Source organism: Amycolatopsis antarctica (assembly GCF_002262875.1).
Classification (GTDB): domain Bacteria; phylum Actinomycetota; class Actinomycetes; order Mycobacteriales; family Pseudonocardiaceae; genus Amycolatopsis; species Amycolatopsis antarctica.
In genome coordinates this window covers 457,736-506,386 of the sequence record NZ_NKYE01000002.1, presented here as the reverse complement: position 1 = coordinate 506,386, position 48,651 = coordinate 457,736, and the positions used below count along the sequence as shown (strand labels likewise).

The following is a 48,651-nucleotide window of genomic DNA, read 5'->3' as shown; positions in this document are numbered from 1 at the left end:
CGTCGATCCGGACGGGCATGCTGAGCGGGCGCGGAAACGGCGTCTGGAACGCAGCGTGCAGTTGGTGCACCAGGACGATGCGATGAGCACCCTGATCGCCGATCTGCCTGCCGAGACCGCCACGGCGATCTACGCACGCGTGGACCGGATCGCGAAGACCCTGCGCGGTGGTGGCGAAACCCGCACCCTGGAACAGTTACGCGCCGACGTGTTCGCCGAACTCTGCCTCGGCCACCGCACCGCCGAGACACGTACCGAAGTGTTCGTCCACGTCGCCGCGACCACCCTGGCCGGAGCCGACGACCATCCCGCCGAGCTGCCCGGTCACGGGCCGGTACCGGCCTGGCTGGCCCGCCACCTCGCCACCCGCCCGGATTCGGTGCTACGCAAGGTCGTCACCGACCCGGTCACCGGAACCGTGCTCGACCTCGGACGTACCCGCTACCGGCCACCCGCCGCACTGGCCGAGTTGACGAAGGTGCGTGACCGGGAATGCCGCATGCCCGGCTGCCACCGACCCTCACACGCATCCGACATCGACCACACAGACGACTGGGCACGAGGGGGCAGTACCAGCGCCGACAACCTGACCGGGCTCTGCCGGCGACACCACCGCCTCAAAGACCTCCCCGGCTGGCACTTCAGACAGGACGACACCGGCACCCTGCACGTCAGGACCCCCACCGGAACACACCACCGCAGCCGACCGGAACCCCTCCACGCGGCGGCAGATGCCGACGCGCCGTTCTGACGACTCAGCGCCGTCCCCACATGCCATCACCGAGCAGGCCTCAACCATAGAAGCCGACCGAGCGCTGCCCCGTCTCGCCGCCGGACCCCGACCGTCACCCGAGAGTCACGTCAGACGGTCGCAGCACAGCACCGAGACGACGGGTGGCCGTCCGAACGCAAAACCACCGGCCCTCCGGTCACCGCTCAGGACAAACAGGACTCCACGATGTCCGCGGCCGCAGGTGGCCCGCCCGCCGCGGCGATCTCCCGTCGCATCGCGTCCAACCGGTCACCGATGGCCGGATCAGCGGTGACGGTGCACAGTGCCTCGCGCAACGCCGGCACCGACACCTCCTCCTTCGGCAAGTGCACACCCAGCCCGAGATCGGCGATCCGCGCGGCGTTCAGCGGCTGATCCACCGCCTGCGGAACAGCGATCAACGGAACTCCGTAGTACAAGCCCTCCATCGTGCTGCCCATCCCGGCATGGGTGACGAACGCCGAAGCGTGCTCCAACACCGCACGCTGCGGAACCCACTCGTGCACCTCGACATTGGACGGCAGCACACCGAGCTCCGCCGGATCGAAGAACCGTCCGATCGACATCACCACCTGCCAGTCCAGTCCACCGAACGCCTCCGCCGCCAACCGATAGAAACCCGGCTGGTTGTTGTACGCCGATCCGAGTGACACCAGCAACACCGGCCGACCCCCAGCCGGCGCCCACGCCCCATCCCCCTCGCGCGCCGCAATGCCCGGGCCGACGAAGGTGTAATTGTCGCCGACCCGGTCCCCATGCAACTGGAACGACCTCGTCAACGCCACCAAGCACCGCCACGGACGAGCCCGCACATCCATCGCCGTCAACCCAACATCCTGTGCGGCAACGAAATCCTCGAACTCACGCTCGAACGCAGCCAGCTCCGCCGACTCCTCCACCGCCAACGGCGAATCCGCCGCGTCATAACCCTCGTACGCCACGTGCGTCGGCGACAACTGGATCGCCCGCACACCCCACCGAGCCGCCAGCACCGGCGCCGGAAATCCGCCGATGTCATACACCACCACATCGGGCCGGTCATCTTCGTACGCTGCCTCGATCTGCGGCAGGGTCGCCACGAACTCGTCGAAGAACAACCGCATGCCCGCCACCGGATCGGTGGGCCACACGTCATCCGGGGCGTCGATCCCCGGGAACGTCGACTCGTACAGCACCGGCCGCGCACCCGCGGACGCCACCAGCGGCGCGAAATCAGCGTTGATCGCGAACGTCACCCGGTGGCCCCGGCCCACCAGCTCCCGCACCAACGCCAGACTCGGGTTCACGTGCCCATGCGCGGGCGCCGCCATGAACGCGACATGCGCGCTCTCACCATCACGAACGCGACGAGAATTCTCTGCCATGGTCTTCTCCAGATCTGCCGGCGACAATCACGCGGCGACACCGGCGTGCGGACACCAGGCGCCGAACCGCGGAAACGGACTCACGGTGCACGGCGGCAGGCACCTCCCGGGCAACGCCACGGAAGGTACCCGTCCACCGCACGATCAGAGATAGAAGACCAGGAATGCGCTCATGGACGGCAATCTAACAATCCGGCAGCACCCACGTCACCAGGTTTACCGCCCACCCGTCACGCCCTCGTCAGCGACGCGATGCACTCCACGTGATGAGTCATCGGGAACGCGTCGAACGCCCGCAGCTCGGCAAGGTGGTAGCCGTGCCCGGCGAAGGTCGCCAGATCGCGGGCGAGCGCGGCGGGATCACAGGCCACGTACACGATCCGATCCGGAGAACCCTCCACAATGGACTCGACCACGGCCTTGCCCGCACCCTTGCGGGGCGGATCCAGCACCACGACGTCCGGGTTCTCCCGCACATCACGCAGCACCTGCTCGACGCGCCCGTCGCGCCAGCGCACCTGCGGCAGATCCGCCAGCGCGGCCTTGCCGTCGGCGACCGCCCGGTGCCCGGACTCCACCGCGAGCACGCGGCCCTCCGGGCCGGCCTGCTCCGCCAGTACGGCGGCGAACAGTCCCACCCCGGCATAGAGGTCCCAGGCGACACCACCGCGGGGAACGGCCGCCCAGTCGGCCACCACCGCGGCGAAAGCCCCGGCGGCAGCGGGATGCACCTGCCAGAAGCCGTGCGCGTCCAGGCGCCAGTCCCGGCCCGCCGCGTGCTCGATGGCGATGCCGCCCCGGAGCTGCCTGCTCTTCTCCCGCCCGCGCACCGTCGTCAGCTCCCGCAGATGCGAGCGGCCGGCACCGTCCAGTGTGGTCTCCATCTCGCCGCCGGGACGCCAGCGCCGGTCCACCACGCCGTCGAGCGCACCCGGCACCGAGATCGGGCATTCCACCACCGGAACGACGGTGTGGCTGCGATGCGCGCGGAAACCCGGACGACCATCACGGCCCGCGACCATCCGCACCCTGCTGCGCCAGCCCAGCGGCCCGCCGGGCAGTGCCTCCACCTCCACCTTGCGTTCCAGCCCCGCCAGGCGCAGCAACTGCTCCTCGACCACCTGGCCCTTGAGCGACCGCTGCGTCGGCGGGTCGGCGTGCTGCCAGTCGCAACCCCCGCACAAACCCGGCCCGGCGACCGCGCACGAGGGCTCCACCCGTCCCGGGGCGGCGCGCAGCACCGTCACCGCGTCCGCCCGGCAGAAGCCGCCACCCTTGTCCTCCGACACCGTGGCGAGCACCCGCTCCCCCGGCAGCGCATGCCGGACGAACACCACCCGTCCGTCCACTCTGGACACACAGTGGCCGCCGTGCGCGACGGATCCGACATCGAGCTCGATCGTCCGACCGAGCCAATTCTCCTTGCCCTGCGGGGCGTTCACTTCTGCACGTCCTTCGTCTCGCCGTTCTCGCCGGTACCCGTCCGGCCCGGGGGTGCCCCACCGGAAGCTTTCTCGTCCGGAGCCGCGGAGACCCGCAGCCCCCGCCGGACGTCGCCGGCCACCGGACGCGCCCGGTCGGACCGGCCGGAGGCCTTCGCCGAGGACTCGAGCTGCCACGGCACGCTGGTCACCATGACCCCCAGCTGGAAGAGCAACCTGCCCTTGAGCCGCAACGCGCTCTGGTTGTGCAGCACCTGCTCCCACCAGTGGCCCACCACGTACTCCGGGATGAAGACCGTCACCACGTTGCGCGGGTTGTCCCCGCGCATCCGCTTCACATAGTCCAGCACAGGCTTGGTGATCTCCCGATACGGGGACTCCACGACCTTCAGCGGCACCCGGAAATCACGATCGTTCCACTCGGACACCAGCTTCTTGGTGTCGGTGTCGTCGACGTTGACGGTGACCGCCTCCAGTACGTCCGGCCGCGTCGCCTTCGCGTAGGCCAGCGCTCGCAAGGTCGGCAGGTGCAAGGTCGACACCAGCACGATCGCGTGGTTGCGCGACGGCAGCACGGCCGGCTTCCGCTCGGTGTCGGCGAGCTCGGCGGACACCCGGTCGTAGTGCGCGCGGATCGCCGTCATCAGCAGATAGATCGCCACCATCGCCGCGATCGCGATCCAGGCCCCCTTGGTGAACTTGGTGATCAGCACCATCACCAGCACCGAGGCCGTCATCGTCAGGCCGAAAGCGTGGATCGCCTGGGTACGCCGAATACGGCCCACCTCCGCCGGCTCGACACCGCGGGCCAGCACCCGCTTCCAATGCCGGAGCATGCCCGTCTGACTCAGCGTGAACGAGACGAACACACCGACGGTGTAGAGCGGGATGAGCCGGGTGACCTCGGCGTCGAACGCCAGCACCAGCACCACAGCGAACGCCGCGAGGAACACGATGCCGTTGGAGAACGCGAGCCGGTCACCCCGGGTGTGCAACTGACGCGGCAGATACCGGTCCTGCGCCAGTATCGAACCCAGCACCGGAAACCCGTTGAACGCGGTGTTCGCGGCCAGCACCAGGATCAGCGCGGTGACAACGGCGACGAAGAGGAACCCCGCGGTGAAGTCGGAGAACACCGTGTGGGCGAGCTGGATGACCAGAGTGTCCTGGACGTACCCGGGCGGTGCCCCCCGCAGCTGCTCTCCGGGGACCTCCGCCAGCACGACACCGGTCTGCCTGGCGAGCACGATCATGCCCATGAACATCGTGACGGCCAGAACGCCGAGCAGCAGCAAGGTCGTCGCCGCGTTGCGCGACTTCGGCTTCCGGAACGCGGGCACCCCGTTGCTGATCGCCTCGACACCGGTCAGCGCCGCACAGCCCTGGGTGAACGCACGCAGCACCAGGAACACCATGGCGAAGCCGGTCAGTGGATCCGGTTCGGTGACCAGTTCCAGACCGGCACTCTCCGCGCGCAGGTCCTCCCCCGCCACGAAGATCCGGTAGAAACCCCACAGCAGCATGCTCAGCACGCCGATCATGAAGGCGTAGGTGGGAATCGCGAAGGCGGTCGCCGACTCGCGCAGGCCGCGCAGGTTGATCGCCGTCAGCAGGACGATCGCGCCCACCGCGAACAACGCCTTGTGCTGGGCGACGAACGGGATCAACGCGCCGATGTTCGCCGCGGCGGCCGAGATCGACACCGCGACGGTCAGCACATAGTCGACCAGCAGTGCGCTGCCCACGGTGAGGCCGGCACGCTTGCCGAGGTTGACGGTGGCGACCTCGTAGTCGCCGCCGCCGCTCGGGTAGGCGTGCACGGTCTGCCGGTAACTGGCGATCACCGCGAGCATCACCACGACCACCGCCAGCCCCACCCACGGCGACATGGTGAACGCCGCCACCCCGGCGATGCTGAGCGTCAGGAAGATCTCCTCCGGCGCGTAAGCCACGCTGGACAGGGCGTCGGAGGCGAACACCGGCAGGGCGACACGCTTGGGCAGCAGGGTGTGCGCGAGCCGGTCGCTGCGAAACGGCCGCCCCAGGATCAGCCTCTTCGCCGCGGTGGTGAACTTGGACACGGCGCGAGCGTAACCGCGGAACCGAATCGGGCACCGGTTGCCCGGGGCCGGATGACGAGCCCGTCACCCTGGCCGTGACCACCGATCCCCGGCCCGGGAGATCACCGCCGTTGGTACGGCGACACGGGCACCGCCGTACGGGTAGGTTCTGCGCTGGCGAGGCACGGAGATCCCGGGAGAATCCGGCGAGCAGGAGGAGGCACAGGCGTGCACGTGGTGATCATGGGATGCGGCCGGGTCGGCGCGTCCCTGGCCGCGGCCCTGGAACGTCTCGGCCACGAGGTCGCGGTGATCGACAAGAACCTCGACGCGTTCCGCAGGCTGGGCAGCGAGTTCCACGGCCAGCAGGTGGTCGGTGTCGGATTCGACCGCAAAGTCCTGATCGAGGCGGGAATCGAACGCGCCGGCGCGTTCGCCGCCGTCTCCAGCGGCGACAACTCCAACATCATCTCCGCGCGCGTGGCCCGCGAGACCTTCGGCACCGAGCACGTCGTCGCCCGGATCTACGACCACAAGCGCGCGGCCGTCTACGAGCGCCTGGGGATCCCCACGGTCGCCACCGTCCCCTGGACCACCGACCGGTTCCTGCGCACGCTGCTGCCCGACGGGGTCGCCACCTCCTGGCGAGACCCGACGGGCACCGTCGCCCTGCTACAGCTCCCGATGCACGAGGACTGGGTGGGCCGCCGGGTACGCGACCTGGAGGAGTCCTCGGGCTGCCGCATCGCCTTCATCATGCGTTTCGGCACCGGGGTACTGCCGGAGGCCAAAACCCTGCTGCAGGCCGACGATCTCGTGTACGCGGCCGCGCACTCCGGCACGATCACCGACGTCACCAGCGTGTCCGCGCGGGCGCCGGAGGAGGAGAACTGATGCGGGTCGCGATCGCCGGAGCGGGCGCGGTGGGCCGGTCCATCGCCGCCGAACTCGTCGAAGCCGGGCACACCGTCATGCTGATCGAACGAGAGGCGCACCAGTTCATGCCCGAGACGGTCGAGCAGGCCGACTGGGTACTCGGTGACGCCTGTGAGGTGTCCACACTCGAGGAGTCCGGGATCGAGCTCTGCGACGTCGTCATCGCCGCCACCGGTGACGACAAGGCGAACCTGGTGGTCTCGCTGCTGGCGAAGACGGAGTTCGCCGTACGGCGCGTCGTCGCGAGGGTGAACAATCCGGCCAACGAGTGGCTGTTCACCGACGCCTGGGGGGTGGACGTCGCCGTCTCGACCCCGCGGATGCTCGCCGCCATGGTGGAGGAGGCGGTGAGCGTCGGCGACCTGGTGCGGCTGATGACGTTCCGTCAGGGGCAGGCGAACCTGGTGGAGATCACGCTGCCCGAGGAGACCCCGCTGGCCGGGCGCGCGGTCCGGGACATCGTCCTGCCCCGCGACTCGGCACTGGTCACCATCCTGCGTGGGGACCGGGTGATCGTCCCGCAGCCCGAGGATCCGCTGGAGTCCGGGGACGAGTTGCTGTTCGTCACCCAGTCCGATCTGGAACCGGAGATCCGCGCGGCCCTCGGCTACTAGGTGAACCCGGCCGCTCAGGCCTGGGACGCCGGGGGCTGCCCCGCGTACTTGGCCCGCAGCCGCGCCTCGATCTCGGCGTCGTCGGGTTCGGGCTCACGGTCGGCCTCCAGCGCCTTGAGCCGCTTGTCCGACTTGCGCACCGCCCACACGACGACGAGCAGCGCCAGCCCGTACAACGGGAAACCCATGGCGATCTTCGCGAACGCCAGCCAGCCGGTGTAGTCCTCCTCGTACAGCCAGCGCTGCACCACGAACCTGGCGGCGAACACCGCCGCCAGCGCCAGCGTCGCGATGTCGAACGCCTGCCGGGACTTCTTGTCCCTGCGCCACGCCTGGCCGGTGCCATTGAGCACGTTCCAGATCACCCCGGCCAGCGGCCAGCGCGCGACCACCGAGACGATCAGCACGCTGCCGTAGATGACGCTCGCCCAGATACCGAAGAGGAAGAAGCCTTTCGCCTCACCGGTGCGGAACGCGATGAACGCGGCGATGGCGACGCCGAAGAAGCCGGAGATGGCCGGCTGCAGCGGCTCCTTGCGCACCACCCTGGCCACGGTGATCGCGACCGCACTGGCGAGGGCGCTCCAGATACCGACGGTGAGGCCGAAGATCGCGTTGGCGATCACGAAGACGATCACCGGCACCGAGGAGTAGATCAGGCCGGACACACCGCCCATCTGCTCGAGCAGCGTCGGCTGGGGCTCCTTCCCGGCCGGCTCGGTCCCGGCGGGCTTGCCGTCGGCGGGCTGCTGTTCGGTGCGTTCGGGCTCAGTCACGATGCGGAATCAACTCACGGGGCTCGGCGGACAGATCCGGACTGCTGAGTCCGGCTGTTGTGTGGCTCAGGCGGGCGTCTGCAGCTCGTAGTACGGGTTGTAGAGCACCTTCTGACCATCACGTTCGGCCATCCGGCCACGTGCCTTGATCGTCCGGCCGGGTTCGATCCCGGGAATCCGGCGGCGCCCCAGCCAGACTAACGTCACGCCGTCCGTACCGTCGAACAGCTCGGCCTGCAGGGTGGCCACCTCGTTGTTCGGGCAGAGTTCCACGCTGCGGAGCCTGCCCAGGACGGTGACCTCCTCGCCCGAGCGGCAGTCGCAGGCACGCTGCGCTCCACCGGCCTCGGACTTCTGGGAGAGATCGTCCGCGTCGAGTTCCTCGACGTCACTGGTCAGCTTGCGAACCAACCGGCTGAAGTAGCCGCCGTCCTTGGCGGGCATATGCGGTGCTCCTGTGCTTCGGGGCCGCCCCCGACGAACGGCCCGTGCGGTGTTCAGCGTAGCTCTATCACGGCGCGCCGAACCCGAATGCGCCAGGATCTTCTGACGTGACCTCCGTGATGCCCGCCTCCCCCGTCGTGCTGCTGCCTGGAACCGGATCGGACGAGGTGTTCGTGCGCTCGGTCTTCGCCGGGCCGCTGGCGTCGGTCGGCCTCACCCCGCACACCCCGACTCCCCCCGTCGGGGACGCTCTGGCCTGCGGATACCTCGCGGTTCTCGACCGGGCAGCGGAGGATGCGGGGATGCCGATCGTGGTCGGCGGAATCTCCTTCGGGGCGCATCTCGCCGCGGAGTGGGCCACGCGCAACCCGGCCGCCTGCGCGGGTCTGCTGCTGGCGATGCCCGCCTGGAACGGGCCCCCCGGGGACGCCCCGGCGTCTCACGCCGCCCGGCACTGCGCCGAACTGGTCGACCGGCACGGCCTGGACGCCGCGCTGGCCCGCTGCACCGAGGGCGTGCCGGGCTGGCTGGCGACCGAACTGGACCGGGCCTGGCGCCGTCACGGTGCGGGACTCGCCGCCGGGCTGCGCGCGGCGGGCCGGCATCCCGGGCCGGACCTGGACGCGCTCGCAACGCTCCCGGCGCCGACCGGAATCGCGACCTGTGTGGACGACCCCGTGCATCCGGCCGACGTCGCGTGGCGGTGGGCGGCGGCGCTACCGCGCGCCAGCGTCGTCGAGACGACGCTGTCCACACTCGGCGCGGACCGGGAGTCTCTCGGCCGGGCCACCGTGCTCGCCTGGCTGCGCGCCCGTTCCGGGGTGGCCGGGATCCGCTGACCGGCCCGGCCACCACGGGCCCACCACCATCGGGCCCACCACCATCGGGCCCACCACCATCGGGCCCACCACCATCGGGCCCACCACCATCGGGCCCACCACCATCGGGCCCACCACCATCGGGCCCACCACCATCGGGCCCACCACCATCGGGCTCAGCACGATCGGGCTCAGCACGATCGGGCTCAGCCCTGCTGCTGGGCCTGGCGCTGCTCGGCGATGTGCTCGGCCACGGCCTCCGGCAAGGTGATCGACAACGGGGTGCGCACCGGCATCGGCGACTCCCCGCGCACGACGATGGTGTGCCGGATGATGCCGCGGAGCACCTCCGGGGCCGCGGCGGCCTGCGACTGCGGGCCGGCGATGACTCCGCGCAGCATCCAGCGCGGGCCGTCGACGCCGACGAACCGCAGCGCCACCTCGCCGACGATCGCGGAAAGCTCCAGCCCCCAGGGACCCTCGCCGGAGTTCACCTGCGCCCCGTCCGAGCGCAACTGGTCGGCCAGTTCCCCGCCGACGTCCTTCCACAGCCCGCCGGACTTCGGCGCCGCGTACGCGCTGATCGTCACCTGGCCCTGCTGGGTGACGACGTGCACCGCGCGCACGCCACCGCTCTCCTGGTCCATCTCGACCTGTACCTGCGAGCCGTCCGGCACCGGCACCCGCACCGAGCCGAGGTCGATGCGCGGGATCTCGTCCTCGAACGCGTCCGCCAGATCGAAGGGCCCCTCGGTGGCGGACCGCTCCCCGCCGTCGTCCACGCCGACGTCCGCGCCATCCACGTCGTCGTCGAACTCCTCGCGCTCCGGTGCCGAATGCCGGCCCGGCGGCTTGTCCGCCCCGCGCTTACGTCCGAAAATCCCCACTACTGCTCCGTTCCTTCCCCGATACCTGCTGCCGCCGCGCCCAGTGCCGCGTGCCCGCCAGTGGAACCGTAGCCGCCCGCTCCCCGTTCGGAAGTCTGGAGTTCGGCCACCTCGACGAAAACGGCGTGCTCGACCCGTTGCACCACGAGCTGCGCGATCCGGTCCCCCCGGGCGAGGACCAGCGGCTGCCGTGGATCGTGGTTGATCAGGCAGACGCGGATCTCGCCCCGGTAACCGGAATCGATGGTGCCGGGCGTGTTGACCACCGACAGGCCCGCACGCGCGGCGAGCCCGGACCGGGGGTGCACGAATCCCGCGTACCCCTCGGGCAGTGCGATGGCGACACCGGTACCCACCACCGCCCGTTCCCCCGGTTCGAGGGACACGCCGGAGGTGGTGACGAGATCGGCTCCGGCGTCGCCGGGACGGGCGTAGCCGGGCAGCGGGACGCCGGGGTCGATTCGGGTGAGCAGGACCTGCACGCTGGACACGGGCGGCGAGACTACCCTGGTGGTCGTGGGCGACAAGGCAGACGCGGCCGAAGCACGGCCGGACAGTGAGGCAGAACCGGGCGAAACCGGGGCGGCCGGGACGATCCGGCACAGCGAGCGGCTGTACGTGACGTGGTGGGCGTGGCCGCTGCCCCTGCTCGGCGCGGCCCTGCTGGCCGCCGAGATCCACATGGGCTACCCCGGCGTCCGCGGCTGGCTGCCGTACGTCCTGCTGCTCGGGCTGACGGTCCTGTTGCTGATCGCACTCGGCCGGGCACGGGTACGGGTCACCGGCGACGGCGCGGAGGAGAACGGGGGCGGCGAACTCTGGGTGGGCGACGCGCACCTGCCGCTGCGTTACGTGGGTGCGGTCGAGATCGTGCCGCGTGAACAGAAGCGCAAGGCGCTCGGGCCGCACCTCGATCCGGCGGCGTTCGTCGTCCACCGCGGCTGGGTGGGCCCGCTCGTGCGCGTACACCTGACCGATCCGGCCGACCCGACCCCGTACTGGCTGTTCAGCACCCGGCGGCCGGAGCGGCTGGCCGGCGTGCTCGGTGAACACCGCCCCGGGTGAACGCGGGCCCCGGCGCGGGCCTGCCCGGCAGACGACGCGGGGTGGCCGGGTCGAGACCCGTCCACCCCGTTCGCACACTCGCGAGATCCCCGCGAACCGCCTGCCGTCCTGGCGAAGCGCTTGTCCCTCAGGCGCAGTCGCGGCAGATCAGCCTGCCGCCGCTCTCCTCGGAAAGCCTGCTCCGGTGGTGCACCAGAAAGCAGACCGAGCAGGTGAACTCGTCTGCCTGCTTGGGCACCACCTTGACCGTGAGGTCCTCCCCCGAGAGACCGGACAGGTCCGCGCCCGGCAACTCGAAGTTTTCCGCGCTCGCGTCCTCGTCGACGTCCACGACGCCGGACTGGTTCTCGTTACGCCGCGCCTTCAGCTCTTCCAACGAGTCTTCGGCCAGCTCGTCGGCCTCGCTGCGGCGCGGAGCGTCGTAGTCGGTCGCCATTGTTCCTCACCCCTGCGATCAGCTTCGATGTCAGATGGCCCCGGACACGTCCACTCCCGGATGCGAATGTCGTGTCCTTCGTGCCGCTGGTCAAACGTCCCAGCGCCCCTGTTTGTGCCCGGCATTGCAGTGAGGGTCGTCTCTTCAAGAAAATCGCCGTCGCTGCGGCCGGAGCCCGCAGAGGGTAGCCCACGAGGTGAACACCGTGAAAACGGGTTGCCCGACTGAATACGGACATCACCCGAGCGGGGCAGCCGATGGCGGCTCGACGCTCGCCCGATCGGGTTGCGGCAGCGTCCCGGTGCGCCTCGCGCGGGCGGGGCACCTTGCCCGGGGCCTGCCTGACGTGGTGCGATCCGACCAGTGGCCGCGACGGGGCGTCGACCGTACGCGGCCTCCCTTCGCGGCACCCGGGCCCATCGGTGACCGGTGTCCGTGACGGTGCGCTGCAACGCCTAGGCTGATCAGCAACGACGATGCCCTCCGGGGGCACGTACGGTTCGGCAACGGGGAAGGGACGGGGCAGGGTGGGCTCGGGGAACGGCGTCGGGGGCCGCAGAGCAAGGCCGTATCGCAAGCGTCGGCCGCTGCCTGCCCTGATCGTGATCGCGATACTCGGCATCGGGGCGGTCTTCGTCTGGGTGAACGTGATCTCCAACAAGGAGGGCCTCGACGACGCGATCCGCTGCGAACCGGCGGCCTCGCCGCCGCCGGGAACCTCGTACACCTCCGTCGGGCACGGCGGTCTGGACGACGCCACACCCATCCCGCCGGACAGGGTGGCCGTGCGGGTGCTGAACGCGGGCGGCGCGCGCGGCCAGGCATCGATCACCACCGAATCCGTGCGTCAGCTCGGTTTCACCCAGGTGGGCGTGCCGGAGAACGACGCCGCCTACCAGGGCCGCGAGGCGAACTGCCAGGGCCAGCTCCGGTTCGGCGAGAACGGCGTGACGGCCGCGCGCACGGTCAGCCTGATCGTGCCGTGCGTGGAACTGGTCCGGGACGACCGCGAGGACGCCAGCGTCGACCTGGCGATCGGCAGCGGGTTCGGCGATGTGCGGCCACGGCCCGAGGCCCGGCAGGTGCTGGATCAGCTCGCCGAGTGGTCGCGGACCCGGCAGGACTCCGGCGGCGACGAGCAGTCTGCGGGCGGGCAGTCCCCCTCGATCGACACGGACCTGATGGAGAAGGCGCGCGACGTCGGCTGCTGAACGGGTGCCGGCCCGGCCGCCGGAACGATCCGGTGGTTCAGACGCCGGACGCGCCGGACTCCACGAGCAGGGCGTGCAGCGGCTCCGCGATCGAGGGCGCGGCGGCGAAGGTCATGTCGGTGCCCAGCGCCGGATCCGCGCCGGGCAGGGACACCACCGCGCCGGCCTCCTCCGCCAGCAGCGCCCCGGCCGCCCAGTCCCATGGGTGCAGGCCGTGCTCGTAGTAGGCGTCGAACCAGCCCGCGGCGACCGAGCACAGGTCGAGCGATCCGGAGCCCGCGCGGCGGACGTCGCGCACCCCGCCCAGCACCGTCGCGGCGAGCGCGGCCTGGCGCCGCCTGCGTTCGGGCAGGTAGGCGAATCCGGTACCGACGAGCGCGAGATCGAGGGCGGCGGGCGCGGACACGGACAGCCGCCTGCCGTCGAGCCAGGCTCCCTCGTCGCGCGTCGCGGTCCACCGCCTGCCGCTGACGGGTTCGACGACGGCACCCGCCACCGAAACGCCGTCGACCTGTGCGGCGATGGACACGGAGAACCAGGGATAGCCGTAGAGGAAGTTGACCGTGCCGTCGATGGGATCGACCACCCACGTGACGCCCTCGCCCGCGGTGCCGCCCTCCTCCTCACCGAGGACGGCGTCCTCCGGGCGCAGTTCGGCGAGCCTGCGACGGACGAACCGCTCGGATTCGCGGTCGACGGCGGTGACCACGTCGGTCGCGGTGCTCTTGGTGTCCACCCGGACGGACTGGCCGTCGCGCATGCGCTCGTGCCCGGCCAGCACGAGCTCGGCCGCCTCACCCGCGACACGGGCGGCGATGGCTGTCAGTCCGGCGTTGGTCGCTCCCACGGGATAAATGGGACCACACCCGGCTACAGTCTCGGGCGCACACCATCTGAATCGAGAATGAAGGGACCACGCCCATGACGGCGACCCGGGGTTTCGGCATCGACATCGGCGGCAGCGGCATCAAGGGCGGCCTGGTCGATCTGCAGGAGGGCCGGCTGATCGGCGACCGGCTGCGGATCGACACGCCCAAGCCGTCCACCCCCGAGGCCGTGGCCGACGTGGTCGCCGAGATCGTGGCGCACTTCGACTGGGACGGCCCGGTGGGCGTCACCCTTCCCGCGGTGATCAAGAAGGGCGTAGCCCGCACGGCCGCGAACATCGACCCGGGTTGGATCGCGACGGACGCCGACGCCCTGTTCGCCAAACGGCTCGGCCGCGGCGTGGACGACATCGCCATGCTCAACGACGCCGACGCCGCGGGCATGGCCGAGGTGCGCTTCGGCGATCCGGCCGCGCACACCGGGCTGGTGGCCCTGCTGACGTTCGGCACCGGCATCGGCAGCGCGGTGTTCTTCGAGGGCAAGCTGGTGCCCAACACCGAACTGGGGCACATCGAGGTCGACGGTCACGACGCGGAGAAGAAGGCCGCCGCCTCGATCAAGGACAACGAGGGCCTGTCCTACCCGGAGTGGGCGACGCGGGTGGACCGGTACCTGTCGGTGCTGGAGAACCTGATCTGGCCGGACCTGTTCATCGTCGGCGGCGGGGTCAGCAAGAAAGCGGAGAAGTGGGTGCCGCTGCTCGACATCCGCACGCCCGTCGTCGTCGCCTCGCTGCAGAACAACGCGGGCATCGTGGGCGCCGCGGCGGCCGCCGCCGAGGGAATCGAGCACTGACCCGGAACGTACGGAACGCGAATTTGATGATCGCTGCGCGACTCCCGTGCGCATCGTCGTTACAATGGAACACGGCCTACGGCTGCGGGGTACGAAACCGCAGGCCCGGGGCATGTTCTCCGAATCCGAGGCAGCTGAGGCCGAGCGTCTCGGCCCGTCATGATCGACCGCTGTGAAAGGGCGTACGTGGCAGCCCCAAGAACCGCAACTCGAAGCGGGACGAAGACAACGAGCGCCGCCAAGACCTCGCCGGATGGCGAGGGCGTGGACGCCGACACCTCGGCCGAGGCCGACGCCCGGAACGGCGCGGCCAAGAAGGCCCCCGCCAGATCCGCGGCACGCAAGCCAGCCGCCGGCACCAAGAAGGCACCGGCGAAGTCCACCGGGACGCGCAAGGGTGCGAAGCCGGAGGAGGCCAAGACCGACGGCCCCGAGGGCGAGGACGTCGAGCCCGCCGACCTCGAGGCGCCGGACCTGTCGGACCTCGAGGCCGTGGAGGTCGACGTCGTCGACGCCACGGTCACCGAGGAGGCCGAGGAGCCGGAGGAGGCCGAGGAGACGCCCGCCCGCGCCGAGCGTGGCGGCAAGACCGCCAAATCCGCCAACGATCCCGACTTCGTCTGGGACGAGGAGGAGTCGGAGGCACTGCGGCAGGCACGCAAGGACGCCGAGCTCACCGCGTCCGCCGACTCGGTGCGCGCCTACCTCAAGCAGATCGGCAAGGTCGCCCTGCTCAACGCCGAGGAGGAGGTGGAGCTCGCCAAGCGCATCGAGGCGGGTCTCTACGCCGCCGAACGCGTGCGCAACGCCGAGGAGGAGGGCGAGAAGCTCGCCACCCAGATGCGGCGCGACCTGAAGTGGATCGTGCGCGACGGTGAGCGGGCGAAGAACCACCTGCTGGAGGCCAACCTGCGGCTGGTCGTCTCGCTGGCCAAGCGCTACACCGGCCGTGGAATGGCGTTCCTGGACCTGATCCAGGAGGGCAACCTCGGCCTGATCCGCGCGGTCGAGAAGTTCGACTACACCAAGGGCTACAAGTTCTCCACGTACGCCACCTGGTGGATCCGGCAGGCGATCACCCGCGCGATGGCCGACCAGGCCCGCACCATCCGTATCCCGGTGCACATGGTCGAGGTGATCAACAAGCTCGGCCGCATACAGCGTGAGTTGTTGCAGGATCTCGGTCGCGAGCCCACCCCCGAAGAGCTCGCGAAGGAAATGGACATCTCCCCGGAGAAGGTCCTGGAGATCCAGCAGTACGCCCGGGAGCCGATCTCGCTGGACCAGACCATCGGCGACGAGGGCGACTCGCAGCTCGGTGACTTCATCGAGGACTCCGAGGCCGTGGTGGCCGTCGACGCGGTCTCCTTCACGCTGCTGCAGGACCAGCTCCAGTCGGTGTTGCAGACGCTGTCCGAGCGTGAGGCGGGCGTGGTCCGGCTGCGCTTCGGCCTCACCGACGGCCAGCCGCGCACCCTCGACGAGATCGGCCAGGTGTACGGGGTGACCCGGGAGCGCATCCGGCAGATCGAGTCGAAGACGATGTCGAAGCTCCGCCACCCCTCGCGTTCCCAGGTACTGCGTGACTACCTGGACTGACGCGCTGACGTGACGCGCTGATCCGTGCGACGGCCCCGGACCGATCGGTCCGGGGCCGTCGCACGTCCGGTGGTCGGTTGCGCTCGGTTCGCCTGGCGGTGTGTGCTGCAATGTCGGCGTGTCCCCCATTCGTGCCGACCGCCGCTGGCGCCTGCGGCACCGCACGCCCGCCGTCCAGGACGTCGCCGTCACGCTGACCACCTTCGCCGGCGGCTGCCTGCTGTACCTGACCGGGATCTTCCCGATCGGCGCGGCGAACCCCGACATCCCGGTATGGCCGAGGGTGGCGGTGTTCGCCACCGCGTGCGCGCTCGAACTGCTGCGCAGGCGTTCCCCCGCCACGGCGCTGTGCCTTTCGGTGCTGCCGGTGGCCGCCGACATCGCGATGGGGCTGTCGATACCGGTGCTGATCGTGCTGTCGGATCTGCTCTACGCGGCGACCCTCTACGGTTCCCGGCGGCTCAACAGGGCGATGATCCCGCTGGTCTCGGTGATCACGATCGGCGCGACCATCGTGACGCTGGTGCTCATCCCGGACTGGCGTGGCGCGATCGTCGCCGCGGTCATCGCACTGCCGTTCCTGATCACCCCGGTGTGGTGGGCGGCGAACGTCCGTCAGCACCAGGAGATCGCGGCCACGGAGCGGGCCAACGCCGGCCAGCTCGCGAAGATCGCCGCCCTCGACCGGGAGGCGGCCGTGGCCGGCGAGCGGGCACGGATGGCGCGGGACCTGCACGACGTCATCGCCGGTCATCTGTCGGCGATCGCGATCCAGTCGGAGGCCCTGCTCGCCCACACGGACAGCGATCCGGCGACGGTGCGGCGGGTGGTGCGCTCGGTCCGGTCGAACAGTGTGGACGCGCTCGAGGAGATGCGGATGATGATCGGCCTGCTGACCCGGGGCAACGGGACGGAGGAGGCGGCGGCCACCACCCCGCCGCGCTTGTCGGAGCTGTCCAAGATCGTCGAGTCGGCGCGGGCGAGTGGCATGGTCGTCGACGTGCACACCGAACTCGAGTCGATGCTGCCGCTGCCCGCGGCGGTGGACCTGACCGCCTACCGGATCGCGCAGGAGGCGCTGACCAACGCCGTCAAGCACGCACCGGGGGGCCGCGCGAGCCTCACCGTGCGCCGGGTGGAGGATCGGCTGACCGTGGAGGTCACCAACGAGCTGCCGGGCGGACGGACGCAGGCGGATGAGCAGGGGGCGGGATTGCTGAACATGCGCGAACGGGCCAGGGCGATCGGCGGAAGCCTCACCGCGGGACCGTGTGAGACGACCTGGCGGGTATCCGCCGTGCTGCCCGTGACGGCGGCACGATGACCGCCGCGGGAGCCCGTGCGCCGGGCGGGGGCGCGATCCGGGTACTGGTCGCCGACGATCACGGCGCGGTCCGGGCGGGCCTGTCGATGATCCTGCGCGGGGCGGCGGGCATCGAGGTGGTCGGCGAGGCGGCCGACGGTGAGGCGGCGATTCGGCAGGCACGGGCGCTCGGCCCGGACGTCGTCCTGATGGACGTGCGGATGCCCGGCACCGACGGCATCGCCGCGACCCGCGAACTGGTCGGGGCCGGCGTGTGCTCCGTGCTGGTGCTGACCACCTTCGACGTCGACGAGTACGTGTACTCCGCTCTCCGTGCCGGGGCTTCGGGCTTCCTGCTGAAGTCGGTCGACGCGCAGCGGCTGGTGGAGGCCGTGCGGCTGGTCGCCGCCGGCGAGGGGGTGCTGGCGCCGCAGGTGACGCGGAAGCTGATCACGGCGTTCGCGGCCGCGGCCGAGCCGGTGACGCCGCCGAGCGCGCTGGCGGAACTCACCGACCGGGAGCGGGAGGTACTGGGCTGTCTGGGCGAGGGCCTGTCCAACGCACAGATCGCGACCCGCCTGTTCATCGGCGAGACGACGGTGAAGACGCACGTCTCACGGGTGCTGACGAAGCTGTCCCTGCGCTCGCGGGTGCAGGCGGCGATCGTCGCCCAGGAGGCCGGGTTGACGCAGCGCGGAGGCCAGGCAGAGGGTCGTTGAGCGAATCCGGGAGCGATCTCCTAACGTCTCCCCATGGGAATCACGAGAACGCTGAACGTCGACGAGGTGCTCAAGCGCCAGGATTCCGGTGACCTCAAGAGACGGCTGTCGAGTCGTGACCTCATCGGTTTCGGGGTCGGCATCATCATCGGTACCGGGATCTTCACCCTGGCCGGCGTCGAGGCGAAGACGCACGCGGGTCCGGGCGTCACCCTGTCCTTCGTCATCGGCGCGGTGGTCGCCGGGCTCGCCGCGCTCTGTTACGCCGAGCTCGCGTCCAGCGTGCCGACGGCGGGCAGCGCCTACACCTACGCCTTCGCGACGCTCGGCGAGGTGTTCGCCTGGATCATCGGCTGGGACCTGCTGCTGGAGTTCGCGCTGGGCGCGGCCGTGGTGGCCCGCGGCTGGTCCGGCTACCTGGCGAACCTGCTCGGCCTGCCGCAGGAGCTGTTCGGCGAGGACGCGACGGTCAACATCGGCGCGGTGCTGATCATCGCGGTGCTGACGGTCGTGGCGATCATGGGCATCAAGCAGTCCGCGTTGTTCACCAACGTGCTCGTCCTCGTCAAGGTCGCCGTCTGTGTGCTGATCCTGGCCGTCGGCGTGTTCTTCGTGAAGGGCACGAACCTGACCCCGTTCATCCCGCCCGCGCAGCCCGCGGGCGAGAACCCGGAGGTCCTCAAGCAACCCGCGATCGAGGCCATGCTGGGGCTGGAACAGTCGGTGTACGGGATCGCGGGCATGCTGACCGCCGCGGCGATCGTCTTCTTCGCCTACACCGGTTTCGAGGCACTGGCGAACCTCGGCGAGGAGACGAAGAACCCGTCCAAGGACCTGCGAGTCGGCATCCTGGGCGCGCTGGCCGTGTGTGCGGTGCTCTACATCGGTGTGTCGCTGGTGCTGACCGGGATGGTCCCGTTCACCGAGATCGACGAGGGTGCCCCGCTGGCCGCGGCGTTCGAGTCGGTCGGCATGCACTGGGTGGGTGCGCTGATCTCGCTGGGGGCCGTCACCGGCCTGACCTCGGTGATGATGGTGGAACTCGTGACGATCGGCCGGATCGGTTTCGCGATGGGCCGGGACGGCCTGCTGCCGAAGAAGCTCGGCGTGGCGCACCCGAAGTGGGGAACTCCGCACCGGATGACCATCGCGGGTGCCGTGGTGATCGCACTGCTCGCGGCGTTCGTGCCGATCACCGAACTCTCCGACATGGTCAGCATCGGTGCTCTCTCGGCGATGATCGTGGTCGCGATCGCGGTGCCGGTGCTGCGCCGCAAGCGGCCGGACCTGAAGCGCCCGTTCCGGGTACCGCTGTCCCCCGTGCTGCCGATCGTGGCGGCGCTGGCCTGCCTGTACCTGATGCTGAACCTGGACCTGCTGACCTGGTTGCGGTTCGCGATCTGGCTGGCGCTCGGTTTCGTCATCTACTTCGCTTACGGGCGCAGGCATTCCCGTCTCGCTGCGGTGGAACGCGAGGGTGCCGGACAGCCGAAGCAGGAGTGACCCACGGTCCGCCGATACGCCCCGCCGGGCGGCGCGTCCGTCCATAGTGGACGGACATGCGCCGCGCTGATGCCCACGCGTACCGCCCGGGTCAGTGCTGGTAGCGCCGTACGTTCTCCGGGTGGATCACGAGACGAACCTGCGCCTCGGCCTGGATGGCGGCGAGGTCGGCGGCGCGGACCGAGTCGCCGAGGTCCCAGTAGCGGGCGGCCAGCCGGGCGGCCAGATCGTGTGCTCCGTCGGGTTCCACCGTGGTGCGGCCGGTGACCGAGAGCCAGCGCTCGCGTTCACCGACCGGGGCGGCGACGACGATCGAGGCGCGGGGGTCGCTGTGCAGGCGCCGCACTTTCAGTGTGTCCGGGCCGGTGAACAGTTGGATCGTGCCCTCGGCGGTGGCCTCGAACCACACCGGCAGGGGCTGCGGCGGGAGCGGCCCGCCCGCCACGGACAGGAACCCGTGCAGGGGGCGTCGGAGGAACTCGAGGTCCTCGGCGGTCAGGAAACTGGCGTCGGTGCTCATACGGCCCTTTCGGGTAGGCGGGGACTTGGGCGTGATCGAACGGGGTGAGGGTCGGGCACTCGCCGCCGCGGACGAGCGCGCGGGCGCGGCGCTGTCCACGATCGCCGTCCCGCGGCCGGGCAGGCAGGCGATCATCCCCAGGCTCCCGCCGCCGCGGCCCGCACGACGTAGTCCTCGAAGGTGCGGGGAGCCCGTTTCAGCACGGCGGCGAGGTCGTCCGTGGTCGCGGCGATCAGCCCGCGTTCCATCAGCACGAACATCTCGGCGACGTGGTGGGCATCGTCCTCGCTCATGCCCTCCCCGACCAATGTCGCGGCGTACTCGGCGGGAGAGACCTGCCGGTAGGCGAGGGTCCGCCCAGACGCCCGGGAGACCAGGTCCACGGCCTCGCCGAAGGTGAGCGCACGCGGGCCGGTCAGCTCGTAGGTTCGTCCGGCGTGCCGGCCGGTCTCGGTCAGCACCGCGGCCGCGACATCGGCGACGTCGTCCACGTCGATGAACGGCTCGGGCACGGTGCCGGCCGGAAGTGTCAGTTCCCCGGCGACCAGCGGGGCGCGGAAGACGTCCTCGTCGAAGTTCTGGGCGAAGTTCGACGGCCGCAGAACGGTCCGCTCCAGCGCCGAGCCCCGCACGGCATCCTCGGCAGAACGCATGTCCAGCCCGAACGGGGAGTCGCCCCAGGTGTCGGCGCCGCGTCCGGAGAGCAGGACCAGCCGTCGCACTCCGGCGGCCTCGGCCCGGGCCACGAACTCGTGCACCGGACCGGGCACCCGCGGGGCCACCACGTAGGCGACGGTGACGCCGCGCAGGGCCGCGTCCCAGCCGCCGGGGTCGGACCAGTCGAACGGGGTCCGGCTCGACCGGGAGGCGGCGCGCACCGGTGTGCCGCGCAGCCGCAACCGGGCGAGGACCCGCCTGCCGGTCTTGCCGGTCGCGCCGAGGACGAGAGTGGTGTCGTTGCTCATGAAACCGATTCAACGCGGTCGAACCGGACGAATCCATGGGCAGAACACCGGTTCGCCTGTGTATTCGTCTAATGTCGTCGAGGTGGACATGTTCGGCGACCTGATCCGCGGGGTACGGGCGCACGGCTCGTTGTTCGGCAGCTCGACCCTGTCGCCGCCGTGGGCGCTGCACTTCGTGGACGGTGCGCCGCTGACCTTGTGCACCGTCGTCACGGGGGCGGGCTGGATCGTGACGGAGCACTGCCCGCCCGAGCCACTGCGCGCCCGCGACACGATCGTCGTGCGCGGCCCCGCGACGTTCACCTTCGTCGACGAGGTCGGTACCCGGGCGGAGCCGATCGCGTGTGGTGAGGACTGCTCGACCCCCGAGCAGGGCGGCACCCGGCACCGGCTGGGCTGGAGCGACCACGGCGAGCAGGTCGTGGCCGGCGCCACGACGCTGATAGTCGGCGCCTACCCGGTGCGCGGCGAGATCAGCCGGCGGCTGCTGGACGCGCTGCCGGTCGTGTTGCGAGTGGACGGCGGGGGCAGCGGCGACGCCGTGCTGGATCACCTGGCCGCCGAGGTCGCCGTCGACACACCTGGCCAGCAGGTGGTCCTCGACCGACTGCTGGACTGGATGCTGGTCTGCACCTTGCGCGAGTGGTTCGACCGGCCCGGCGGTGAACCCCCGGCCTGGTGGGCCGCCCAGCGGGACGCGGTGGTCGGTCGCGCGCTGCGGCTGCTGCACGCCGAACCGGCGGCCCCATGGACGGTCGCCGCGCTGGCGGACCGTACCGGGGTGTCGCGTTCGACGCTGGCCAAGCGGTTCGCCGATCTGGTCGGCGAACCCCCGCTGACCTACCTCACCGGCTGGCGCATGACTCTCGCGGCGGACCTGCTCATCGAGCGCGAGTCGGCGACCGTCGCGGACATCGCCCGCGTGGTGGGGTATTCGGACCCCTTCGGGTTCAGCGCGGCGTTCAAACGGGTGCGGGGCGCCAACCCGAGCGAGTTCCGGCGGACCGCGGCCACCGGCTCCCCGGCGGACGGGCCGGCTCGGGCACCGGCCCGCCGAGTCCGGTGACCGGTGCGAGCCGCCGGATCCGGATGCCGGGAGCACCGCGGGCGAACACGGTCGTCCGCCGTGCCTCCTGACCGGGCGCTGGGCCACGTGCCGGCCCTCAGCCGGACGGCTCGTCCTGCCAGCGGAGTTCGGCCAGGTACAGACCGTCCTCGGTCCACCCCGCACCGGTGACCCACTGCAGGTCCCCGTCGGTGACCACCTCGGCCGCGTGCACCGGCAGGTGCCCTGCGGCGTCGGACTCGTCGAAGTGCAGTGGATTGCGGCTGCGGTAGACGTCGGTGCCGAGGTAACCGCCGCGGGGACCGATGAACAGGTACCACCACTCACCGCGCCGGACCACGAACGGCGACTCGGTGTTGGAGTCCGGGTGACTCTGCACGGTCTCGGTGTCGGCGTAGGCGATCCGGCGTTCGCCCCAGTGCACGAGGTCCTGGCTGGTCCGGTACGCGACGATGTGCCGTCCGCCGTGCACGGTCTCGGTCGCGGTGTAGTACATGACCCACGTCCGGCCGACGCGGACGACCTGCGGATCGCGTGCGGAGAGGTGGTCGCGGAACAGCGGACCGGACGGGATGCGCGTCCAGGTGAACATGTCCGTCGAGGTGGCGAGGTTGATCGCGGTGGCGGTGGCGCCGGGCGGACCGCCACCGGCGGCGTAGAACATGTGGTAGACGCCCTCGTGCTCGACCACGTGCGGCGCCCAGAGATGCTCCTCACCGAAGTAGCCGGGGTCGACCGTCATCGCGTACGGGTGCGTCGTCCACGGCCCCTCCGGCCCTGGCGCCGAGGCGTGCGCGAAGTGGACCTCCTTGGTGTAGTCGGGCCACTCGCCGGGCGGGGCCTTGTCGCCGACGATGCTGTACAGGTGCCAGCGGCCGTCGGAGCCGAGGACGACGCTGTGATCGTTGAGGTAGCGGGCGGGCTCGCCCGGCGGCGTGGGGTCGTAGACGTGCCGCACCGGCCCCGCCTCCGCCCGCGCCGGGCCGTCCGGGCCCGGTGGCCCCGCCGAGGCCTCCGGGGCGGTCAGCGCGATCGTGGAGAGCGCGAGCAGCGAGCCGAGCGCGAGCAGCCGCGCTGTGGGTACGACGGAACGTGCCATGGCCGGACGTCCTTCCACCGGGGAACCGAGAAGCAGCGATCTGACCACTTATCGCGCACGGGCGGTTACCCGTTAGCGGTCATGCATTCAGTGGCGTCGCCCGGTGAATCACTCACCGCGGGCGCGGTTCCGCCACCGCGCCGGAGCCGCCGGGACGTTCCCGCGACCGCAGGGCCACCCCGCCCACCACCGCGAGGATTCCGAGCGCCTCGGGCACGGTGGGGACCTGCGCGAGCAGTGCCAGCCCGATCAGCGCGGCCGTCACCGGCAGCAGGGCCAGCAGGACAGCGAACCTGGCCTGGCCGACCCGTCGCAGCACCACCTGGTCCAGTCCGTAGGGCACCACCGTCGCCAGCACGCCGACGCCCACGCCGAGCAGCAGCAGTCTCGGTGAGCCCCACACCTCGCCGGTGCCCAGCGCCAGCGGCGAAAGCAGCACGGTCGCCACGGTGAACCCGACCGCGAGGCTGTCGATGCCGTCGCCGCCGATCGCCACCCGCTTGCCGAGGACGATGTAGGCCGCCCAGGCCGCCGCGGCGCCCAGGGCGAACGCCACGCCCGCCGGGCTGCCCGCCAGCCGCACGTCGGCGATGCTCACCACACCGGCCGCGACGAGCACGAGTGCGGCGATGTCCCGGAGACCACGGGAACCGAACGCGGCGACGACCACCGGCCCGACGAACTCCAGCGCCACCGTGGTGCCGAGCGGCAGCCGGGCGATCGCCTCGTAGAACAGGATGTTCATTCCCGCCGTGACCAGTCCGAACGCTGCGGCCAGCAGCAGTGGTCTCCCCCGCCACGCGGCCCGTCCCGGCCGCCGCCAGGCCAGCAGAACCAGCGCCGCGCCGAGACACCGCAGCCACGCCACGGACGCGGGCGCCAGCACGTCGAAGAGGCCGACGGCGATCGCCGCGCCGACGTACATCGAGATTCCGCTGAGAACGAACACGACCGGTGCCGGAATGGCGCCGATCCGCTGTGCCATACGTGTGCTGCTCACTCTCCGCATGGTGCCTCACGTGCGAAAAGGGCCTCATTCGGCCGTCCGCGTCCTGCCATTCGGGACGCTTTTACGGCATACGGGGTAAATCGGCGTGACACACCTCCCACGCACACGGGAACACTTGCGGCTCCCCAAACGTCTGCAAGAGTGGAGGCTGCGAGCACCGAGGAGCCGGCGCCCACCCGGACGCCGGATCAGGACCACAGTGGTCGCGGCTGGATCGATGGCATCGGCTCTGCCGATGCCGGGACGGAGGGAGACTCCAATGACTTCACCTACGCTCACCCGCCCCGAACTGACCGCTGCCGACCGCTGCGATCGGTGCGGTGCTGCAGCCCAGGTTCGAGCCATCCTCCGCACCGGCGGTGAACTGCTTTTCTGCGGCCACCACGCCCGGGAGTACGAGACCAAGCTCAAGGAGCTGGAGGCCGACATCAAGCACGGCTGACGCCGTCGACGACCAGCGAGACGGATCGGGCGGGAACCCCAGCGGGTTCCCGCCCGATCCATGTCCGGGGTCCGGCCGGCCACTCGGGCCGGGATCCGATCACCAGGAGCGGCCGGATCACCAGGAGCGCAGCGTGACGATGCGCTCCTCGAGCTGTTCCAGGGTCGCCATGGCGGTGGGCGGCCCGCCGCACACCCGCCGCAGCTCGTTGTGGATCGCGCCATGCGGCTTGCGGGTGCGGTGGTGGTACATGCCGACCAGCGCGTTGAGTTCCTTGCGCAGCGCCGCGAGCCGCTCCCCCACGGCTTGCGGTTTCGGTGCCGGAGCGGCGGCCTCCTGTTCGGGCTTGCGCCGCTTGACGTCGGCGAGCTGCTCCTCCTGGCGCTTGCGCAGCAGCGCCCGCACCTGGTCGGGTTCGAGCAGGCCGGGCAGGCCCAGGTACTCCTGTTCCTCGTCGGATCCGGAGAACACCGCGGTGCCGAAGGAGTTGCCGTCGTAGATGACCTGGTCGAGTTCGGCCGAGGCGTGCAGTGAGGTGTATGCCTTCTCCTCCTCACCCGGCTCGTCCTCGGTCCGGTTCGCCTGGGCGAGCAGCTCGTCGTCCCAGCCGTCCTTCTCCCGGTGCGGCTTGCCCAGCACGTGGTCGCGCTGCGCCTCCAGCTCGCTGGCCAGTTCCAGCAGCACCGGCACGCTCGGCACGAACACGCTCGCCGTCTCGCCCTTGCGCCGGGCCCGGACGAAGCGCCCGATCGCCTGGGCGAAGAACAACGGCGTCGAGGCGCTGGTGGCGTAAACGCCGACGGCGAGACGCGGCACGTCCACGCCCTCGGACACCATCCGGACGGCGACCAGCCACCGGTCGGACGACTCGGAGAACTCGCCGATCCGGCGGGTCGCCTTCGGGTCGTCGGACAGCACCACGACCGGCTCCTCACCGGAGATGCGCTGCAGGATCTTCGCGTAGGCGCGGGCAGACTCCTGGTCGGTGGCGATCACCAGCCCCCCCGCGTCCGGGATGCCCGCGGAGCGGAGCTGGTGCAGGCGGGTGTCGGCGGCCTGAAGTACCGCCGGGATCCACTCGCCGCCCGGGTCCAGGGCGGTGCGCCAGGCGCGGGCGTTCTGCTCGGCCGTCAGCGGTTCCCCGAGGCGCGCGGTGAACTCCTCCCCCGCGCTGGTGCGCCAGGAGGCCTCACCGGAGTAGGCGAGGAAGACGACGGGGCGGACGACGCCGTCGGCGAGCGCGTCGGCGTAACCGTAGGAGTGGTCGGACCGGCTGCGCATCGACCCGTCGGCGTCGGGCTCGTAGCTGACGAACGGGATCGGCGAGTCGTCGCTGCGGAACGGCGTACCGGTCAGCGACAGCCTGCGCACGGCCGGGGTGAACGCCTCGCGGATCGCGTCGCCCCAGGACTTCGCGTCGCCGCCGTGGTGGATCTCGTCGAGGATCACCAGCGTCTTGCGGTTCTCGGTGCGCACCCGGTGCAGGGTGGGGTGAGCCGCGACCTGGGCGTAGGTCAGCGCGACGCCCTGGAAGTCCGAGGAGGTGGCCCCGGTGGTGTTGCGGAAGTTGGAGTCGATCGCGATCCCGGCGCCCGCCGCGGCGACCGCCCACTGGTGCTTGAGGTGCTCGGTGGGGGTGACGATCGTGACGGCCTGGATGGTGCGGTCGGACAGCAGTTCCGCGGCGATGCGCAGGCCGAAGACGGTCTTGCCTGCGCCGGGCGTCGCGACGGCGAGGAAGTCCTGCGGCCTCGTCGTGAGGTACTTGGTCAGCGCGCGCCGCTGCCAGGCGCGCAGCGGGCGCGCCGTGGCGTCGTGCTCCGGTTCCGGTGCGGTGAATCCCGGCTGTCGGTGGGCCGTCTCCGACAAGGAAGGGTCAACTCCTCTCGCGGGCGCTGGGCCCCGCTCCCGTGGTGCGCGGGCCGACATGCGAAGGCCCTCACGACGGAGGCACCGTGCGGCGACCGGGACGCCCGACGACGGTGTCGGTGGCGCCCGCCGGTGCCGGCGGTGCGGGTGAGGGCTCGGTCGGCGAAGCGTACCCCGGGACACCGGTCCGCCGTGCGAGGTGCCCGTGGCGCGGCGCTGCGACGCGGAACACGCCAGCCCCGAGGAACGAGCCAAAATCGCTCGGATGGACCATGCTTGACGGTGCGATGAGCGCACCATCCGAGAACCCCACCCCAGCCTCCGGCGACGCCGACCGGGAGCCCGGCGCGAAGGCACCCCACAAGGGGCCCCTGCGCCTGCTCGGGCGCACCCTGAGCAAGGCGTGGGACGGCAACATCTTCTCCGAGTCGGCGGAGGCGGCGTTCTGGCAGACGCTCTCGCTGCCACCGCTGCTGCTGGGCCTGCTCGGCAGCCTCGGTTTCATGGGCGAGTGGTTCGGCCAGGGTCTGGTCACCGCCGTGCACGACCAGCTCATCGCGTTCTCGGCGAAGGTCTTCTCCGGGGATGTGGTGAACCGGATCATCGAACCGACGGTGAACGACATCCTCACCATCGGCAAGGGCGAGATCGTCTCGGTCGGCTTCCTGATCTCGCTGTGGGCGGGTTCCTCGGCGATGTCCTCGTTCGTCGACGCGATCACCGTGGCCCACGACCAGTACGGCGTGCGCAACGAGGTGTGGCAGCGGATCTTCGCGCTGCTGCTGTACGTGGCGAGCCTGGTGCTGCTGGTGATCGGGCTGCCGCTGATCGCGATCGGCCCGGACCTGTTGCCGCGCTTCTTCCCGGCCGAATGGCAGGACACCGTCGCGAGCTGGGTCGGCACGCTGTACTACCCGACGCTGGGCCTGCTGCTCGTGCTGGCGCTCGCGACGCTGTACAAGCTCGCCCTGCCACGGAAGCTGCCGTGGCACCGCGGCCTGCCCGGCGCGGTGCTGGCGATGGCGATCTTCCTGCTGGCCAGCGCCGGGCTGCGGCTCTACATCGGCTGGATCACCACCACCGGTTACACCTACGGTGCGCTGGCCACGCCGATCGCGTTCCTGCTGTTCACCTACTTCATCGGCATGGCCGTGGTCGGCGGCGCGTACTTCAACAGCGCCATCCAGGAACTCTGGCCCGCGAAGCGGACCCGCAGGCAGCGACGGAAATGGCGCAGGCTGGAGATGGAGCGGGCCAGCGAGCGAATGCGCACCGAGGACGGGCGCAAGCTGTGGGAGCGCACGACCGTGCCGCTGCGCCGCGGCCCCCGGCCAGCCGAGGGCGAGCCCGACGGGAGCGGCACCGGCCTCGGCCGGGACGAACCGGGGGCAGCCGAACCGCGGGCGGGCGAACCGGGCGACGGCGGCCGACGACCGGGCGGGGACCCGCCGGACCCCGGCCCCGGCCCAGGAGGGTCAGGCCGGGACGGCGAGCAGGTCGCGGCGCGACCGGAACCCGCGGACCGACCACGGGAGAACGGACCACGGGAGAACGAGCCGCCCACGGGTCCGGCGCCACGGACCCAGGAACGGGCTCAGGAGTCGTCGCCGCCGGGGCGCAGGCCCTCGTAGATCTTCTTGCAGTCCGGGCAGACCGGGGAACCGGGCTTGGCCGACTTGGTGACCGGGAAGACCTCGCCGCAGAGAGCCACCACGTGCGTGCCCATGACCGCGCTCTCGGCGATCTTGTTCTTCCGCACGTAGTGGAACATCTTCGGGGCGTCGTCGTCGGTGCTGTCGGTGCCCTCGGGACGGGTGTCGACTTCTGGCAACGTCTGCGTACTCACGACACCATGATGCCCCAAATGCCGACATCCGGTGCACGGTGCTGGCAGGATCGTCCGCATGTTCCAGAAAGTGCTGGCCAGCTTCGGTTCGGGTGGAGCGCGGATCGACGCCCGGCTGCTCGATCGCACGTCCGCTCCCGGGCGGCCGCTGCGCGGTGAGGTGCTGCTCGCGGGCGGCGAGGTCGACCAGGAGATCAACGGCCTCGCCGTCACGCTCCTGGCCAGGGTCGAGGTGCCCGGCGACGATCGGCGCACCGAGACGACGGACCTGCCCTTCGGTACCCAGCAGCTCTGCGGGCGCGAGTACATCCGGGCTGGCCAGCAGGTGCGGTTGCCGTTCGAACTGGACCTGCCGTGGGAGACCCCGGTCAGCAGCGTGGCGGGTAAGCCGGTGGCGGGGATCGCCGTCGGCGTCCAGACCAACCTGGACCTGGCGAACACCGTCGCCGACCCGCAGGACGTGGACGCGGCGGCGATCGAGCCGCTGCCCGCGCAACAGCGCGTGCTGGACGCGCTGAGCCGGATCGGGTTCGGGTTCTCCGGCGCGGCGCTGGAGAAGGGCCGGATCAACGGCGTGAACCAGCAGTTGCCGTTCTTCCAGGAGATCCGGTTCACGCCCTCGCAGCGTTTCGCGAGCGTGTTCAGTTCGGTGGCGGTGACCTTCCTGACCGCCGCCACACGCACCGAGGTGGTGCTCGAGGTGACCAAACGGGTCCGGGTGAGCAAGTCGGGCGGTTTCGGCGGCCGGGGGCAGGAGTTTCTCGGGGCGTTCACCGTCGACCACGCGGCGCTGGACCGCACGCCGTGGGAACGGCAGATCGAGGGCTGGCTGCACGAGGTCGCCAAGTCGCGCGGCATCTTCGACTGATCGGGCCGCGCCGCCCCGCAGGGTGGTGACCACCACCCGGGCGAGTGAGCCGGTGGGCGGTCGGTGATGATGTCTGCCCGTGACCACGTCTCAGTTCACGCTCGGCCCGGAGGTCTCCGCCGCTCTCGACGACGGCAGGCCCGTGGTGGCACTGGAAAGCACGCTGCTCTCGCATGGGCTGCCACCGGGCCGCAATCTCGATGTCGCCCGGCGGCTGGAGGACACGATCCGGGCAGCGGGCGCCGTCCCGGCGACGATCGCCGTGCTGGACGGCCGGGCGATCGCCGGCCTGTCCCCGGCCGAGCTGGAACGGGTGTGTGCCGCCGATTCGGGACTGGACAAGCTCTCCTTGCGGGACCTCGGCCCGGCGCTGGCGCTGGGCCGCTCCGGTGCGACGACGGTCGCCGCGACCTCGGCGCTGGCGGCGTGGGCCGGGATCGGCGTGTTCGCCACCGGCGGGCTGGGCGGGGTGCACCTGGGGGCCTCGCGGACCTGGGACGTCTCCGCCGATCTCGGTGTGCTGTCCCGGGTGCCGGTCCTGGTGGTGTGCTCCGGGGTGAAGTCGGTGCTGGACATCCCGGCGACCCTGGAGGTCCTGGAGACCGGCTCGGTCCCGGTGCTCGGGTACCGCACCGGCGACTTCCCGGCGTTCTACCTGCGTTCGTCCGGGCACGAGGTGCCGTGGCGGGTCGACGACGCCGCCCGGGTCGCGGCCGTCGTCTCGGCTCACCGGAGCGCGGGCGGTGCCGGCGTGCTGCTGGCCAATCCGATTCCCGAGGCGTCGGAGATGGACGGCGCGCTGCACGACCGGCTACTCCAGGAGGGTCTGGAGTTGTTGCGTGAGAAGGAAATCAGCGGAGCTGACGTGACGCCGGCGCTGCTGGAGCACTTCCACACGGCCAGTGGCGGGGCGAGCCTGGACGCGAACGAGGCGCTGGTGCTGGACAACGCACGGGTGGCGGCCGAGGTCGCGCGGGAACTGCCGTGAAGGTGGTGGTGGTCGGCGACGCCGGGCTGGACGTGGTCGCACAGCACAAGGGCGACATCGTCCATGGCGGCGACTCGCGGGCGAAGGTGACGATCACCGGTGGCGGCGCGGGGGCGAACACCGCGCTGTGGCTGCGGGCCGCGGGGGCCGAGCCGACCCTGATCGCACGGGTCGGCGACGACGCGGGCGGCCGTCAGGTACGGGCCGAGCTGGAACGGGCCGGGGTGCGATGCGCGTTCGCGGTCGATCCGGAGGCCTCGACGTGCTGTGTGGTGGTGCTGGTCGACGGGGACGGACAGCGGAGCATGCTGCCCGATCGCGGGGCGATCGCGCGCTTCGCGCCCGGCGACATCGATCCGGCCGCGCTGGACGGTGCACGGCATCTGCACCTGTCGGGGTATGTGCTGCTGGATCCGTCGTCGCGCCCGGCTGGGCTGGCGGCGCTGGAGGTGGCGCGGGCAGCGGGACTGACGACCTCGGTGGATCCGCAGGCGGCGGCACTGATCCTGGATCCAGCGGCGTTCCTGGACGATGTGCGGGGTGTGGACCTTCTGCTGCCCAACGCCGGGGAGCTCGCCGCGCTGACGGGTTCGGAACAGGCGGAGTCGGCGCGCGAGCTACTCGGCACGGTCGGCGCGGTGGCGGTCACGGCCGGGCTCGGCGGGGCGAGCTGGGTGGATTCGGAGGGCATCACCTCCACGCCGTGTGTACCAACCGTGTGCGTGGATTCCACCGGGGCGGGCGACGCGTTCAACGCGGGACTGCTCACCGCCTGGCTGGCAGGTAAGTCCACAATGGACGCTTTGCGTTCGGCGGTTGCCATCGGTTCCCGGGCGGTCGGCACCGTGGGCGCCCAGCCCTGAACCGGCAAACCGGCCGGGGGCCCGCGGGCGGGAACACCGGCGGGTTTCCCGACCACCGGAAACGCGATACCCTGGCCCGTCTTTGCTTCTATACCAGGAGGTTTCCCGCCGGTGCCCGTCCCCAGCCTTGACCCGCTCGTCGGCTTCGTCCGGGAGAACTCCCCGTTCTACAAGGAACTCTATGCCGACCTCCCGGCCGCACCGGCACTGTCGGACCTCCCGCTGGTGGACCACGGCGCGTACTGGGCGGCCAACGGCCTGCACGACAACCGCCTGCTCACCGGTGAGCACCAGGGCGGCATCGTGCTCAAGACCGGCGGAACCACCAGCGCGCCCCGGGTCTCCCGCTACACCCGCGAAGAGTGGCGGGAGATGTCGGCGACGTTCGGATCCGGGCTCCCGGCGGCCGGGCTGCGCGACGGCGACCGGGTGGCCAACCTGTTCTACGCGGGCGAGCTCTACTCGAGTTTCCTGTTCACCGCCAACTGGTTGCAGGACGCCCCGGTGGACGCCGTGCACCTGCCCATCGCGGGATCCGCGCCGCAGGACTTCGTGATCGGCAACATCGCCGAGTTCGCCGCGACTGTGCTCGCCGGGCCGCCGACCTCACTGTGCCAGCTCGCACAGGGGGTGACCGGCACGGTCGGCTCGCTGCCGTCCGTGCGGGTGGTCCTGTTCAGCGGCGAGGCCTTCTACGGCGATCAGCGGGCGCTGCTGGCGGCCGCGTTCCCGAACGCCACCGTCCGCTCCCTCGGTTACGCGACGGTGGACGGCGGGATCGTCGGCGCCCCGGTGGACGGCGAGCCCGACACCCGGGTCCACCGCGTCTTCCCCGGCCGGATCATGGAGATCCTGGACGTCGACACCGGGGATCCGATCGAGGAGCCGGAACGTCCCGGCCGGGTGGTGGTGACCGATCTGGTGCGCCGCCTCCAGCCGGTGCTGCGGTATCCGGCCGGGGACCTCGCCGAGTGGACCGGGCCCGGCGGCAGCACGTTCCGGCTGCTCGGCCGCTCCGACGAGGGTGCCCGCGTCGGGCCGGTGACGCTGTACCTGGACGATCTGCGGGACATCGTGGACGCCGCTTCCGGCGACCGGATGATCACCGGCGTGCAGGTGGTGCTGCGCCGGGTCGAGGCGAAGGACCAGCTCGTACTGCGGCTGGCGGGCGACGTCACCGATCCGGAGGTACTCACCGTGACGATCGCCTCCGCGCTGGAGGACGCCCGGCCGATGTTCGCCGACCACGTCCGGCGCGGCCTGGTGGCGCCCCTTGCCGTGGAACTCGCCGGCCCCGCAGGCCTGCGCGTCAATCCCCGCTCGGGCAAGCTGGTCCGGCTGATCGACGAACGCGGGCGCTGACCGGACGGGGCGGTACCGCGTGCGGCACCGCCCCGCCGCTGCTCAGCGCGTCACGCGCCGGTCGACCACCGCGACCAGCTTGCCGCTGGCAGTCGTGCGCTCGAAGGCCTCCGGGGGCGACGGCCGCACCCGAAGCCGGACCAGGCGGTCGCGCCGGGCGGTGATGGCGAGTTCGGGATACCGGCGGAGAAACTCCTCCTCGGCGTGCTCGGGTTCGGGCACCCGTCCCTCCTCCAGCCGCACGGTCAGCGACTCCTGCGTGTCGTCGGTGTCCAGGACGATCTGCACCTCGCCGGAGTAGTCGAACGCCTCCCCGGCGACCGCGACGAAGCGCCGGTAGTTGAGGAAATGCCCGCCGCTGCGGAACACGTCCCCGCTGCGGCCGAGCAGGGTGAACCTCGGGGTGCGCCGCCCGCAGCCGCACTCGTCGTCGAGCCAGCGGCCGAGGTCGCCGATCTCGTAGCGTTCGAGGCGCTGTCCCCGGCGGGTGTGCGAGGTGAAGACCAGCCGCCCGGCCTCCCCGGCGGCCACCGGGCGATCGAGCTCCTGGTCCAGGATCTCCAGCGTCTGCACCCCGGTGAACAGGTGGTGCTCACCCGGCGCCGACTGCGCGCACTGGTAGCCGAGCGGCCCGGCGTCGACGCTGCCGTACGCCGCGGAACGGATCACCTCGACGCCGAACTCCTCGGCCAGCATGCGCCGCTGCGACTCGCTGAAGTGCTCGCCGCCGTAGAAGATCTTGCGGACGCCACCGTACTCACGCAGGACCGGACCCGCCTCGGCGAACAGCCGGAGCAGGTAACTGGGCATGCCGAGCAGCGTGTCCACCCGATTGTCCACAATGGACTTCGCTACCAGGGCGTGTGCGTTCTGCTGGCCCGCCATGGGGAACTGGACGGCACCGAGCCGTTCCAGCACGGAGAAGAAGCTGACGAACCCACCGTAGAGCTGCCCGCCGAAGAACAGGTTCATCGTGCGGTCGGTACGCGGGTCGAGGCCCGCGGCGAGCAGGCCCTCGGCGCCGCAGTGCATGTGCTCGTCGTAGTCGGCCCAGGAGAACGCCGACAGTTTCGGTTCGCCCGTGGTGCCGCCGCTGCGGAAGAAGACCTCGGCGCGGCTGAGGTCCTCCTGCAGGTCGCCGAACCCGGCCTTGCCGGTGACCGGGACGTCCGGCGCGGGGAGCTGCCCGGTGCCGGTGAGGTCGTCCAGGCAGGAGTCGCCGGCGAAGCGTTCGTCGAGTTGCACGTCGACGCGCCTGCTGTAGCGCTGCAGGGCGTACACGCCGTCGTGCGGCTCACCGTCGTAGCTGCCGAGCATCGCCCCGGCGACGGTGACGCGCTGCACGCCCGCACCCACCAGTGCGCGGGACAGGACGGCGATGTCGCCGCGGCGGGCCCCGAGCCCGACGGTCTGCAGGTATCGCCTCATCGGCCGAAGGTAGGTGCTGATGTCCTTACGTGGCAACGGTTTCACCCACACCGTGCGGTGCAGCGGCGAGGCTCGCAGCGCGGGCCGGGTGTCGGCGAGCACGCGCCAGCTCAGGTCCGCGGCCACGTGGGTGCCGGTGAGCCCGAGATGACTCTCCAGTTCGGTGACGAGGACCGTGTTGGTGATCTCCGCCCATTCGGCGTCTCCCGGGGTCCGTGGCCGGGTCCGGGCGGAGACCTCGTCCAGCGCGGCGGCGAACCGGCGCGCGAAGGCGAACACCTCGCTCTCCTCGGCGGTGTCCAGGTAGATCACCTGCGGGCTGGAGCAGGCCTGCTGGTCGAGTGCGCACACGTCGGCGGCCACCGAGGACAGCACCTCGGCGTCCGACCAGGCGTCGGCGGTGAGGTAGGCGAAGGAGAGCTTGGGGCCCCAGTCGACGAGCCTGCAGCCGGGCCGTAGCACCCCGGCGACCCCGGCCAGCGCCTCCTCGCCTCCCCAGGCGGCGACCGCGTCTGCCGGTCCGCACATGCGCTCCAGCCAGTCGGTCCGGGCCGAGGAGTAGCGCAGGACCATGATCCGGCGGGCGATCTCCCCGGACGGGTCCTCGTCCGCGAGCGCGGCGAGCAGGTCGGCGGTGAACAGCGCGTCCCCGCCGCTCGCCTTGACGATGTTGACGTTGCCGCTGAGCAGTCCTTCGAGGACACTCAGTGCGCCGGCCGCGGGAGCGTTCCCGGGAGCGACGTGCGCGAGCAGCCCGACCGGCGCCCATGCCTCGAACACGGTGAGGTCGTAGTCGAAACGGGCCATCCGCGCGGGGTCGGTGCCACCCAGCTCACGGACGAGCTTGCGTTCCAGCTTCTCCCGGCCCAGCGCCACGGCCAGTCCGTCCAGTGTGGACTGTGCCTCGGCGTCGGGGACCTCCTGCGAACGGAGTCGCTCGGCGAGCCTGGACCGTACCGGGTCGTCCGATGTGGACAGCCGGGTGGCGAGACGGTCACCGGCGCGGACCACCTGGAGCGGGCGCAGGGGTGCCGCGGCGAGCACTTCTCCGGCGTACCGGTCGAGCGCGTCGAGCCGCAGGCTCGCCTCCTCGTCGGTGACCCACTCGCCCTGCCAGTAGTGCGGTGTCGCGGAAACCTGCTGGGTGGCGGAGAACTGTGCTCCGGTCGCGGTCACGAGGTGCCCTTCAGTAGTTCGGCGGCGGCGATGGCGCAGCTCCGGTTGCGGCTGACCCCGGCCCGGCCGTGCACCCGGAACCAGGGGGTATCGAGCGTGCATCCGCAGTCCTGAGCGGGATGCAGGGACGCGAGGTCGCCCATCAGCACGGACTGCGCCGGAGCGGAGGTGATGAACGGGGAGACGAGCTGCAGGTAACCCGGTTCACCGAAGGGCAGCGGCTCGAGGTCACGGACCGAGCGGATCAGCACCCGCGACCAGGCGGGCACGTGCAGGTTGTGGCGTTCGCATTCCAGGTATGGCACCGAGTGCTCCACGGAGCCGAATCCGTCGCGGATCCGCTCGTCCGGGATGCCGAGCTGCTCGGTGATCCGTGCGTACAGCTCGGGCTTGCCGACCTGCGCGTCGGCGTGTCCCTTCCAGCCACCACCGAACAGGATCAGCGAACTCGGCGGCAGCGTCAGCGGCGGGACGCCGAGCGCCCGCATCCGGTCGAGGGTGAACGACAGGAACGCCGGGAAACCGAAGATCCGCACGGGAACCCCGTCCGCGGCGGAGCGCAACAGGGCGCGGACACAGCCGAAGGCGTCGAACTCGTGGCCGGAACCGGTGTGCGGCAGGGCGTGCTCCACGTGCCGGGCGGGCGCGAACTCGCAGAGGTAGTTGCCGGTGAACGACGTGCCGAGGTTGAGTTCCGGGCGGGGCTGGTAGCTGTAGAGCAGGTAGTCGACCGGCTCGCTGTCGTCGATCCAGCCGTGGTGGTCGAAGATCCGGGCGACCATGCGCTGCCCGGCACCCAACGTCCAGGCGTCGAAGAACATCTGCGACTTCTGCCCGGTGGTGCCGGAGGAGGTCACGTGCAGGGCGACGTCGTCGCGCGGGACGGAGACGATCTCGTGCTGCTTGAAGAAGTTGGCGTGCACGAACGGCTGCCGGCTCAGGTCGCCGATGCCGGTCAGCGGCGCGCGCCCGCCCGGGCTCGCCGACCAGAGCGCTGCGAAGAAGTCGCTGCGGGCGGCGTGCCAGGCGTTGGACTCGTTCATCGCGGCCACGAACAGCTCGTCACCGCCGGGCGCGTACGGCGGCAGCTCGCAGAGGTCCCGCACGGCGGCGAGTGCCACCGGGTCCGGGACGGCGACGGGGTCCAGGTGGGTACTCAACGGAACACTCCATGCGTGTTGAGGTACATCTGCGTCCACAACGCGATGTACTGCTCGGTGAACGGGCGGAAGGCGGCGTCGATGGCGAGACCACGGAAGTCCAGCGGCTGCATGGTCCTGGCCATCACCACGTAGTCGTGGAACAACTCGCCGTCCCGGCGCATGGCCGGGTAGACGGCGGCGGGCAGGAAGCCGAAGGACAGCAGCGAGGACAGCTCGTCGAAGGCGTACAACGGCACCAGCGTCTCGATGTAGAACGCGCCGAAGTCGTTGAGCCGCGCGATGATCTGGTCGAGATGGCGGGACACGACTCGCGCGTCGGGGGCGGCGCCGATCAGCGTGCAGTACCCGTCGGCGCGGCTGAGGTGGGCGTACACCTCGTACAGGCCGTCCGGGCCCGCGAGCATCACGTCCGGCTTGTGGAAGGGGTAGAAGCGGCGCGAGGGGTCGGTGACCATCTCGTCGAAGCGGCGCAGGACGAACCGCTCCGCGCCGATCAGCTCGATCTCGTCGGTGGAGGCGAACTCGGAGCGTGGCTCGGGCACCTCGTCCGGCACCAGCTCCGGGCGGGCGGGCAGGCCGGCGACGGTGTCCAGTGCCTCGACGATCGGGCCGAGCCCGGCAGGTACCCGGTCGACGGGGTGACGGCGGTCGAGCACCCCGTCCTGATGGCGGGCGAGCAGCACCATGGTTTCGTGCTTGGCCGCCTTGCGCAGGTTCGGGAAGATACCGAGCGCGCGGAAGCCGCTGCGCAGACAGATTCGCTGCGGGGCGGTCGCCGTGGTCCTCGCGGTGGCGTACACCGAGTCGACGGTGCCGTCGGCGAGCAGCAGGTCGGACAGGGAGCTGACGGCTTCCTGGGCGATCCCGGAGCCGCGGCTGGCCGGATCGACGACCAGGCCCTGCATCTTCGCCAGCCGGTCCCCGGGTGAGGTGGTGGCGACAATGGAGGCGATCAGCCGCCGCGAGCTGTCGTGCGCGACCAGCCAGGTGGTGTTCGCCGAGGCGATCTCGCGCGCCATCACCTGCGGATCGGTGCCGAGCGGAAGCGCGTACCCGCGGCCGTAGACCCGCCGGTACAGCTCCATCAGCTCACTCACGTCGTCGGCACATGCCTGTCGGAATACCGCGCCCAACACGTCTCCCTCTAAACGGGCACGCGTGTGCCCGGGCGCGCGGTGACGCGCCTGCTGAATTCGGAAATGGTGCGAAAGGTGATCCGGGCGCTCGAACGGGCCCGCCGATCAAGGGGAACTGTAGCGTGCCGGGCAATGGCGGGAAATCACCGACAGGGCCGTGAACTGCGATGATCGAGTGCCGGGCGACGAGGCTCACAACACGATGCATCCGATTGCAGTAGCGGAACGGCGATCAGGAATATGGGAATTCACTGCGACGCATTGTCATTACCCGGCGCCGGAGTTGGCTCGCTCAGAGCGCGGGGTACGTGAATGTGACAGTCGTCGGCCGCGTGTTCACCGCCAGTAGGGGAAACGCCGAGCCGGGCCGCGCTCCGGCCGGTGCCGGGGCGCGGCCCGCTGGGACTCAGCCGTCGATCACCGGATGCTCGCGGCTGTCCAGGGCTTTGGCCTCCCGCTGATAGCGGTTCGCGTTCTCCGCCTTGCGCGGCGGCCGGTCGTTGGCGACCAGCACCGCCATCCACGGCAGCGGAATGGACACCGCGATGAAGACCAGGGACAGCCACCAGGTCTGGTAGAAGATTCCCGCGAGGATCAGGCAGGGGAAACGCAGGCCCATCATCAGGATGTACTTGCGCTTGCGTGCGGCCTGCTGGTCGTCGTAGGAGGGCTCCGCCTCGGTGATGAGCACCGGGGTGATGTCCCGAGACTCGGGTGCGCGTTCGTTCACGACACCACCTCCACCACGTCATGCTGCCACTGCCGGCACCGGACGGACAGCCGGGAGATCACCCCGCTCACCGGCGCGGTGCGAGCCAGTGCAGCGCGGCCAGCACAAGTGTCTCGACGCCGGTGCGGAGTGTGGGATGCGGCACCGGAGCGAACCGCGGCGAGTGGTTGGACGGAATGTCCGTTTCGAAGCGCCCGGACGCCATCGCCGCCATTACCGCCTCCGCGTCGAGTCCACCGACGAGCCAGAACACCGAGGGAACCCCGGCGGCCCTGCCGAACTCACTGAAGTCCTCGCTGCCGGTGACCAGCGGCGCCTCCATCGTGCGGTCCGTCCCGAAATGGGTGCCGAAGGTGCCGGTGAGCGCCGTGGTCGCATCCTCGTCGTTCACCGTCACCGGGAACGAGGACAGTGGCGTGATCTCCGGCGGGTGCGGGCAGCCCGCGGCGGCAGCCTCACCGTGCACGATCCGTTCCACCGCGGCCAGCACCCGCTCCCGGACGGACTGGTCGAAGCTGCGGATGTTCACTTCGAGCGTGGCGTGATCGGCGATGACGTTGTGCACCGAGCCGACGTGCATCGAGCCGACGGTCACCACGGCCGACTCGGTCGCCGAGACCTCCCGGGAGACGATCGTCTGCAGCCGCAGCACCACGGAGGCGGCCAGCACGGCGGGGTCGACGGTCGTCTCCGGCCGCGCGCCGTGGCCGCCGCGGCCGTGCAGGGTGATCCGCAGCGCGTCGGTGGCCGCCATGATCACTCCGGGGCGGGTCAGCACCCAGCCGGCGGGGCCGGGCACGACGTGCTGGCCCAGCACGACATCCGGCGCCCCGGCGTGGTCGAACAGTCCCTCGCGGACCATCCGGGCGGCACCGTCGCCCGCCTCCTCGCCGGGCTGGAAGACGACGAGCAGTGTCCCGCTCCACGAGGCTCGCCCGCGGGACAACAGGGTCGCGGCGCCGGAGAGCCACGCCGCGTGCATGTCGTGGCCGCACGCGTGCATGACAGGTACGTCGTTGCCCTCCGAGTCGACGCCGCGGGCGGTGCTGGCGTAGTCGAGACCGGTCTTCTCCGCCACGGGCAGCGCATCGATGTCGGCCCGCAGCAGGACCGTGGGCCCCGGCCCGTTGCGCAGCACGCCGAGCACCCCGGTCGCCGCGATGCCGGTGTGCACCTCGTAGCCGTCCCGGTCGAGCCGCCGCGCCAGTTCCGCCGCCGTCCGCGTCTCGGTGAACGCGAGTTCCGGATGGGCGTGCAGATCGGTGTAGAGCGCTTCGAGGGCGGGCAGCAGGCCGTCGAGCGGGGCGAGCACGGAGGGCGCACGGTCGGTGTCGGTCACCCGGCCATCTGACCACACACCGGGTGGGCCGGCCGGGCCCGCGGACCCGGCGGGACCGTGCCGCCCGTACCGGAGGGTCATGACACGATGCGCGCCGTGACCGGTACTCCCCCGCGGTTCTCCGACGATTTCTGTGCCCGCCTGCGTGACGCCTTCCTGGCGGCGCGTTACGACGCCGACGGCGTGCTCGGGGCGCTCGGCCCCCCGGCCCACTCCGCGCTGGGTCGCGGCGAGCCCGAACCGGCCTTCCGCGCCAGCCGCGATGCCGGGACGCTGGGCACATTGGTCCGCCTGTTCCTGCTGGGTGGTGCGGAATCCCGGGCCGAGACCGCCGCCGCACTGGGCTCCGTGCCGCTGGACGACGCGGTGGCGACCGGGCTCCTTCGGGCGGACGGCGAGCGCTTCCGGGCCGGGCTGGACGTGCGCCCGCACGGCGACGAGGACACGTCCTGGTGGATCGTCTCCGACCTCGACTCCGACGTGCTCGGCGAGCCGGTGCCCGTGGAGCACGTACTCGGTGTCGGCCACGCCTCGCTCAGCCTGGTCCGTGCCACCAGCCGCCGTCCGGTCGGCTCGGTGCTCGACCTGGGCACCGGCAACGGCGTGCAGGCACTGCACGCCGGCAGGCACGCGGCCTCGGTGACCGCGACGGACGTCTCCGAGCGGGCACTGGCACTGGCGGACACCACGTTCCGGCTCAACGAGGTGGAGGTGGAACTGCGGCGCGGCGAGTGGTTCGCCCCGGTCGCGCGGCGCCGGTTCGACCAGATCGTCTGCAACCCGCCGTTCGTGGTCGGCCCGGCGCGCGTCGACTACGTCTACCGGGATTCCGGCCTTGCCGGGGACGACGCGAGCGCGCTGGTGATCCGCCAGCTCCCCGGGTTCCTCACCCCAGGCGGGGTCGGGCAGTTGCTCGCCTCCTGGCTGCACATCCGGGGACAGGACTGGGCCGACCGGGTGAGCGGCTGGCTGCCGGGCGGGACGGACGCCTGGGTGGTGCAGCGGGACGTGGCCGACCCGGGACTCTATGTGGGCACCTGGCTGCGCGATGCCGGCATCGATCCGCGCTCGCCGGAGGGCAGGGCGAAGAGTGCGGCGTGGCTGGACTGGTTCGCGGCGAACGAGGTCGAGGGAATCGGCTTCGGCTTCGTGACCCTCCGCCGCACCGACGCCACGCCCACCGTGGTGTGCGAGGACCTGCGCCAGGCGTTCGACGATCCGCTGGGCGAGGAATCGGCGGCCTGGCTGGATCGCGTCGACTGGCTGCGCTCCCCCGGTACCGATCTGCTGGGCACCACGTTCACCGTTCCGTCCTCGGTACTGCTGGAACGGATCGACGCACCGGCCGAGGAGGGCTGGGCGAGCTCGGCGCTGCGCCTGCACCGCACGGACGGGCCCGGCTGGACGCATGAGCTCGACGAGCTCGCCGCGGCCCTGCTGGCCGGGTGCCGGGGCGCCCTGCCGCTCGGGGATCTGCTGGAGCTGCTGGCGTTCGCCCACGGCGAACCGGTCGAGGAGCTCACCGCGACGGCGCTGCCGATGGTGCGCGAACTGGTCCGCCACGGCATGCTCCTCCCGTCCGGGGCGGACCGGCGGTGAGGGCGGTCGCCGCCAGGGTCACCGAGGCCAGGGTGACGGTCGGCGAGGAGGTCGTCGGCGCGATCGAGGAGCCGGGTTTGCTGGTACTGCTCGGAATCCACACCGATGACACGGCCACGGAGGCGGCGACCATGGCCAGGAAACTGCACGAGCTGCGCCTGCTGCGGGACGAGGAGTCGTGCGCCACGGCGGGCGCGCCGCTGCTCGTGGTGAGCCAGTTCACGCTGTACGGCGAGACGCGCAAGGGCCGCCGTCCATCGTGGACCGCCGCCGCCCGGCCGGAGCCCGCCGCGGAACTCGTCGGCACGGTCGTCGCCGAGCTGCGCGAGCGCGGCGCCCGGGTGGAGACCGGGCGGTTCGGCGCGATGATGGCCGTGCACAGCGTCAACGACGGTCCGTTCACCGTACTCGTAGAGGTCTAGACCATTTCTTTCCCTTGTGCGGCCTGGGTCACAGCGGTTTCCGGTTCTCAGGAAAAGCTCAGGTTTGGTGGAGCAACCACCACCCCCGCACGGCCGTAAACAAGTTGGGAACGCGGGAACGAATCCACTCCCGCGGGCGTTGAACCGGATGTCCAGCCAGCAAACTGGTCTCGCGTCAGCCGGCCACCACAGGGGCTCGCTACGCGACGCAGAGCGCAGGCGTGGAGCACCGCACACGTCAGCCCGCGACAGGGGAGGCAGAAATGTCCACATCGACGCTCGAGCGCGAGGCCCGGGGGATCCGCCGGCGCGAAATCCCGTCCACCACCGTCGACCTGCCCGCGCAGGCTCCGGCACCGCTGGAGGCGGCCGACCTGGACGCCCAGGGGCCCGCCGCCGACCTGGTCCGGGTGTACCTGAACGGCATCGGCAAGACCGCGCTGCTCACCGCGTCCGACGAGGTCGAGCTGGCGAAGCGGATCGAGGCCGGGGTGTTCGCGCAGCACATGCTGGACACGGCCGAGAAGCTCACCCCGAAGCGGCGGACCGAGCTCACCGCGCTGATCCGCGACGGCCACGTCGCCAAGAACCACCTGCTGGAGGCCAACCTGCGGCTGGTCGTCTCGCTGGCCAAGCGTTACACCGGCCGCGGCATGCCGCTGCTCGACCTGATCCAGGAGGGGAACCTGGGCCTGATCCGTGCGGTCGAGAAGTTCGACTACTCGAAGGGCTTCAAGTTCTCCACCTACGCGACCTGGTGGATCCGTCAGGCCATCACCAGGGGGATGGCCGACCAGGGCCGCACCATCCGGCTGCCCGTCCACTTGGTGGAACAGGTGAACAAGCTGGCCCGGATCAAGCGCGACCTGCACCAGCAGCTCGGCCGCGAGGCGACCAACGAGGAGCTGGCCACCGAGTCCGGTATCGCGGAGGGAAAGATCTCCACGCTGCTCGACCACGCCCGCGACCCGGTGAGCCTGGACATGCCGGTGGGCACCGAGGAGGACGCCCCGCTGGGCGATTTCATCGAGGACTCCGAGGCGACCGACGCGGAGAGCGCGGTCATCTCCGGCCTGCTGCAGGACGACCTGCGACGGGTGCTGTCCACCCTCGACGACCGGGAGCAGCACGTCATCCGGCTCCGCTACGGCCTCGACGACGGGCAGCCGCGCACCCTCGACCAGATCGGCAAACACTTCGGGCTCTCCCGTGAGCGCGTCCGCCAGATCGAGCGCGAGGTCATGTCCAAACTGCGCCAGGGTGAGCGCGCCGACCGGCTGCGCGCCTACGCGAGCTGATCACCCAGGGTGTCCCGGCCGGTGAGACGGCACCTGTTCGGCCGCGTTGACTATTGCCTCCGGCCGCGAGACGGTCGAAGATGGCCTCCCGGCGCAACCCCGGCGGGGCAAGGGCGTCTGAAGAGGTAGTGGACTTCGCGGCCGGTGTACGCACCGGGTCGCACTCCCCGGAAGGTCGGGCCAGTCGGAGGGGCCCGGCCTTCCGCTATGTCCGGGCCCGCCCTCGCCGTCCGCCCCGCCGCCCGCGGCACCGGGCGCGCGGCTGTGGCACCCGGAACGGCACGCGGTAACGTCGGCCGACCCGAATCGCGTGCAAGGGAGCCCGCGCAGTGCCTGACACCCCGTTCCACCACACCGAGGTCCTGCCGCTGGGCAAGGACGAACACACCGAGTACCGGCTCGTCACCCCCGAGGGTGTGCGTGTCGTCGAGGCCGCGGGCCGTACCTTCCTCGAGGTCGAGCCCGAGGCCCTGCGGCAGCTCGCGAAGGCGGCGATCACCGACATCCAGCACCTGCTGCGGTCGAGCCACCTCGCCCAGCTCCGCGCCATCGTGGACGACCCCGAGGCCAGCGGCAACGACCGGTTCGTCGCGATGGACCTGCTGCGCAACGCCGCGATCTCCGCGGGCGGGGTGCTGCCGATGTGCCAGGACACCGGCACGGCCATCGTCATCGGCAAACGCACCGAGAACGTGCTCACCGGCGGTGCTGACGAGGAAGCGCTCGCACACGGCATCTTCGACGCCTACCAGGAGCTGAACCTGCGCTACTCGCAGATGGCGCCGGTGAGCTTCTGGGAGGAGCGCAACACCGGGACGAACCTGCCCGCCCAGATCGAGCTGTACCACAAGGACAACCCCGCCGGCCGTACCGCCGATCCGTCGTACGAGTTCCTGTTCATGGCCAAGGGCGGGGGCAGCGCCAACAAGACGTTCCTCTACCAGGAGACCAAGGCGGTCCTGAACCCGAAGCGGCTGGCGAAGTTCCTCGACGAGAAACTGCGCGGCCTCGGCACCGCGGCCTGCCCGCCGTACCACCTGGCGATCGTGGTGGGCGGCATGTCGGCGGAGTTCAACCTGAAGACCGCGAAACTGGCCTCGGCCCGCTACCTCGACGATCTGCCGCGTTCCGGCTCCGAGCTCGGTCACGGGTTCCGCGATGTGGACCTGGAGCAGCAGGTGCTGGAGATGACCCGGCAGTTCGGCATCGGCGCCCAGTTCGGCGGCAAATACTTCTGCCACGACGTGCGCGTCATCCGGCTCCCCCGGCACGGAGCCTCCTGCCCGGTGGGTATCGCCGTCTCCTGCTCGGCCGACCGGCAGGCCAAAGCCAGGATCACCGCGGAGGGCGTGTTCATCGAGCAGCTCGAACGGGACCCGGCCAGGTTCCTGCCCGAGGTCACCGACGAGGACCTCTCGGACGAGGTCGTGTCCGTGGACCTGAGCCGTCCGATGGCGGAGATCCGCGAGCAGCTCTCGGCTCTGCCGGTGAAGACCCGGCTGTCGCTGACCGGCACGCTGGTGGTGGCCCGCGACATCGCGCACGCCAAGATCGCCGAGCGGCTCGACGCCGGCGAGGAGATGCCGCGGTACCTGCGTGACCACCCCGTGTACTACGCGGGCCCGGCGAAGACACCGGACGGTTACGCCTCCGGGTCCTTCGGCCCCACCACGGCCGGGCGGATGGACTCCTATGTGGAGCAGTTCCAGGCCGCGGGCGGCTCACAGGTGATGCTCGCCAAGGGCAATCGGTCGGCGAAGGTGACCGCGTCCTGCAAGGAACACGGCGGGTTCTACCTCGGCTCGATCGGCGGTCCGGCCGCCCGGCTGGCCCAGGACTGCATCAAGCGGGTGGACGTGCTGGAGTACGCCGAACTCGGCATGGAGGCGGTCTGGAAGATCGAGGTGGAGGACTTCCCCGCGTTCATCGTCATCGACGACAAGGGCAACGACTTCTTCGCCGAGACGTCCGAGCCGGTGCTGCAGATCGCGTTCCGCGGCTGATCAGTCCGGTGTGCCCCGGGCCCGGGGCACACCGGGCACTCGGTACACCGGGGTTCAGCCGGGGAAGAGTTCGCCGAGGCGGGCGAGCGTCTTGTCGATACCGGCCTTGTTGCGTTTGGGGAACCCGCTGAGACCGATCAGGAGCGGCAGCCGCGCGGTGGACCAGTCGAAGGTCTCGACCACTTCGGTACGCCCCGCACCGGCGGGGGCGAGTTCCCAGCGCCACCGGTGACCGTTGAAGTGCCGCCACGCGATCAGCCGGTTCTCCTCGAACTCGACCACCGTGTTCTCGATCTTGTACGCGGCACCCATCTTCATGTCCATACCGAACTTCGACCCCAGCTCAAGACGGTGCGGGCCACCCGGACGGGCGGCCCGCACCGAACCCGAGCCGTCGATCAGTGCGTGCTGAGCGGGATCGACGAGCAGTTCGAAGATCTTCTCCGGTGTCGTCGCGATCGTCGCGGTGCCGGAAACCCTGCGTGTAGCCATACGGCAACCCTAGGGGCTCACCGGCCGTGTCACCGGACGGGCGCATCATCCCTGACGAGCTTCCTCCTCGAGGACGAGCTGACGTTCGCCGAGCGGCTCCGCGAGATCGACCTTGACCGTCGGGTAGCGGATGTCCATGGTGCACGCCATCTTGTTCCGCGGCGTCGTCTCGACCAGCTTCACCACCACACGCTGTGCGGTCTGCTCGGCGACCTCGGCGCTGGCCTTGCCACAGCCGCCCTCCTGTGCGCGGATGGCGACCTGGTTGGTGCGCTCGACGGTCGCCGCCGTGCGCGGGTAACTCTCGGGAAGGGCCGCGCCGTCGATCTTCTCGGCGGCGAGAGGGATCTCCCCGGGTGCCTCACCCGGTTGCTGTGCTTCGTTGCCCGGCGCCGGCTTGTTCCCCGGTTCCTGGGGAGCCGAGCTGGGTGCGGGCTGCTGATCGGCGGCGGGCTGCGGGCTGTCGGTGTCTGGGTTGGCGCAGGCCGTCCCGGCGAGAAGGACCAGTCCTGCGGCAACCACCATCTTGTTCAGCTTCATGCCCGTAGAGACGGAGGGGGTGGCGCGGGCGGTTGCACGGGTGCGGACGAATGTTCGCGACCCCCGACGAAAGTCGGTCCCCTGCCCGCTGACCAGGCAAGAAGTCGTTCGTGTACGAGCGAAGGGGCAGGTGGAGGCGACCGTGGCCGACCCGGGCGGCACCGTCTGACCGCGCGACGCGCTCCGTCTCGCTCCGGCCCCCGCCCGGCGGAGATGCCCGGCAGAACGGGGAAAACGGGCGCACCTGTGCCCGCCCTGGACGGTCACCGCTGTCACCGGGTCGCTGGGAACACCGGATCGGCAGCGGTTTCCCTTTCAGTCCACAATGGACTCCACTACAGGTCCACTGTGGAATTCGAGAGGGCGCGTATTCAGGCCAGCGATACCAGCGCGTCCGGGTCCTCGACCGGCAGCTCGCCGGTCGCGGTGGCGGAGACCGTGGTGCGGAGCAGATCCAGCTCACTGCCGAGAGTGCTCAGGAACGCGGTGTCCGAGGCGTCCCTCCCGGTGGCGATCCGGGTCAACGAGGCGCGCGGCGCGAGCCTGGTGGCGTCGAAGGCGTACCAGTGGCCGTCGACGGCGGCCTCGAACACGGCGTGGAAGTCCATCGGGCGCAGTCCGGGGGCGTACACGGCGACGAACCGGGCGGGAATGTCCTGTGCCCGGCAGAACGCGATGCACAGGTGCGCGTAGTCGCGGCACACCCCCTCGCCGGCCAGCACGGTGTTCACCGCGTCGTCGGTGGGACGACTGGAGCCCGGGGTGTAGAACAGCCGGCTGCCGACGAAGTCGACGATCGCGTCGATCTTGCCGCGGCCGCCGCCGGGGCGGCCGAACTGGCCCGCGGCCAGCCCCATCAGCCGGTCCGAGGGGCAGTACCTGCTCGGCCGGGTGTAGAGGATCGCGTCGGCCTCGGTGACGCGCTCCGGCTCCCCTGTCCGGCCCGCGCAGTCCGCCGAGTAGTTGATCGTCACCTCGCCCAATGGCAGGTCGAGCACGTGCACCCGGGTGCGGTGCGGGAACTCGATGGGCTCCGGCACGCCCGAAGGGCCCGAGATGGTCAGCCGTTCCGACTCGACGCCGGGGCCGCCCGCGACCGCCACCGACATGGCCAGCCTGCCGGGCGAGGTGATGCGCAGGACGAGTTCGGCGGAGACATGGGAGCGCACGGTCATCGAGCCATCATCCCCGCTCGTGGCCGCCGGCACGACCGGGGGACGCCGGAGGCCACCGGCCACCCCAGCAGCTCACACCGCACCCACCCCGGAGCGGGGAACGGACCACCAGCGCGTCGCTTCGACCGGGTCAGCCGTCCACCCGGGCGGCGGAGCGGCTGCCCTGTCGTTCCCACCGGACCGCGGCAGCGCCCGGATGCCAGGAACGGACCACCAGCGTGTCGCCTTCGACCGAGGTCAGCACCGCCGCTGTCAGGTCGAGCCGGAAGGCGTGCGTCCCCTCCTCGCCGGATACCGGCAGTGCGACACCGGCCACCTTCGCGTCCTCCTCGCGCCCGCGACATCAGCGGGACACGAGTGGATGGCGCATCGCGCATCCCGGAACAGATCCAAGAGCCTTCACCGCCCCACCGAGCGAACCGAGCCGGATCCCCTGTTCGTCGACATCCACTTCGGTGCCGCTCACCCTCGGCGCGCCATCCCGGCGGAGACTGGCCAGGACGTGTGCCGTCGCGGCCTCGAAACATGCCCTTACTCCCCGCGCCAGCTCCGGTGCCTCGTGTTCGGACCGCTCCCAGGAGACCATCCGGCCATCCTCGCAGCGGCCACCGACTTTCCGGCCGCGACCGTCGCGCTCGCGGTCTGGCCGACATATCGCGGGCCGGTGCCGCTCCCCCTCGGCAGGGAGACCTATTCGGGCAGGAAACCGGTGCCGCGAGCGGCGTGTTTGACTGGTCGCCATGCGCGCCGAGGACGAACTGTGCCCCGTCGCCGACGGCACCCTGCGGGTGCGCCGCACCGGTATGGGCCCGCCACTGCTGCTGATCGCCGGCGGGCTCGGCGGCGTGGAGAGCTACCGGCCGCTGACGCGCAGGCTCGCCGGGCGGTACACCGTCCTCGGCTACGACCGGCGCGGGCATTTCCACAGCACCGACGAGACGAGCGGGCCGGTCACCGTGCGCACCCAGGCAGTGGACGCGGCCGCCGTGATCCGGCATTTCGGGTACGACCACGCCCTCGTCTTCGGTAGCAGTGCCGGTGCGCTCATCGCGCTCGAACTCGCCGCCATCCGGCCGGGGCTGGTGCGGGCCGTCGTCGCCCACGAACCACCCGCCGTGCGGTTGCTCGGCGACGGTGACCACTGGCTCGCCTTCGCCGACGAACTGGTGGCCCTCGCCGAGACGGACCTGCTCACGGCGTTCACCAGGTTCGTGCGCTCGCTCGCGGGCGCTGCCGGGCCGGACCTGAAAGCAGTCGCGCTGCCGTTCGAACGGGACTGGATCCGGCTGTTCGGCCGCGAAATGCGCGAGTTCTACCGGTACCTGCCGGACGTGGCCGCGCTGCGCGCCTGCGGGGTTCCGGTGATCCCCGCGGGCGGCGAGGACAGCCGCGGCTTCTACCACCACCGGCCAGCCGAACTGCTCGCCGACGCCCTCGACGTCCCCTTCGCCGAAGTACCGGGCGCCCACCTCGGCCCCCAGCGCAACGCCGGACAGTTCGCCGGACGACTCACCACACTGCTCCACGACACGGTTCCCACCCCGTCCGCCACGGAACCCGGCTAGATCGCGCGGACCACCCGAGCCGGATTGCCCGCCGCCAGCACACGCGCCGGCAGGTC

General features: G+C 71.0%; 49 protein-coding genes (1 of these 49 running past the window's edge). 23 read left to right on the top strand and 26 right to left on the bottom strand.

All coding sequences use genetic code 11. The features are described 5' to 3' along the window. On the top strand, nt 1-751 hold a 751-nt coding region (locus CFN78_RS05760), incomplete at its 5' end, for an HNH endonuclease signature motif containing protein (protein WP_133116287.1). A gap of 185 nt (nt 752-936) precedes the next feature. On the opposite strand, the gene CFN78_RS05755 is transcribed toward CFN78_RS05760, so the two are convergent. The 3 genes from CFN78_RS05755 to CFN78_RS05745 all read right to left on the bottom strand — a co-directional run bounded on the left by CFN78_RS05755 (nt 937) and on the right by CFN78_RS05745 (nt 5,659). Then, nucleotides 937-2,136, bottom strand: coding sequence for a macrolide family glycosyltransferase (locus CFN78_RS05755; protein WP_094861507.1), 1,200 nt, complete (start codon nt 2,134-2,136; stop codon nt 937-939). Between the two features lie 230 nt (nt 2,137-2,366). Continuing rightward, complete coding sequence (locus CFN78_RS05750) at nt 2,367-3,578, bottom strand: class I SAM-dependent RNA methyltransferase (protein ID WP_094861506.1); 1,212 nt, start codon at nt 3,576-3,578, stop codon at nt 2,367-2,369. Next, entirely contained in the window at nt 3,575-5,659 is a 2,085-nt protein-coding gene (locus CFN78_RS05745; protein ID WP_094861505.1) for an APC family permease, read from the bottom strand. Before CFN78_RS05745 ends, CFN78_RS05750 begins: the two co-directional genes overlap by 4 nt. Before the next feature lie 84 nt (nt 5,660-5,743). Here CFN78_RS05745 and CFN78_RS05740 point away from each other — a divergent pair, with 84 nt between their 5' ends. After that, nucleotides 5,744-6,532 carry a potassium channel family protein gene (locus CFN78_RS05740; RefSeq protein WP_276307323.1) on the top strand — a complete coding sequence of 263 codons (789 nt, stop codon included), beginning with the start codon at nt 5,744-5,746 and terminating at the stop codon, nt 6,530-6,532. After that, entirely contained in the window at nt 6,532-7,188 is a 657-nt protein-coding gene (locus tag CFN78_RS05735; RefSeq protein WP_094861503.1) for a potassium channel family protein, read from the top strand. Before CFN78_RS05740 ends, CFN78_RS05735 begins: the two co-directional genes overlap by 1 nt. Nucleotides 7,189-7,202: 14 nt before the next feature. Here the strand turns inward: CFN78_RS05735 and CFN78_RS05730 are convergent, their stop codons facing one another. Further along, nucleotides 7,203-7,865 (bottom strand): DUF3159 domain-containing protein, encoded by a 663-nt coding sequence (locus CFN78_RS05730; RefSeq protein WP_094861570.1) that lies wholly within the window; start codon nt 7,863-7,865, stop codon nt 7,203-7,205. Between the two features lie 165 nt (nt 7,866-8,030). Continuing rightward, the gene (locus tag CFN78_RS05725) at nt 8,031-8,408 is read right to left on the bottom strand and encodes an OB-fold nucleic acid binding domain-containing protein (protein ID WP_094861502.1); all 378 of its coding nucleotides are present in this window, start codon (nt 8,406-8,408) and stop codon (nt 8,031-8,033) included. Between the two features lie 107 nt (nt 8,409-8,515). Between CFN78_RS05725 and CFN78_RS05720 the strand changes: the two genes are divergently transcribed. Beyond that, nucleotides 8,516-9,247, top strand: a complete 732-nt coding sequence (locus CFN78_RS05720) for an alpha/beta fold hydrolase (RefSeq protein ID WP_240519278.1) — start codon at nt 8,516-8,518, stop codon at nt 9,245-9,247. Nucleotides 9,248-9,432: 185 nt separating this feature from the next. On the opposite strand, the gene CFN78_RS05715 is transcribed toward CFN78_RS05720, so the two are convergent. Further along, a complete protein-coding gene (locus CFN78_RS05715; protein ID WP_094861501.1) occupies nt 9,433-10,113 on the bottom strand; it encodes a DUF3710 domain-containing protein in 681 nt (226 codons plus the stop codon). Continuing rightward, entirely contained in the window at nt 10,113-10,604 is a 492-nt protein-coding gene (gene dut, locus CFN78_RS05710) for a dUTP diphosphatase (protein ID WP_094861500.1), read from the bottom strand. The genes CFN78_RS05715 and dut overlap by 1 nt, the downstream gene beginning before the upstream one ends. Before the next feature lie 25 nt (nt 10,605-10,629). Here dut and CFN78_RS05705 point away from each other — a divergent pair, with 25 nt between their 5' ends. Then, entirely contained in the window at nt 10,630-11,178 is a 549-nt protein-coding gene (locus CFN78_RS05705; RefSeq protein WP_094861568.1) for a DUF3093 domain-containing protein, read from the top strand. 127 nt (nt 11,179-11,305) lie between these two features. Here CFN78_RS05705 and CFN78_RS05700 read toward each other — a convergent pair whose 3' ends face one another. Beyond that, nucleotides 11,306-11,614: a DUF4193 domain-containing protein gene (locus CFN78_RS05700; RefSeq protein WP_094861499.1), complete on the bottom strand. Its 309-nt coding sequence runs from the start codon at nt 11,612-11,614 to the stop codon at nt 11,306-11,308. Between the two features lie 527 nt (nt 11,615-12,141). Here CFN78_RS05700 and cei point away from each other — a divergent pair. Continuing rightward, nucleotides 12,142-12,825, top strand: a complete 684-nt coding sequence (gene cei, locus CFN78_RS05695; protein ID WP_094861498.1) for an envelope integrity protein Cei — start codon at nt 12,142-12,144, stop codon at nt 12,823-12,825. 37 nt (nt 12,826-12,862) lie between these two features. On the opposite strand, the gene CFN78_RS05690 is transcribed toward cei, so the two are convergent. Continuing rightward, a complete protein-coding gene (locus CFN78_RS05690) occupies nt 12,863-13,681 on the bottom strand; it encodes an inositol monophosphatase family protein (protein ID WP_420807854.1) in 819 nt (272 codons plus the stop codon). A 65-nt stretch (nt 13,682-13,746) separates the two neighbouring features. On the opposite strand from CFN78_RS05690, the gene ppgK reads away from it, so the two are divergent. The 5 genes from ppgK to CFN78_RS05665 all read left to right on the top strand — a co-directional run bounded on the left by ppgK (nt 13,747) and on the right by CFN78_RS05665 (nt 19,632). Continuing rightward, complete coding sequence (gene ppgK, locus CFN78_RS05685) at nt 13,747-14,508, top strand: polyphosphate--glucose phosphotransferase (RefSeq protein WP_094861497.1); 762 nt, start codon at nt 13,747-13,749, stop codon at nt 14,506-14,508. A 159-nt stretch (nt 14,509-14,667) separates the two neighbouring features. Continuing rightward, complete coding sequence (locus tag CFN78_RS05680) at nt 14,668-16,107, top strand: RNA polymerase sigma factor (protein ID WP_165777452.1); 1,440 nt, start codon at nt 14,668-14,670, stop codon at nt 16,105-16,107. A 118-nt stretch (nt 16,108-16,225) separates the two neighbouring features. Then, nucleotides 16,226-17,431, top strand: a complete 1,206-nt coding sequence (locus CFN78_RS05675; RefSeq protein ID WP_240519277.1) for a sensor histidine kinase — start codon at nt 16,226-16,228, stop codon at nt 17,429-17,431. Next, nucleotides 17,428-18,129, top strand: coding sequence for a response regulator (locus CFN78_RS05670; RefSeq protein ID WP_094861496.1), 702 nt, complete (start codon nt 17,428-17,430; stop codon nt 18,127-18,129). Before CFN78_RS05675 ends, CFN78_RS05670 begins: the two co-directional genes overlap by 4 nt. A gap of 33 nt (nt 18,130-18,162) precedes the next feature. Continuing rightward, on the top strand, nt 18,163-19,632 hold the full coding sequence (locus CFN78_RS05665) for an amino acid permease (RefSeq protein ID WP_094861495.1): 1,470 nt from the start codon (nt 18,163-18,165) through the stop codon (nt 19,630-19,632). A gap of 91 nt (nt 19,633-19,723) precedes the next feature. Here the strand turns inward: CFN78_RS05665 and CFN78_RS05660 are convergent, their stop codons facing one another. Together CFN78_RS05660 and CFN78_RS05655 are read right to left on the bottom strand one after the other, a co-directional pair. Beyond that, entirely contained in the window at nt 19,724-20,152 is a 429-nt protein-coding gene (locus tag CFN78_RS05660) for a pyridoxamine 5'-phosphate oxidase family protein (protein ID WP_094861494.1), read from the bottom strand. A 131-nt stretch (nt 20,153-20,283) separates the two neighbouring features. Continuing rightward, on the bottom strand, nt 20,284-21,117 hold the full coding sequence (locus tag CFN78_RS05655) for an NmrA family NAD(P)-binding protein (RefSeq protein ID WP_094861493.1): 834 nt from the start codon (nt 21,115-21,117) through the stop codon (nt 20,284-20,286). An 82-nt stretch (nt 21,118-21,199) separates the two neighbouring features. Between CFN78_RS05655 and CFN78_RS05650 the strand changes: the two genes are divergently transcribed. Continuing rightward, complete coding sequence (locus tag CFN78_RS05650; protein WP_094861492.1) at nt 21,200-22,183, top strand: AraC family transcriptional regulator; 984 nt, start codon at nt 21,200-21,202, stop codon at nt 22,181-22,183. Nucleotides 22,184-22,280: 97 nt separating this feature from the next. Here CFN78_RS05650 and CFN78_RS05645 read toward each other — a convergent pair whose 3' ends face one another. Both CFN78_RS05645 and CFN78_RS05640 read right to left on the bottom strand, forming a co-directional pair. Continuing rightward, nucleotides 22,281-23,282, bottom strand: a complete 1,002-nt coding sequence (locus CFN78_RS05645) for a glycoside hydrolase family protein (protein WP_110494989.1) — start codon at nt 23,280-23,282, stop codon at nt 22,281-22,283. A 112-nt stretch (nt 23,283-23,394) separates the two neighbouring features. Further along, a complete protein-coding gene (locus CFN78_RS05640; protein WP_094861563.1) occupies nt 23,395-24,207 on the bottom strand; it encodes an EamA family transporter in 813 nt (270 codons plus the stop codon). 343 nt (nt 24,208-24,550) lie between these two features. On the opposite strand from CFN78_RS05640, the gene CFN78_RS05635 reads away from it, so the two are divergent. Then, entirely contained in the window at nt 24,551-24,733 is a 183-nt protein-coding gene (locus tag CFN78_RS05635; protein ID WP_094861491.1) for a DUF7455 domain-containing protein, read from the top strand. A gap of 117 nt (nt 24,734-24,850) precedes the next feature. On the opposite strand, the gene CFN78_RS05630 is transcribed toward CFN78_RS05635, so the two are convergent. Further along, nucleotides 24,851-26,602 carry a DEAD/DEAH box helicase gene (locus tag CFN78_RS05630; protein WP_094861490.1) on the bottom strand — a complete coding sequence of 584 codons (1,752 nt, stop codon included), beginning with the start codon at nt 26,600-26,602 and terminating at the stop codon, nt 24,851-24,853. A 272-nt stretch (nt 26,603-26,874) separates the two neighbouring features. Between CFN78_RS05630 and CFN78_RS05625 the strand changes: the two genes are divergently transcribed. Continuing rightward, entirely contained in the window at nt 26,875-28,233 is a 1,359-nt protein-coding gene (locus CFN78_RS05625; protein ID WP_094861489.1) for a YihY/virulence factor BrkB family protein, read from the top strand. On the opposite strand, the gene CFN78_RS05620 is transcribed toward CFN78_RS05625, so the two are convergent. Further along, nucleotides 28,197-28,448, bottom strand: coding sequence for a DUF3039 domain-containing protein (locus CFN78_RS05620; RefSeq protein ID WP_094861488.1), 252 nt, complete (start codon nt 28,446-28,448; stop codon nt 28,197-28,199). The genes CFN78_RS05625 and CFN78_RS05620 overlap by 37 nt on opposite strands. A 58-nt stretch (nt 28,449-28,506) precedes the next feature. Between CFN78_RS05620 and CFN78_RS05615 the strand changes: the two genes are divergently transcribed. From CFN78_RS05615 to CFN78_RS05600, 4 genes are all read left to right on the top strand, one after another. Next, the gene (locus CFN78_RS05615; protein ID WP_094861487.1) at nt 28,507-29,316 is read left to right on the top strand and encodes a sporulation protein; all 810 of its coding nucleotides are present in this window, start codon (nt 28,507-28,509) and stop codon (nt 29,314-29,316) included. Nucleotides 29,317-29,395: 79 nt separating this feature from the next. Next, the gene (locus CFN78_RS05610) at nt 29,396-30,304 is read left to right on the top strand and encodes a pseudouridine-5'-phosphate glycosidase (protein WP_094861486.1); all 909 of its coding nucleotides are present in this window, start codon (nt 29,396-29,398) and stop codon (nt 30,302-30,304) included. Next, complete coding sequence (locus CFN78_RS05605; RefSeq protein ID WP_094861485.1) at nt 30,301-31,167, top strand: carbohydrate kinase family protein; 867 nt, start codon at nt 30,301-30,303, stop codon at nt 31,165-31,167. Before CFN78_RS05610 ends, CFN78_RS05605 begins: the two co-directional genes overlap by 4 nt. A 111-nt stretch (nt 31,168-31,278) precedes the next feature. Further along, nucleotides 31,279-32,529 carry a phenylacetate--CoA ligase family protein gene (locus CFN78_RS05600; protein ID WP_094861484.1) on the top strand — a complete coding sequence of 417 codons (1,251 nt, stop codon included), beginning with the start codon at nt 31,279-31,281 and terminating at the stop codon, nt 32,527-32,529. A 42-nt stretch (nt 32,530-32,571) separates the two neighbouring features. Here the strand turns inward: CFN78_RS05600 and CFN78_RS05595 are convergent, their stop codons facing one another. The 5 genes from CFN78_RS05595 to CFN78_RS05575 all read right to left on the bottom strand — a co-directional run bounded on the left by CFN78_RS05595 (nt 32,572) and on the right by CFN78_RS05575 (nt 39,501). After that, nucleotides 32,572-35,133 (bottom strand): acyl-CoA reductase, encoded by a 2,562-nt coding sequence (locus tag CFN78_RS05595; RefSeq protein WP_205660431.1) that lies wholly within the window; start codon nt 35,131-35,133, stop codon nt 32,572-32,574. Further along, entirely contained in the window at nt 35,130-36,293 is a 1,164-nt protein-coding gene (locus tag CFN78_RS05590; RefSeq protein ID WP_094861482.1) for a LuxE/PaaK family acyltransferase, read from the bottom strand. Before CFN78_RS05590 ends, CFN78_RS05595 begins: the two co-directional genes overlap by 4 nt. After that, nucleotides 36,290-37,393, bottom strand: a complete 1,104-nt coding sequence (locus CFN78_RS05585) for a GNAT family N-acetyltransferase (protein ID WP_133116286.1) — start codon at nt 37,391-37,393, stop codon at nt 36,290-36,292. Before CFN78_RS05585 ends, CFN78_RS05590 begins: the two co-directional genes overlap by 4 nt. 445 nt (nt 37,394-37,838) lie before the next feature. Beyond that, the gene (locus CFN78_RS05580; RefSeq protein ID WP_094861480.1) at nt 37,839-38,162 is read right to left on the bottom strand and encodes a DUF3099 domain-containing protein; all 324 of its coding nucleotides are present in this window, start codon (nt 38,160-38,162) and stop codon (nt 37,839-37,841) included. Nucleotides 38,163-38,229: 67 nt separating this feature from the next. Then, nucleotides 38,230-39,501 (bottom strand): amidohydrolase, encoded by a 1,272-nt coding sequence (locus tag CFN78_RS05575; protein WP_240519276.1) that lies wholly within the window; start codon nt 39,499-39,501, stop codon nt 38,230-38,232. A 96-nt stretch (nt 39,502-39,597) separates the two neighbouring features. On the opposite strand from CFN78_RS05575, the gene CFN78_RS05570 reads away from it, so the two are divergent. The 4 genes from CFN78_RS05570 to CFN78_RS05555 all read left to right on the top strand — a co-directional run bounded on the left by CFN78_RS05570 (nt 39,598) and on the right by CFN78_RS05555 (nt 44,823). Beyond that, entirely contained in the window at nt 39,598-41,100 is a 1,503-nt protein-coding gene (locus CFN78_RS05570) for a DUF7782 domain-containing protein (RefSeq protein WP_240519275.1), read from the top strand. Further along, complete coding sequence (gene dtd / locus CFN78_RS05565) at nt 41,097-41,522, top strand: D-aminoacyl-tRNA deacylase (protein WP_094861477.1); 426 nt, start codon at nt 41,097-41,099, stop codon at nt 41,520-41,522. Before CFN78_RS05570 ends, dtd begins: the two co-directional genes overlap by 4 nt. Before the next feature lie 263 nt (nt 41,523-41,785). Further along, nucleotides 41,786-42,820 carry a sigma-70 family RNA polymerase sigma factor gene (locus tag CFN78_RS05560; protein ID WP_094861476.1) on the top strand — a complete coding sequence of 345 codons (1,035 nt, stop codon included), beginning with the start codon at nt 41,786-41,788 and terminating at the stop codon, nt 42,818-42,820. Between the two features lie 329 nt (nt 42,821-43,149). Next, nucleotides 43,150-44,823 (top strand): fumarate hydratase, encoded by a 1,674-nt coding sequence (locus CFN78_RS05555; RefSeq protein WP_094861475.1) that lies wholly within the window; start codon nt 43,150-43,152, stop codon nt 44,821-44,823. Between the two features lie 54 nt (nt 44,824-44,877). Here the strand turns inward: CFN78_RS05555 and CFN78_RS05550 are convergent, their stop codons facing one another. From CFN78_RS05550 to CFN78_RS29705, 5 genes are all read right to left on the bottom strand, one after another. Continuing rightward, entirely contained in the window at nt 44,878-45,315 is a 438-nt protein-coding gene (locus CFN78_RS05550; RefSeq protein WP_094861474.1) for an SRPBCC family protein, read from the bottom strand. Nucleotides 45,316-45,360: 45 nt separating this feature from the next. Further along, nucleotides 45,361-45,855 (bottom strand): hypothetical protein, encoded by a 495-nt coding sequence (locus CFN78_RS05545; RefSeq protein WP_094861473.1) that lies wholly within the window; start codon nt 45,853-45,855, stop codon nt 45,361-45,363. A gap of 371 nt (nt 45,856-46,226) precedes the next feature. After that, nucleotides 46,227-47,030: a transglutaminase-like domain-containing protein gene (locus CFN78_RS05540; protein WP_094861472.1), complete on the bottom strand. Its 804-nt coding sequence runs from the start codon at nt 47,028-47,030 to the stop codon at nt 46,227-46,229. Between the two features lie 130 nt (nt 47,031-47,160). Continuing rightward, nucleotides 47,161-47,346, bottom strand: a complete 186-nt coding sequence (locus CFN78_RS29710) for a hypothetical protein (protein WP_240519274.1) — start codon at nt 47,344-47,346, stop codon at nt 47,161-47,163. A gap of 27 nt (nt 47,347-47,373) precedes the next feature. After that, complete coding sequence (locus CFN78_RS29705; RefSeq protein WP_240519273.1) at nt 47,374-47,616, bottom strand: hypothetical protein; 243 nt, start codon at nt 47,614-47,616, stop codon at nt 47,374-47,376. Nucleotides 47,617-47,770: 154 nt separating this feature from the next. Here CFN78_RS29705 and CFN78_RS05530 point away from each other — a divergent pair, with 154 nt between their 5' ends. Further along, nucleotides 47,771-48,595 (top strand): alpha/beta fold hydrolase, encoded by an 825-nt coding sequence (locus CFN78_RS05530; protein ID WP_094861471.1) that lies wholly within the window; start codon nt 47,771-47,773, stop codon nt 48,593-48,595. Here CFN78_RS05530 and CFN78_RS05525 read toward each other — a convergent pair. Continuing rightward, nucleotides 48,592-48,651, bottom strand: the final stretch of a protein-coding gene (locus tag CFN78_RS05525) for a sugar O-acetyltransferase (protein ID WP_094861470.1). 498 nt of this gene lie beyond the right edge of the window; only the last 60 of its 558 coding nucleotides appear in the window; its start codon lies off the right edge, out of view; it ends in the stop codon at nt 48,592-48,594. The genes CFN78_RS05530 and CFN78_RS05525 overlap by 4 nt on opposite strands.

Excerpts from the sequence above, each read along its gene's own strand:
- CFN78_RS05550 (WP_094861474.1), bottom strand. The coding sequence starts at position 45,315 with ATGGCTACACGCAGGGTTTCCGGCACCGCGACGATCGCGACGACACCG.
- CFN78_RS05755 (WP_094861507.1), bottom strand. The coding sequence starts at position 2,136 with ATGGCAGAGAATTCTCGTCGCGTTCGTGATGGTGAGAGCGCGCATGTC.
- CFN78_RS05725 (WP_094861502.1), bottom strand. The coding sequence starts at position 8,408 with ATGCCCGCCAAGGACGGCGGCTACTTCAGCCGGTTGGTTCGCAAGCTG.
- CFN78_RS05615 (WP_094861487.1), top strand. The coding sequence starts at position 28,507 with ATGTTCCAGAAAGTGCTGGCCAGCTTCGGTTCGGGTGGAGCGCGGATC.
- CFN78_RS29705 (WP_240519273.1), bottom strand. The coding sequence starts at position 47,616 with ATGGTCTCCTGGGAGCGGTCCGAACACGAGGCACCGGAGCTGGCGCGG.
- CFN78_RS05655 (WP_094861493.1), bottom strand. The coding sequence starts at position 21,117 with ATGAGCAACGACACCACTCTCGTCCTCGGCGCGACCGGCAAGACCGGC.
- CFN78_RS05530 (WP_094861471.1), top strand. The coding sequence starts at position 47,771 with ATGCGCGCCGAGGACGAACTGTGCCCCGTCGCCGACGGCACCCTGCGG.
- CFN78_RS05540 (WP_094861472.1), bottom strand. The coding sequence starts at position 47,030 with ATGACCGTGCGCTCCCATGTCTCCGCCGAACTCGTCCTGCGCATCACC.
- CFN78_RS05700 (WP_094861499.1), bottom strand. The coding sequence starts at position 11,614 with ATGGCGACCGACTACGACGCTCCGCGCCGCAGCGAGGCCGACGAGCTG.
- CFN78_RS05680 (WP_165777452.1), top strand. The coding sequence starts at position 14,668 with ATGATCGACCGCTGTGAAAGGGCGTACGTGGCAGCCCCAAGAACCGCA.
- CFN78_RS05545 (WP_094861473.1), bottom strand. The coding sequence starts at position 45,855 with ATGAAGCTGAACAAGATGGTGGTTGCCGCAGGACTGGTCCTTCTCGCC.
- CFN78_RS05665 (WP_094861495.1), top strand. The coding sequence starts at position 18,163 with ATGGGAATCACGAGAACGCTGAACGTCGACGAGGTGCTCAAGCGCCAG.
- CFN78_RS05670 (WP_094861496.1), top strand. The coding sequence starts at position 17,428 with ATGACCGCCGCGGGAGCCCGTGCGCCGGGCGGGGGCGCGATCCGGGTA.
- CFN78_RS05660 (WP_094861494.1), bottom strand. The coding sequence starts at position 20,152 with ATGAGCACCGACGCCAGTTTCCTGACCGCCGAGGACCTCGAGTTCCTC.
- CFN78_RS05735 (WP_094861503.1), top strand. The coding sequence starts at position 6,532 with ATGCGGGTCGCGATCGCCGGAGCGGGCGCGGTGGGCCGGTCCATCGCC.
- CFN78_RS05635 (WP_094861491.1), top strand. The coding sequence starts at position 24,551 with ATGACTTCACCTACGCTCACCCGCCCCGAACTGACCGCTGCCGACCGC.
- ppgK (WP_094861497.1), top strand. The coding sequence starts at position 13,747 with ATGACGGCGACCCGGGGTTTCGGCATCGACATCGGCGGCAGCGGCATC.
- CFN78_RS05640 (WP_094861563.1), bottom strand. The coding sequence starts at position 24,207 with ATGTACGTCGGCGCGGCGATCGCCGTCGGCCTCTTCGACGTGCTGGCG.
- CFN78_RS05625 (WP_094861489.1), top strand. The coding sequence starts at position 26,875 with ATGCTTGACGGTGCGATGAGCGCACCATCCGAGAACCCCACCCCAGCC.
- CFN78_RS05730 (WP_094861570.1), bottom strand. The coding sequence starts at position 7,865 with ATGGGCGGTGTGTCCGGCCTGATCTACTCCTCGGTGCCGGTGATCGTC.
- CFN78_RS05645 (WP_110494989.1), bottom strand. The coding sequence starts at position 23,282 with ATGGCACGTTCCGTCGTACCCACAGCGCGGCTGCTCGCGCTCGGCTCG.
- CFN78_RS05560 (WP_094861476.1), top strand. The coding sequence starts at position 41,786 with ATGTCCACATCGACGCTCGAGCGCGAGGCCCGGGGGATCCGCCGGCGC.